The organism is Solidesulfovibrio sp. DCME, from assembly GCF_049995385.1.
Taxonomy (GTDB): domain Bacteria; phylum Desulfobacterota; class Desulfovibrionia; order Desulfovibrionales; family Desulfovibrionaceae; genus Solidesulfovibrio.
The window spans coordinates 2,966,508-3,022,284 of sequence record NZ_CP188261.1 but is presented as its reverse complement, the minus strand read 5'-3'; the positions used below and the strand labels follow the sequence as shown (position 1 = coordinate 3,022,284).

The window sequence follows — 55,777 nt, the reverse complement described above, 5'->3', positions numbered from 1 at the left end:
TGCCAGGCCGTGGCGGCCTTGGCGAAATCGCCCAGGCCCTGGGCGGTCTTGGCGATTTCGAGCAGGACGCCGTCGCGGGCGCCGGCCGGCGCGGCCTTGGCCAGGCCCTCCAGGGCGGCCAGGCGCTCGGCCCCGGCCTTGGAGGTGAGGATGGCGCCGAGTTCGTTTTCGGCCTTCTGGATCTGGCTTTTTTGGTAGACGCCGAAAAGGGCGTAGCCGCCGGCCGCGGCCACCACGACCAGCACGCCGGCCAGGGTTTTCTTCCAGTGGACAAGGGGTGCCTGCAGGATCGCGGCGATGTCGTTGGCCTGTTTTTGGCCGGACGGCGACGAAATGGGGTCAGTCATGAAAACGCCTCCGAAGCGTGGGGATTGCGTGAAAAAGAGCGCTACAGATAAGCACAAAGGCCGGGATGTGTCAAAAGGGATCGGCCGGCCGGCTGCCCTCGGGATGTGGCCGGCTGGCCTTGAACGGGAGCGGCTGGCCTCAGGGGGCGGTCGGCCGGGAGGGGAGGGCCGCGGCCGGGGGGAATGCGGCCTGGCCCAGGGCGAGATGGGCCGCGCCCACGAGGCCGGCCACGGCCGAGCTGTCCTCGAGGAGTTCGAGGGACACCCGGGCCAGGGGCAGGCCCTGGTTCTCGGCGAAGCCGGCGAAACCGGCGGCCATGGCGGCGAAGGAACGGGCGTCGAGGCGATTGGCCCGCGACCCCAGGACCCGGATGACGGAAAGGGGCCGGTGGCGGGACAGCTCCCCGGCCAGCATGGCCAGATGCGCCCCCATGACGCCGAAAACCCGGCCGGCATCCCGGCGCAGGGCCGCATCGCCGTGCTCCAGGGCTTGGCGGAAAAAGGGGATGGCCGCCTCGTGGGGCAGGCGGTATTGGCGCAAAAGCCCCAGTTCCCGGGCGGCCAGGGCCGGGCCGAAATGGGACAGGGCCGGATGGAGCGTGGCGAAAAACGCTTCGAAGGCCGTGTCCGGATTGTGGCGGGTGATGAGCCAGCCGTATTCGTGGAAACCCGGCGCGGCGCGGCCCTGCCCGTCCAGCCGGTGCACGGACGGGCAGGCGCCCAGGCGCAGGGACAGCAGGTCGCCCGGTTCGCCGTTTGGCACCGCTTCGAGCGCCCCGCCGTGACGATAGGCGAAGACGGCCTGGGCCAGGCCGTCGTTGACCACGGCGGCAGGCCGGCCGGGCAGGAGCTCCCGGGCCAGGCGCCAGGGCCAGGCGGCGGCGTCGGCGAGCCGCTCGGCCGGGCAGGCGGCGAACAGGCCGCAGCCGGGGACGGCCAGGACCGTGCCGCCTGCCACCGTGGCCGCGATGCTCAGGCCCACCGCCTCGATGGCCGAGCCCGCCGCGACGGCCAGGATACCGAGGCGCAGCCGCAGGCGGTGGATCAGGGCTTCCAGGCACGGCCCCGTCTCCGAGGGCCAAGTTTCCAGGTGTTCCAGGCCCCGGACCTCGAACCGGCCGTCCGGATGGATGCGCACCAGGGCCAGGCGCGTGAGATGCTGGCCGATGTTGACGGCCAGGGCCAGGCCCGGCCGTGGCGGCGCCGGGGCCGTGACCGGGCTTGGTGGCGGGGGGGCCTGGCGTTGGCGCAGGCGCGTGGCCTGCCTGGGGTCGTCGAAGACGGTCAGGCCCGTGCCGTACACCCGCCGGATGAGGCCGTGTAGCGCATCAATAGGCATGCTGGAGAAGCGCCCCGGGTGCAGCAGCAGATGGCCCTCCAGGGCGCTGCGGACTTCCCGGGCCGTTTCCCGGTGGGGAGTGCGGATGGCGATGGCTTGGGCGCCGTGGACGCACAGGATGTTGTTGGCCAGGGCGGCGACGTAGCGGCCGGCCAGGTGGCGCTCGGCCGGGTCCGGATGCAACGGCAGGCGCAGGTGTTCGCGCAGGGGCGGCAGCTCCCCCCGGTCGAACCAGAGTTCCACGGGGACGCTTTCCCCGGCGGGCAAGGCGGCGAATTCGCGGTGCCAGGCGGCCAGGTAGGGGGAGACGGCCGTACCGGCCCGGAAAAGCCGTGTCGCCGGCGTGTGGAGCATGACGGTCGCCCTCTCGGCCGGGGCCGGCTGGTTGTGCGTGCGCGAAAGCCTCCGCGCGCGGGGCCGCACGCGGTATCCTCCACAGCGTCGGCCGGCAGTCGGCGTTGGTTACCGATGGGCAAGCAATGAGAGCAATGCAAGGGGCAGGGTCGGGCCCGGCGCAGGGTGCTCCGCTGGCGGGCCGGGACCAGGCCGGGAAGCGCGGGTGCTAAAGGACCGGCACCAGGTCGGGAAGCGTGGGGGGAAAGGCCCGGAACCAGGCCGGGGAACCTGGGCGGAACAGGGCCGGGGCCGGCCGGGAAGCCTGGGCGCAACGGCCCGGAACCAAGCCGGAAACGGCGGCGGGAAAGGAGCCGGCCGGGGGCGTTAGGCGGCGGTCTTGTTGTCGCCGGCCTTCTGCTCGATGAGCGCCTTGGCCCGCATGGCCAGTTGGCTGACGTCGGGCTTGGAGATCTGGTCGTCGGCGCCCACGGCCTCGCCCTTGTGGCGCAGCTTGTCGGTGATAAGCGACGAGAACAGGATCACCGGCAGGCGCTTGAGGAGGGGGTCGTCCTTGATGCGCTTGGTCAGGTTGTGGCCGTCCATGGCCGGCATCTCGATGTCGGCCACCATGACGTGGACGAAATCGGTCAGCGGCCGGTGCTCGGCCTCGGCGTTGGCCTTGATCTGCATGAGCAGTTCGTAGGCCTCGCGGCCGTTCTGCACGGCCGTGACGTCGAAGCCGGCCTTGTGCAGGAGGTCCTTGAGCATCTCGCGCACGAGCACCGAATCGTCGGCCACCAGGGCCCGGTAGCGGCTGGAGGAGCTCCATTCGATGCTCATGTCCAGGCGCAGGCCCAGGTTGGGGTTGAGGTCGGCCACGATCTTTTCCAGGTCGAGCAAAAAGACGATGCGGTCCTCGAGTTTGACCACGCCGGTGATAGAGTCGCCGCTCATCTTGGACACGTAGCGGTTGGGCGGCTCCACCGCTTCCCAGCTCATGCGGTGAATGCGGGTGACGCCGGTGACGAGGAAGGAGGTGGTGACGTTATTAAATTCCGTGACGATGACCTTGGGCGCGTCGGTTTCCTGGCGGGTCTTGTCGAGCCACACGGACAGGTCGACCAGGGGAATGATGTGGTTGCGCAGGTTGAAGGCGCCAAGCACGCTCGGGTGGGAAACCTCGGGCATGGCCGTGACCTTGGGCAGGCGGATGATTTCCAGGACCTTGGCCACGTTGACGCCGTAATAGCCCCTGTAGACCCCCGAGGCCTCGGGCGCGTTGCCGGTGAAGGTGGAGGCGGACGGCTCGTCGATGTAGAACTCGACGATCTCCAGTTCGTTGGTGCCGGCTTCGAGCAGGATGTTTGTCTGGGCCATGGGGTTCTCCTGGGAGCGCCTTTTCGGCTAAAACGATTCCAGCACCTTCTGGACGCGGTCAATTATTTTTTTGGGGGTTGAAGCCCCGGCTGTCAAGCCGATTGTTCGCTTGCCGGCGACCATGTCCGGGGTGAGCTCGTCGGCGGTTTCCACATGGACGCAGTCCGTGCCGGCGGCCCGGGCCACCTGGGCCAGGCGGCGGGTGTTGCCCGACTCCCGGCCGCCCACCACGACCATGAAGTCCACCAGGGCGGCCATGTCCATGGCCTCCTGCTGGCGGTTCATGGTGGCGTTGCAGATGGTGGACAGCACGGTGAGGCCGGCGCCGAAGCGCTCCTTCAGGTAGTCGCGGATGCGCAGGAACTCCTGTTCGTCCTGGGTGGTCTGGGCGGCCAGGAAATAGGTCGGGCCGTGGGGCAGGTCCAGGCCGTCGAGCTCGGCCATGGAGCCGAAGACGTGGGCGCCGGCCGTGGCGTAGCTTAATAGCCCCTTGACCTCGGGATGGTCCTCCTCGCCGAAAAGGAGCAGCACCTTTCCCTGCCTGGCCTGGGCCGAGATGAGGGTCTGGGCCTTTTTCACCTTGGGGCAGGTGGCGTCGACGATGGTGGCGCCCCGGGCTTTTATGGCCTGGCGCACGGGCTCGGGGATGCCGTGGGCGCGGATGACCACGGTCGCCCCCGGGACGATGGCCGCCGGGTCGTCGACCACGCGCACGCCTTTGGCCGCGTATTCCTCCAGGACCTGCGGGTTGTGGATGATGGGGCCGAAGGTGAGGATAATCGGGGAGGCGGTGGCGCGGTCGGCCGGGTGGTCGATGAGCGAGGCCAGTTTCTTGAGCGCCAAGTCGACCCCCATGCAGAATCCGGCGGTCTGGGCGCGCAGCAGTTTCATCGGGCTTCTCCGGTGACGCCGGCCAGGGCGGCGGCCGCGTCGATGATGGCGTCGAGTGCTTCCCAGGATGTACAGTGACACAGCCGGTCGCGCAAGGCGCGGCAGCCCGGCAGTTCGCGCAGATAGCGGGGCACCACCGTGCGCATGCGCAAAAGCGCCCAGCGGTCGTCGGCATGTTCCCGGCACAGGGCGGCGTGGCGGCGGATGACGTCGCACACGGCCGGCAGGGCGGGCGCTGCCTGGCCATGACCCGGGGGAAAGCTTGCCGCGTGGCGGGCGAACAGGCGCGGGTCGGCCAGGGCCCCCCGGGCGTACATGACGCCCGCGGCCCGGGTTTCGGCCAGGCAGGCCAGGCCGTCGGCGGCGCACATGAGGTCGCCGCTGGCGATGACGGGCAGGGGCGAGGCGGCGACGAAGGCGGCCAGGGCGCCCCGGTCGGCCCGGCCGGAGAACCCCTGGCTGGCATGGCGGGGATGCAGGGCCAGCCAGGCCACGCCGGCCTCGGCCAGGGGCGCGATGAGGCCCAGGGCCGTGAAATCCGGCGGCTTGGGGCCCAGGCGCAGCTTGACCCCGACCCGGCCCGGCCCGGCGGCCGCGACCATGGCCCGGGCGCAGGCCACCAATCGGTCGGGCTCGGCCAGCAGCGCCGCCCCGGCCCCGGTCTTGACCACCTTGCGCACGGAACAGCCGCAGTTGAGGTCGAAGTAGGCGTAGCCCTCCCCGGCCAGGGTTTCCACGGCCCGGCGCAGGAAGTCGGGCTCGGCCCCGAACAGCTGCACCACCAGGGGCGTGTCGGCGGGGTGGGTGGCCAGAAGGCGCTTGGTGTTGCGCGCATCGTAAAAAAGCCCCTTGGCGCTGACCATTTCGGTCACGGCCACGGCCGCGCCGAGCTCCCGGCACAGCAGGCGGAAGGGCAGGTCGGAAAAGCCGGCCAGGGGCGCCAGCCACGGCGCGTCCGGTGTGATGGGCAAGGGCTGCATGGGTTACAATCCTGGGCGCCCTGTATCCCAAGCCGCGGCCGGGGGCAACGGGGCGCACCGGCCCCGCTGCCCCGGCCGGACCTCACAGACGGCCGTGGGTCAGGCCCAGGATGCCGACCACGATGAGGTAGATGGCCACGATGAAGTTGAGCAGGCGCGGCATCACCAGGATCAGGATCCCGGCGATGAGCGCGATGATGGGTTGCAGTGAAAAAGACATCTGCATACCTCCTCCTTGGGTGAGTGGCGCGCCTGTCCGGATGGGGCGCAACGAAAACACTCTACTACGGAAAAGCGGGGTGTGGAAAGCCAAAGCGCAGTGTTTCCTCTGCCTGCATCCGAGTTCCGGGGCGCATTGGTTCGCCGGGCTGCCTGTCCGTGTTGTGGCGGCGTCGGGGCATGGTTGCGCGCCGAGGGTATTTTTCGTATGCATCGAAGTATTCCAATCCCGCCGTACCCGGGCGCAACACGCCGCACGCGCCCGCCTCCGGCCACCCGGCGCGCGTCCACCGACGTCCAACCGCCGCCACGCAAGGAGCTTCATGACCTCTTCCGTCCCCGGTCGCCCCGCGCCCTCCGTTCCCCTTATCGAGCAGGCCCTGGCCCCGTTTGTCCGCTTCAGCCAGGTGGAGGCTTCGGGGGGCATCGTGCTCATCGCCTGCACCGTCGCCGCCCTCCTCTGGGCCAACTCGCCCTATGCCCCGGCCTATTTCGCCCTGTGGGACAGCCACGTGACCGTGGGCTTCGGCGACATGGTCCTGTCCAAGACCCTGCTGCACTGGATCAACGACGGGCTCATGGCCGTCTTTTTTTTCATGGTGGGCCTGGAAATCAAGCGCGAGGTGCTGGTGGGGGAGCTCAATTCCCCGCGCCAAGCCGCCCTGCCCGTGGCCGCGGCCATCGGCGGCATGGCCGTGCCGGCGGCCATCTACGCGGCGCTCAACACCGGCCAGGCGTCGCTTGCCGGCTGGGGCATCCCCATGGCCACGGATATCGCCTTCGCCCTGGGCATCCTGTCGCTTCTGGGCAACCGGGTGCCGGCCAGCCTCAAGGTCTTCCTGGCCGCCGTGGCCATCGTGGACGACATCGGCGCGGTGCTGGTCATCGCCGTGTTCTACAGCGGCGACCTGTCGCTTTTCGCCCTGGTCGTCGGCGGGGCCATGTTCGTGGCGATGCTTACGGCCAACGTCATGGGCGTGCGCCACTCGGGCGTGTACCTGATCCTGGGCACGGTCCTGTGGCTGGCTTTCCTCAAATCCGGGGTCCACGCCACCATTGCCGGCGTGGTCGCGGCCATGGCCATTCCGGCGCGCACGCGCATCGACGGCGAAACCTTCGCCGCCAAGGCCCGGCGGTTGCTCGGCTGCTTCGAGCGGGCGGGCGGCAACGGGGAGCCGCTTTTGGCCAACAAGGCGCAAATGGCCGCCCTGGATGCCATCGAGGAGGCCTGCCGCAAGGCCGGCGCGCCGTTGCCGCGCATCGAGCATGCCCTGCACCCGGTGGTGGCCTACGGCATCATGCCGGTCTTCGCCCTGGCCAACGCCGGGGTGGCCTTAAGCGGCGAGGCGGCCCGCTCCCTGGGCGAGCCCGTTTCCCTGGGCATCATCCTGGGCTTGGTCCTCGGCAAGCAGTGCGGCATTTTCGCCGCCTGCCTGGGCATGTTCAAGCTGGGGCTCACGGCGCCCCAGGCCGGGGCGCGGCTCGGCCATTACTACGGGGTGGCCTGCCTGGCCGGCATCGGCTTTACCATGTCGATTTTCATCGCCGGCCTGGCCTTCGGTGACCAAGGTGCCCTGGACGCCACGGCCAAGCTGGCGGTGCTGGTGGCTTCGACGATTTCGGGCCTTCTCGGCTACCTGGTGTTGCGTTCCCAGGGCGGGTCCGACGAAGCGGCCGAAGCGGCCTGCGCCGCCGAGGCGGCCGGGCCCGAGGCGGCCTGCCCGGGCGTGTCCGGCCCCTGCCGGGACGCCTCGTGATGCGCCCGTGAAAAGGATACATGCTCCTTATGAATGCAGGCGGGACGGCGACGGGACTTGCGGGGAAACACTCTGCAGCGGGTTGGAGAAACAACATGTTCGGGATGACCACAGTATGGGTAACGGTCGGCATGGCCGGGTTACTGCTTGCTTCACCCATGCTCACCGAGCCTGCCGCCGCTTGCTCAAGAATTTTATGGAATACGAATAAGCAGGCTGTCATTGTCGCTCGGTCCATGGACTGGAGTGTGCCTTTCGGCGACAGGCTCGTGCGTAATCCCCGCGGCATCAGCATGCAAGGCTGGGTGGGAACGCAGGCTGCAACCTGGGTTTCCCGATATGGCAGCGTCGTCGTGGTTCCGTATGAATTCAGCGTAACGTACCAGCAAAAAATCAAGGATGACCAAGCCGGGGCCAAGGCTGGAGATCCGCTGGTGGATGGTAGTTCGGAAGGGATGAACGAAAAGGGACTTGCCGTGCATCTGCTTTATTTAGGTGCAACGAAGCATGGAGAACAAGACACGGACAAGCCCCTCGTCCATCCGGCCCGCTTGCTGCGCTATGTCTTGGATAATTTTGCATCCGTAAGCGATGCCGTCGCTGCCCTTGAGAATATTCAGATTGTCCCCGGCTCCCCCTTTCCGGAACATATGGCCATGGATGACGCCACTGGAGATTCGGCGATTATTGAATTTATTGAAAACAGGATGGAGGTCCACCACGGACGGCAATATACGGTATTGACCAACGATCCGATCTATTCTGCCCAGATGGAGAATCTGAAGCGGTACAAAGCCTTTGGTGGCACGCTTGAAGAACTTCCCGGCGGCATTGAACCCAGTGATCGCTTTGTCCGGGCTGCGGCATTTCTGCAAACCCTTCCCGAGCCTCGGGACAAAACCGAGGCCGTAGCCTATCTGAAGAGTGTTATACGGAATGTTTCCGTGCCATTCGGAGCCGTTTACCGTTCATTGCCGGCATCATCGACATATCCAACCTGGTGGACGTCCATTTCTGATTTGACAAACCGCATCTTCTATTTTCACATGACGTGTAGCTTGAATGGCATGTGGGTGACATTGAGGGATGAGGATTTTGCAGCGGGAAAGCCAATACGTGTTCTCGATCCCCGCCAGGCAGATCTCGTCGGAGATGTGACGCATAAATTTGAACCGGCAACGACAAGGACACAAGATTGAAGCAATGAGGGTTTTTTCTTTGTCGCTTGTCGAGGCAGGAATACGGTTCAACCGAGAAGTGTGGAAGAGATTGATTGGGATACGGAAACTTGGACAATCAGAGACTATTGTCTTTTTCTCGCCACCGGGGCTTGCCCCGTTGGGCAGGGTCGCAAGATGGCCGCCGGGGCGCCTTTTTTTCAAGGCCAGGATGTTTTCGCCCTGCTTGGCATGGTTCAGCCAACGCGCGGGTAGTCTGCGCGACAGCCGACCTTGAGGACCGCTTTTTCAGAGGAACGGTCCTCCGTTGAAAAGGATCACTCGGTCCCGATGCCATGCAGTGGAGCCAGAGCCAAATGACGGCTGCCCGCACAAACCCAAGAGACGAAGTCCCCCCCTCGGGCCGGTTCCCGGCTGCGGCCGGACCTCCAGCCTCGGGCCGGTTTGCCGCTCCGGCTTAGAGCCTCGGGCTGGTTTGCCGCTGCGGCCGGGTTTATAGCCTCGGACTGGTTTGCCGCTGCGGTCGGGCTTATAGCCTCGGACTGGTTTGCCGCTGCGGCCGGGTTTACAGCCAGTGGCCGGTTTGCCGCTACGGCCGGGCGAATAACTTTGGGCCGGTTCGCCGCTGCAGCCGGGCTTAGAGCGTCAGGCCAGGCCGGGCCCAGGCCGCCTGGCGCACGCCGGCCAGGCCCTTGAAGCACTTGCCGGCCCGGATGCCGGCCAGGGCCGCTTCGGGGTCGGGCACGGCGCAACCGGCCAGGACGTCGATGCCAAAGCGAAAAAGCGACGGCGCAAAGGGGGTGCTCGGCCCGAGCATGACCACGAAGGCCTCGTCGCGGCAGTGGGACAGGATGCCGGCCAGGCTGCCGTTAAGAAGCGTCGTCCCGGTCACGGCCACCACATCGGCCTGGGGCAGGATCTCCCCGGCCTTGGAGGCATCCACGTCGCCCGGGCGCGGGCGCTTTTCCAGCACCCAGACCTGGCCGCAGACCCGGCGCAGGTCGTCGACAAAGGGAAAATGGCCGATGACGGCCACCTTGGCGCCCGTGCCTCTGGCCAGCACGATGTCCTGGCCGGGGGTGTCCAGGGGTTGCTCGGGCGGCGGCAGCAGGGCGTTGACGGCGGCCATGGCCAGGGAGGCGGCGTCGGTGTTGGCGATGGCCGGATCGGCCAGGGCCGCGGCCAGTTCCCGGGCGCTTGCCGGCAGGCTGCCCCTGTCCGGCGCGGCCGGGGACAGGCCCGGGGCGATGTGGGAAACCAGGGAGGCCAGCCCGCAACAGCGCGCCGACACGGCGGCCAGGCAGGTGCCGGTGGTGATGTCGGTGATGGCCGCGTCGGGCACGGCGCGGGCGTCGTCGGCGATGGCCCGGAGAATGTCTTGCTGGGAATGGTGCGGCATGGTGAGGCTCCTTTGCCGGAAAAGACATGCTGCTCGGCGCAAGGGGAGGATAGCCTGGGAGCGGAATTTGTAGCGCCTCGGGCCAGGGCTGTAAAGCCGGGCCAGCCTGGGGGCTGAGGGGATCCGTGGATTACAACTTCTTAGGGTCTTGAGTATTTGATGTACAATGAGGCCGGCTTCGAGTAACGTTTCTTGCCAAGAATACATCCTTGCCAGGAATTTTTGTGGAGATAGGCATTTTTACTTTTACTATCGCCGTCTATTTGCTGATTATATTCAAGACGTGCGATGGCGACAGATGGAACGGCCGGCATAAAGAGAAGAAACAAGAAAGCGATTGGCTCGACCGCCTTTTCGGCAAGATCAAACGGCTTTCGATATGCAACAGGGTCAGCTTCACGGGCATGGTCGTCATTATGGCCATCTGCATTGTCGTCGAAGCCTGCCTGCTGATCCGGGTAAATTTTACGCGGCTTGAGGGCAAGCACTTGTCGTATCGTGTCCAGACCCAGGAAATACGCGACAAGTATTGACGCGCGCCGGCCGTTTCCACGGCAGGGCCGCGGCCGGGCACCCTTCACGGCGCCGCGGGCGCGCCATGGCCTCCCGGCCCGGTTCCCCTGGCCGGCCGGGGAGGGCTTTTGACAAACGCGGACACGCTTGGCATGATCCCCAAAGGGGTCGCGTGCCTGGGCCAGCCGGCTTGATCCGGGCGGCATCCCGAGAGAACGCGATGCAGCCAAGCACCACCAATTTTTTTTCCTGTACGGTCACCGGGGTACGCCACGGTGCCCTCCTCACCGAAGTATCGCTGGCCGCGCGCAGTGGCCACGAACTGGTGTCCGTCGTCACCAGCGAGAGTTTCGACCGGATGACCCTGGCCGCGGGGGCCGGCGTGATGGCCCTGATCAAGCCGGCGGAGATCCTGGTCGGCAAGGACGGCGCCCAGCCGCGCCTCACGACGCGCAACAATTTCCTGGGCAAGGTCGCGGCCATCCGCAGCGACGGCGTGGCCGTGGAAATCATGGGCCAGCTGGAGGGCGGCACGCCCATGTGCGCCCTGGTGACCGCCAAGTCGTTGGAAAGCCTGGGCATCCAGGTCGACGACGTCGTGAGCTTCCATTTCAAGGCCTTCCAGGTGATCCTAAGCGCCGAATAAGCGCCGCCCTGGCGCGCGGTTGCATGTGAAAAGCCCCGCCAGGCAAGGGCCGTGGCGGGGCTTTCGCATGCCGAGGGGAGCGCCGGGCGTTGCCGCTAGGACACGCCGAGCAGCGCCTGGGCGAAGTCCTGGCCGACGAAGGGGCGCAGGTCTTCCATCTTTTCGCCCAGGCCCACATAGGTGATGGGCACGCCGAAGGACAGGGCGATGCCGACCACCACGCCGCCCTTGGCCGTGCCGTCGAGCTTGGTCAGGATGATTTCGTCCACGCCGGCCGCCTCGTTGAAGAGCTTGGTCTGGGACAGGGCGTTCTGGCCGGTGGTGGCGTCGAGGACGAGCACCGAACGGTGGGGGGCGCCGGGATGTTTCTTGCCCACGACCCGGTTGATTTTCTTGAGTTCTTCCATGAGGTTGGTCTTGGTGTGCAACCGGCCGGCCGTGTCCAGGTAGAGCACGTCGTAGCCGCCGGAGAGCACCTTGTCCATGGCCTCGAAGGCCACGGCCGCCGGGTCGGCGCCCTCGCCCTTGCTGTAGAAATCCGCGCCCACGCGCTTGGCCCAGATCTGGAGCTGCTCGATGGCCGCCGCCCGGAAGGTGTCGCCGGCGGCGATGAGCACCTTCTTGCCGCGCATGATGTCGCGGTGGGCCAGCTTGGCGATGGTGGTGGTCTTGCCCACGCCGTTGACGCCGATCATCATGACCACTTCCGGCGGGTTGATGGCCTTGATGGTCTTGGTGGCCCGGAAAATCTCGGACAGTTCCTCGCGCAGGATATCCTTGAAGGCGGCCGGGTCGGTGACGCCGCGCTTGCGGACCTTGTCCCGCAGCCCGGACATGAGCTTGGCCGCCGGCTCGAAGCCCACGTCGGCGATGAGCAGGATCTCTTCCAACTCCTCCCAGAAGGCCTCGTCAATGACCTTGTGGTGGCCAAGCAAGCCGTCGATGCGCTTGACGATCTGTTCCTTGGTCTTGGCCAGGCCCTCGGAGAGCTTGAGGAACAGCCGGTTGCGCTCGTCTTCCTCGTCTTCCAGGTCCAAAGCCAGGGCCAGGCGGTATTGCAGTTCCGAGCGGAACAGCTCCACCTCGTCGTACTCCATGACCGCGATCCAGTCGGCGAACTTGGTCACGAAGGCATCGGCCTCGGCGGCCGGGGCCTCGAGGCTGGTAAACAGGAAGCGCAGCCGCTCCCACAGGTCCGGCCCGGCCGTTTCCACGCCGGCCAGCAGGATGTCGAGCCAGGCCGAGAGCTTGGGTTCGGCCTGGCGCAGCTCGAGGATCAGCGCGTTGCGCCAGGGGGCCGTCTCGTCCGGCGCGGCGGTGGCCGCTGCCGCTGGGGCCGGTTTTGCCGGGGGTGTCGCCGCCGGGGGCGGGGGGGTGTCGCGGCCGGGAGCCGCTGCCGCCGGCTCGGGCGCAACCGGGGAACCGGCCGTTGGCGCGGCGACGACCGGGGCATCGGCCCGTTCGGTGACGACCGGGGAATCGGCCGGTGCGGCAGTGACCGGGGAACCGGTCGCCTGGGCCACGGCCGGGGAGCCGGCTGTCGGTGCGGCGGCTGGGGCTGTCTGGGCCGGGGCCGGTGCGGCCGGGAAAACGGTGGGTTTGCCGGGTGCGGCTGCGGGCGGGGCCGCTTGTTGGGCCGGGCGCGGCGCCATGGCCGGCTCGCTTCTGGCCGGGGTGGGGGAAACGCTCTCCCCGGCAGCGGGAATAGCCGGCGCCACGGCCAGGCCTGACTGGGCCGCTTCGGGCTCGTCGGCCGGTGCCAGGGAGGGCGCCGTCGCCGCCGCGAGGCTTTCCCGGCCCGGAGCGTCGGCGACGGCTTCGGGCGCGGCCTCGGCCGGGGTTTCGACGGGCGCGGCGGTTGTCGCGGCCGGCGCCTCTTCCGATTTCCAGAATTTTTTCAGCTTGGAAAAAAAACCCATGGGGCAGGCATCCTTGTGTTCGGGAAGGGGATTTCGTCGTTGCGCGCCGAGCGACGCGCCGGACAGTATAGCCGGCAAGCACTTCCGGCGCAACCGCCAACGTCCACCGCCAATGTCCGCCCCGTTCCGAAGACAGGAAGGGAAGCCGGCAACCTCAGTTTTCCAAAAACAGCAGCGTGGTGGCCGTGGCGGGGGGCGAATGGAGCCCGCCGCGGACACAGCGGACCCGGTTGTCGGGCCAGGTCTTGTTCGTGACCGAGGACTCCCCGTAATAGAAATGCACGTGCCAGGCATACGTCCAGTTGGCCGTGGTGCCCGACCAATAGGTCGTTTGGGCTCCCTGGAAAACGGGGTCCAGGACCGGTGGGGTGCGCGCGTCCACGACCAGGCTTTCCAACTCACGCTTGTTGGGCAGCCGCCAGTCGGTCTTGCCGGCCGTCGTGCGGGCCTGGCACCAGGCCAGCGCCTCCTTCCAGTTCATGGCCGAGGCGCTGGCGGCCTGCTCCCAGGTGAGGCCCGTGCTCGAATCCGTCACCGTCTGGTCAAGGTTGTCGTGAAAGGACGGCTGCGGCATGGCCTCGCCCCTGACGCAACGGAAGTGTTCCTGGATGGTTTGCGGCCCGTAGCTCGATGCGCCGAGGATGAAATCCACGAACCAGACATACCCGCTGGAACCGAGCCGATCCGTGTCGGTCCAGTACGCATCCTTGGCGCAGGTAAACACGGGGTCGATGGGCGGGTTGACGTACCCTGCGTTCACAAGGCCGAGCAGGTCCCGGCGCGAGGGCAGCCGCCAGTCGTCGAACCCGCCGAGGCCGAGGGCCTGGCAATAGGCACTGGCGTCCTCCCGAGTCCGGGGAACGTTGTCATAGGCCTGCTGCCAGCTGAGTCCGGTCACCAGGTCCGAGACGGTGCCGTCGCCGTTGTTGCGATACGACGGCGGCCTGGCCTGGTAGTTCGCATCCTGGCCGTAATAGTCCTGGCCCGGGCCGGGGCAGGTAATGATCAAGGCGGCGTTGTAGCAGGTTGTCTGGCCGGTGTCCGGCAGGAGGGAGGCGTTGCTTGTGGCGGCGCCGCACCAGGCGAGAGCGGCAAGGATCAGGGAAAGGAGCGACAGTCTGCAAAGACTGGGGCAGCACTGCTGACAGGATCGTGTGTGCATGCTATTCCCTCGCCTTGTTGCTTATGCAAAACTATTTATTACTACAAGTAGATCGCCCCTCCGCTGTGGATAAGACCGTTCCCACTGCGTACACCATTGGCCGATTTCGACGTGTCGGTCAAGCCCCCCTTTTTCAGGGGCCGACTTTCCGGGTGCGGCGCTGGCCTGAAGCTGGGGGCAAAGGCCTACGCGCCGGTTGTGGTCGGCCGCCTCCTTGTGGCAAGAAAGGGACCGCCCATTGCCGGCGCGGGCCGCGCCAAGGCCGGCCGGGACGCCAAGGAGGACGCGCTGCCGTGACGCTTCTGGAACGACGCCGCATCGAAGCGGCCCTGCTGGCCGAAACCTATGCCGTGCTCACCGACCGCCTGGGTCGGGAGGCAGCCCTGGCCGCCATCGAGGCCATCGTGGAAAAAGCCGCCCGGCAGGCCGGCCGGGCCTTTGCCGCCGCCGCGCCCAACGGGCCAAGCCTCGACCATTTCGCTTCGGTCGCCGAAACCTGGCAGGCCGGCGGGGCGCTTACCATCGAAAACGTCGCCCGCCGGGGCGACACCTTCTCCTTTGACGTCACCCGCTGCCGCTACGCCGAGGCCTACCGGGAAATGGGCCTGCCCGAGGAACTGGCCAGCCGGATTTCCTGCCTGCGTGACGGCGCCTTCGTGGCCGGCTACAGCGACAAGTTGCGCCTCACCCGCCCGGAGACCATCACCTCCGGGGCGCGGCGCTGTCCCTTCACCTTTACCTGGGAAAACGCATGAGCATACGGCGCACCACCGTCCTTTCGGCCCTCGGCGGCGGCCAGGGCGCGGCGGAAATCCGCGTCATGGGCTGGGTCCGCACCCGCCGGGACGCCAAGGGCTTCTCCTTTCTGGAAATAAACGACGGCTCCTGCCTGTCCAACCTGCAGGTCGTGGTGGACGACACGGCCACGGGCGCCGGCCTGGTCAAGGACCTGGGCACCGGGGCCAGCGTTAGCGTCCTCGGCGAGCTCGTGCCGTCGCCGGGCAAGGGACAGCGGTTCGAACTGCGGGCCACGTCCCTGGAAATCCTGGGCCCGGCCGACCCCGAGACCTATCCGCTCCAGAAAAAACGCCATTCCGACGAATTCCTGCGCACCATCGCCCACCTGCGGCCGCGCACCAACAAGTACGGCGCCATGCTGCGCCTGCGCTCGGCGCTGGGCCAGGCCGTGCACCGCTATTTCGCCGTAAACGGTTTCGCCTGGGTCCACACGCCCATCATCACCGGTTCGGACTGCGAGGGCGCGGGCGAAATGTTTCGCGTCACGGCCCTGTCCGACGCCGAGGCCGCCCTGCCGGCCGCGGCCCGGGCCGAGAAGGACTTTTTCGGCAAAAACGCCTTCCTCACCGTCTCCGGGCAGTTGACGGCCGAGCCCCTGGCCTTGGCGCTCGGCAAGGTCTACACCTTCGGCCCGACCTTCCGGGCCGAGCACTCCGACACCTCGCGCCATGCCGCCGAGTTCTGGATGGTCGAGCCGGAGATGGCCTTTGCCGACCTCGAGGACAACATGGACCTGGCCGAGTCGCTGCTCAAGGACCTCGTGACCGGGGTCCTGCGCGAGTGCGCCGAGGACTTCGGGCTTTTCGCCAAGTTCGTGGACCCGGGCCTGCCCGAACGCCTGGCCGCTTTCGTGGCCGAGCCCTTTGTGCGCCTGCCCTATGCCGAGGCCGTCCGGATTCTTCTTTCGGCCAAAAAGGACTTCGCCTACCCCGTGGGCCCGGGGCTCGACCTGCAAAGCGAGCACGAGCGCTACCTCACCGAGGAGCACTTCCGCCGCCCGGTCATCGTCTACGACTATCCCCGGGCCATCAAGGCCTTCTACATGCGCCAAAACGACGACAACGAGACCGTCGCGGCCATGGACGTGCTGGTGCCGGGCATCGGCGAGGTGGTGGGCGGCAGCGCCCGCGAGGAGCGCCTGGACCTGCTCGAGGCCCGCATCCGCGAACTGGCGCTGCCCCTGGAGGCCTACTGGTGGTACCTGGAAACGCGGCGTTTCGGCACGGTGCCCCATGCCGGCTTCGGCCTGGGCTTCGAGCGGGTGCTCATGCTCGTCACGGGCATCGGCAACATCCGCGACGTCATGCCGTTTGCCCGCACCTGGCGGCATCTGGAATTCTAGTTTCCGCCCGCAGCCGGGGGCGGCAACCGGGCGCGGGCCGGTTGCCCGGACCTGGCGGCATCGGGGATTCTCGTTTCCGTCCGCCCCCGGGGGCGGCAACCAAGTGCGGGCCGCTTGCCCGGACCTGGCGGCCTTTGCCAGCCTAGTATCCGTCCATAGCCCGGGGGGGCGCCGCCGGCAGGTGCACGAAGAAGGCGCTCCCCTTGCCCGGGCGGGATTCGACCCAGATGCGCCCGCCGTAGTGGCGCACGATCTGGCGGCAGATGGCCAGGCCCAGGCCCGTGCCCTTGGCTGCCTCATGGATGGTGTCGCCGCGGCCGATCTGATGGAATTTTTCGAAAATGGAGTCGAGTTCCTCGGTGGGGATGCCAATGCCGGTGTCGGCCACGACGATGCGCACCGCGCCGCCGTCGCGGGCAAGCTCCAGGCGCACCTCGCCGGCCGGGGTGAACTTCACCGCGTTTTGCAACAGATTGGAAACGACCTGGATCAACTGGTCCGGATCCATGAACAGGTCCGGGACGTCGGCTGCGGCGGTGAAGCGGAAGGCGACTTCCGGGCGCTGGTCGAGCAGCCCTTCGATGGTCTTGGCCGCCTTGGCCAGGACCTCGGCCGGGGCGAAGCGGCTGTCGCGCCATTTCATGCTGCCCGATTCGATGCGGCTTAAGTCCAGGACGTCGTTGATGAGCCTGGTGAGCCGTTCGGCCTCGCCGAAGACCACGGCCAGGTTGTCGGCGATGCGCTTGCCCTTGACGGCCAGGGTGGGGTTGTTCCCGGCCAGGGGCAGGAACTGCTCGGTGAAGTCGCGGCCGATGAGCTTGGCGAACCCCAGGATCGAGGTCAGCGGGGTGCGCAGTTCGTGGGAGACCGTGGAGAGGAACACGGATTTCATCCGGTCCAGTTCGCTCAAGCGAATGTTGGCCTCGGCCAGTTCCATGGCTTGCAGGCGCAGGTCGCGCGTGCGCTCCTCCACCTCGATTTCCAGGCGCTGCCGGTGCTCGGCCAGGGCTTTTTCGGCCTTGTGCCGGTCGGTGACGTCGCGGATGGCCTCGATGCCGCCGACGATGTGGCCGGTCTCGTCGCGCAGGGCCACGGCCTTGGCCCAGACATGGCGCGGCCCGCCGGGCAGGACCGCCAGGGTAACCTCGGCGATGATGGCATCCTCGGCCAGCTCGGCCACGGCATACCGGTCGTCGGGCCGGGTCACCGCCCCCCGGGCGTAGTCCACGAGCAGCGGCGTGGCGTAGCCGTAGAAAGGCTCCCCGTAGGCGAAGTCGGCTTTGCCGAGCATGTCCACGGCGGCCACGCCGGTGAGTTTTTCCATGGCCTTGTTCCAGAAGACCACCGCGCCGCCCGCGTCCACAACCATGGTGGGGTCGGGCAGGAAGTCGATGATGTCGGCCAGGCGCCGGTCGCGTTCCTTGACCCTGGCCTGGGTCCGGCGCAGTTCGCCGATGAGTTCGGACTGCCGGTAGGCGCGCAGGGCCATGGACGAAAGATGGTTGGCGAAATGGCGCAAGGCCTGGCAGATCTTGGCGAAGCGTGCCCGCGGCATGCGGGGGACGCGTTCGAGGGCCTGGCGGAAGGCCGTTTCGTCGGCGCCGATGGCCCGGCCGTAGGCCAGGATCGACTCGAGGTCCGTCGATTCGTCGATGACTTGGCCGACGAGCCAGGTGGCGATGTGGCGGCCCCCGAAAAAGATGCAGGTCGCGCCGTCGAGCAGGCCGGCGCTCAAACACCGGGTGATGGTCGGCGCCTCGCTACGGGTACGGCCCAGGGTGGCGTCGGAATGCCGGCAGTTGGCCAGCCCCTGGGGCGTGGCCCGGATAATGTCGCGGCAAAGGGGCGTGAAGTGGCTTGGCCGGGTGATGGGCCGGCCGTCGGGGTCGGTGATGAGGGAGGCCACGTCGGCCGCCTCGGCGAAGGCGTCCTGGATGCGCTGGATGTCGTCGAGGGAAAAGATGTCTTCGAAACGGATGGCGTCGTCACCGGCAAGGGCCGCAGTCGAGGTCGGGTGGCTGTTGCGGGCCTCGGTCGGGCGCGAAGGGGGGGGCGGTGGCCCATCGTCCGGTGCGTTGCTCATGTCCCCTCGAATGGCTGCGGCGGTGCCGTGATCCGAGTATAATCGAAAAAAGGCTTTTTTTCCAACAACTATTTCACGAATACGCACCCGTCATGCCGCACTTCGCGGGAATCGGGCGCGCGTCGAGACAAAGGCCTGCCCTATGGACACGGATGGGGTGATCGCCGGCTACGCGCGTATCGCGGACTGGTTCCTGGCCAGGCGGCACGCGGGTGAGCCGCCCATGGAGCGGCCGTACCTGGAAGCGGTGCTGGCCGGTGTTCCGGCCGGTGGGACGGTGCTGGACCTGGGCTGCGGCGGTGGCGAGCCCATGGCCGGTTTTTTTTGCCGCCACGGCCGCCGGGTGGTGGGCCTGGACGCGGCCTGGCCGATGCTGGCCGCCGGCAGGCGGCGTTTCCCGGACATGGCCCTCGTGGCGGCGGACATGCGCCGGCTGCCTTTTCGCGGCCGCTTCGAGGCGGTCGTGGCCTGGGACAGCTTTTTTCATCTGCCTTACGAGGACCAGCGGGGCATGTTCCCGGTATTCGGCGAACTCGTCGCCCCGGGCGGGCTGTTGCTTTTCACCACGGGGCCGGCCCACGGCCGGTCGGACGGGGTCATGGACGGCGTGCGTTTCGCCCACTACAGCCTTTCGGCCGAGGAATACGGCGCGCTGCTTGGCCGTTTCGGCTTCACCGTGGCGCTGCACCGGGTCGAGGACACGGCCTGCGGCGGGCATACGGTCTGGCTGGCCCGGAAGACGGCGCAGGGCCGAACGAACGGGGCAAAGGACGCCTGATCGGCCGTCCGGCCGCGTCGGCGGGCCTTATGCCGGAGGGAGAGCACAACGTCAGGTGTTCCTGTAGCTCTATAAAAATAGCAATATGATGATTGTCGCAGGTATTCCGCGTTTTAAACGGAATCGGCATGGGACAGCCAGGTGGGCGGGGCCGGGGCGAGGAGCCGTAGCCGGCGGCAAGGGACGGGGCGGCACCGGACGGGAAGGATGCCGCCCCGGACAGGACTAGTGTCACGTCCTCAAAATTCATCGATATGATTTTACGGGCATGAGCCCATGTTAACTCGGCAAACTCGTACCGACTATATCGACGAAAAACGAGGACGCGACACTAGTCGCGGGTCCAGTAGAGGATCTGGTTGCCGGCCTCGAGCACGGCCCGCAGTTCGCGTTCGCGGGTTTCGGGCAGGCCCTGGATGCGGATGGAGACGTCGCGGCGGGCGGCGTCGGTGCGGTCGTAGGACGACAGGATGCTGATGATGCGGGCCTCGTGGCCGCGCAGGGCGTCGAGGACGGGCTTGAGGCTGCCTTCGCCCGTGCCCAGGCGCAGGCCGATCTGGATGCCGCCCTGGTCGATGCCGGTGATGGAGACGAACAGCCGGAAGATGTCCGTGTCCGTGATGATGCCGACGACCTTGCCCGCGGCGTCGACCACGGGCAGGCTGCCGATCTTGTTGTCGCGCATGATCAGGGCCGCCCGTTCCACCGTGTCCGTGGGGCGGATGGAGAGCGGCGACTTGGTCATGATGGCCTTGAGCTTCATCTCCGAGAGCAGGTAGGTCATCTCGTACATGTCCAGGGTCGTGGCCGAGGACGGCGAGGCGGCCTTGAGGTCGCGCTCGGAGACGATGCCGATGAGTTTGCCGTCCTTGTCCACCACGGGCAGGCGGCGGATCTTCTTCTCCCGCATGATCCGGCCGGCCTTGATCATGGAGATGTCATCGGTTGCGGTCACGACGTGTTGCGACATCCAATCGCCGACAAGCATGTTTGGGCTCCTTGCGCTGCGGGTGGGATCATCGCCCGGCCCGATTCGTGTTGCGTCCCTGGAAATACGGTGGATATTTTAATATATAATTATTTAAATGTCTTGCCGTGAAAACGACCGCTTTTCCCCGGGCGGCGCGGCGCTCAAGCCCCGGCGGGCGCGGGGACGCCTTGGGGCGACCAGCGGCGCAACTGGTAGTAGTCGGCCAGCATGACGTCGAGGTCCTCGCGGGGCAGGACGCGGCCGTCGGGCAGGGGTTCGCGGTGCAGCCGTTCGGGCAGCCGGTCGTCTTCGGGGCGCAGGCCCTCGCGCAGGTTGAACAGCCGGGTCATGTCCGTGATGGCCGCGGCCCGCCGGCGCAGGGCCTCCTTGGAGCCGTCGAGGCCCGTGGCCAGGCGCACGACTTTTTCCAGTTCCTCCCAGGTGTAGAGGTCGCGGAAAAACCGGCACAGGATGAGCGTGTCGAAGATGGTCAGGCGGTCCTCGAAGTCGATGAGCAGCGCCGCCTTGCCGGCCACGGCGTCGGGCGGGATCATGCCGGAGAGTTCGGGCTTGTAGAAGGTGGTGCGCAAGTGGCAGGCCCCCCGGTCGGAGGTGGCGTAGGCCAGGCCCATGCCCTTGAGCACCCGGGGGTCGTAGCCCGGCGGCTCCATGCCCTTGACGTGGATGGCCAGGTCCTCCAGGCCCCACTCCCGGGCGGCGGCCTTGATGCCCTGGCCGAGCAGCGCCCCGATGCCCCGGCCGGCGACGATGTCGGCGATGAGGTTGGCCGTGCCGTCGGGGTCGTTGTAGCCGATGGGGTAGGACACCCGGCCGCGGGCGACGGCCTCCACGGTGAAGGCGCAGAGGTTGCCGGCGGAGATGGTGTCGCAGCCGAGCCGGTCGCACAGGTCGTTGAGATAGACGATCTCGGCCATGTCCTCGATCATGCACAGGCCGCCGAAGGCGTAGATGGTCTCGTACTCCGGCCCCTCCAGGGTCAGCCCTTGGTGGCGGCCCGAGGACAGGGTGGCCAGGCGGCCGCAGGACATGAAGCACTTGGCGCAGGCGTGGGCCGCGACCGCGTGTTCCTTGTGGAAGGTTTCGCCGGAGATGCGGTCCCAGTGGGCGCACGAGCCTTGCGTCCAGTACTTGGCCGGAAAGGCGCCGGCGGTGTTCATGAGCGCCACCATCATGGTGGTGCCCATGGCCTTGTAGGCCTTGACCCCCTTGTTCTCCAGGCCGGCCTTGGCGAAGGCGGCGGCGTGGGCGGAAAGCCCGGCCGGGTCGGCGGCCAGGCGCCGGCGGTCGCCCTGGAAGACGATGGCCTTGAGCTTCTTGCTGCCCATGACCGCGCCCACGCCGGCCCGGCCGGCGCAGCGCCAGCGTTCGTTGGCGATCATGGCCAGCCTGCAGAGGTTCTCGCCGGCCGGGCCGATGACCACGGCCCCGACCCGCTTGGCGTCCGGCCGGGGCAGGGTGAAGCGCTCCCGGGCCGCCGCGTCGGCGGCGTAGACGTCGAGGCCCCACAACGGGGCGGCGTCGTGGAAGTCGCAGCCGTCGGGGTGGATGGTCAGGCCCACCGGGGCGTCGGCGGCGCCGGAGATGACCACGGCGTCGAAGCCGGCGGCGTCCACGGCTTGGGGGCTGCGGCCGCCGGAATAGGATTCGGCGTAAAAACCCGTCTGGGGGGACTTGGTAAAAACGCCGAAGCGGCTGGCGCCCCAGGTCGGGCCGCCGCACAGGGGGCCGGTGGCGAAGATGAGGTGGTTGTCCGGGGAAAGGGGGTCGACGCCGGCCGGGTTGCGGTCGAGCAGCAGCCGGGTGGCCAGGCCCTTGCCCCCGAGATAGGCGGCGAGGTGCTCCGCGTTTGCCGCCTCGACGCGCGCCGCGCGGCGGGTGAGGTCGATGGCGAGGATGCGCCCGTAAAATCCGTGCATGGCCGCCTCCTAGATGCCCAGATAGGCCGACTTGATGTGCGGGTTTTCGAGCAGTTGCGAGGCCTCGCCGGAAAGCGCCACCCGGCCGTGTTCCAGCACGTAGCCCCGGTCGGACAGGCGCAGGGAATGGTTGACGTCCTGTTCCACCAAAAGGACCGTGGTGCCGGAATCGGCGATCTTGCGCAGGGTGTCGAAGATGGACTTGACCAGGATGGGGGCCAGGCCGAGCGACGGCTCGTCGAGCATCAACAGTCCCGGCAAGGCCATGAGCCCCCGGCCGATGGCCACCATCTGCTGCTCGCCGCCGGACAAGGTCATGGCCATCTGGCCCTGGCGTTCGAGCAGGCGCGGCAGCAGGGCGTGGACCTGGCGCAGGGTCTGGGAGCGCTCCTTGTAGGCCCGGGGGGTGAAGGCCCCGATCTCCAGGTTCTCGGCCACGGTCATCAGCGAAAAAAGCCGCCTCCCCTCGGGCACGTGGACGATGCCGCGCTCGACGATGCGCTCGGGCGGCAGGGTGTGGATGGGCTCGCCCTTGAAGCGGATCACGCCCGAGGACGCGGTCATCAGCCCGGAGATGGTCTTGAGCAGGGTGGACTTGCCCGCGCCGTTGCCGCCGATGATGCTGACGACCTCGCCTTCCTCCACGGTCAGCGACAGGTCGTTTATGACCTGGACGTCGCCGTAGGCGACATCGATGTGTTCCACGCTAAGCAGCGTCATAATCCCCCCCGAGATAGGCCTTGATGACGTTCTCGTCCCGGGTCACGGCTTCGGGCGTGCCTTCGGCGATCTTCTGGCCGAAGTGGATGACCACGACCCGGTCGGACAGGGCCATGACCGCCCGCATGATGTGCTCGATCACGAAAACGGTCACACCCCGGTCGCGCAGGCCCCGGATGACGGCGATCATGTCGTCGACTTCGGTGGGGCGCAGTCCGGCCATGACCTCGTCGAGGAGCAGCAGGTCGGGGCCCGTCGCCAGGGCCTTGCCGATCTCCAGGCGCTTGCGGTCGGCGATGGTCAGGCTGCCGGCCAGCCGGTCGCGCAGGTGGGCCAGGCCCAGGGTGGCCATGACCTCCTCGGCCTTGTCCCGGGCCTTGGCCGTGGAACCCGTGTGGAGGAAGGCCCCGACCATGACGTTGTACAGCACCGTCTTGGTGGCGAAGGGCTTGACGATCTGGAAGGTGCGGGCCAAGCCGATCTTGCACAGGTCCCAGGGCTTGCGGCCGTTTATGACCTCGCCCTTGAAGCGGATGGTGCCCTCGGACGGGGCGTAGACCCCGGCCACCAGGTTGAAGACCGTGGACTTGCCCGCGCCGTTGGGGCCAATGAGCGCCAGGATCTCGCCCTGCTTAATGTGCAGGTCCAGGGTGCTCACGGCGGTAAGCCCCCCGAAGTGTTTGGTGAGGCCGGTGATTTCGAGGATGTTGCTCATGCGGCTTCTCCCTTCGGGCCCGTGTCGCGGGTGATCTTTCGGGCGAGCTTGTCGTAGGCGGCGGCAAGGGGCGCGGTCAGGCCTTGCGGCTTATACAGCATGACCAGGATGAGGATCAGCCCGAAGATGACCAGGTGCAGGCCGGGCAGCATGTCGCTTAAGTAGATGCGGGTGAATTCGTTTAAGGGCCGCAGCACCAGCGCGCCGATGACCGGGCCGGCGATGGTGCCCCGGCCGCCGATGAGGGCGATAAAGGCGATCTCGAAGGACAGGTCCAGGCCCATGAGCCCCTTGGGATAGAAGTAGAGCATGAGCTGGGCGTAGAAGGTGCCGGCCAGGGCGGTGAAGAAGCAGGAGAGCGCCATGGACAGGAGCTTGCAGTTGGCCACGTTGACGCCAAGGGCGGCGGCCGCTTCCGGCTCCTCGCCGCCGGCGGCCAGGTAGTAGCCGATCTTCGAGCGGGAGATGAACCAGGTCAGGGCCAAAACGACCAGGAGCATGACGAGGATGATGTAATAGTACGGCAGCTTGGACATGAACTGGTAGTGCCAGAACGAGGCTTCCTTGAGCGGTATGAGCAGTCCCCGGGGGCCGTTGACATGCAGCGGACCCAGATAGTCGATGTTTTCCACCATGACCCGGATGCCCTCGGCGAAGGCGATGGTGCACAGGCAGAAATAGGCGCCGCGCATGCGGAAGGTGGGCAGGCCGATGATGACGCCGACCAGGGCGGCCAAAAGCCCGCCGACCAGCATGCCGATCCAGGGCGAGACGCCGTACTGCAGCGTCAGGATGGTCGAGGTGTAGGCGCCGATGCCGACGAAAACGGAATGCCCGAGGGGCAGCACGCCGGCGAAACCGCCCACCAGGTTCCAGGCCGTGGTCAGGTAGGCGTAAAAGAAAAGCAGGATGAGGATTTGCAGATAGGTGGGCGAGGTCACCACCAGGGGCAGCCCGAAGGCGACCAGGGCCGCCAGCGTCAGCAGCGAGGTGTCGAGTTGTTTTCGGCTCACGATGTCGCCTCCTACCAGTCCTGTTTGTTGCCGAAAAAACCCGAAGGTTTCACGAACAAGATGACCAGGAAAATGGCGTAGATGATGGCTTCGGTCCAGGTCGAGGCCATGAACTGCGAAAAGACCGATTCGATAAGGCCAATGACCAGGCCGCCGAGCAGGGCGCCGGGAATGCTGCCCAGCCCCCCCAGGACCACGATGATGAACGCCCGGATGTCGAAGACAACGCCCACGGACGGATAGACGTAATAAAAGGGGATGAGCACGCAGCCGGCGATGCCGGCGATGGCCGTGCCCAGGCCAAAGGCGATGTTGTAGACCTTGTACTGGTCGATGCCCATGAGGTTGGCCGCCTCGCGGTCGAGGCTGGTGGCCCGCAACGCCATGCCGATCTTGGTCTTGCGCATGAAAAGGGCCAGCCCCACGGCGGTGGCCACGGCCACCACGAAGCCGGAAAATTTCGGGATCGAGACGATGAACTGTCCCAGGGCGAAGGACTTGTTGGAAATCGCCGTGCGAACGGTGCGGTATTCCGCGCCGAAAAGCATCAGCGCCAGGTTGTCGAGGACATACCAGACACCTGTGGTGACGATGATGACCGTCAGCGGTTCGCGGACCTCCCGTTCAGCCCGAAACACGGGTTTGATCACCACGTCCTGGAGGAAGTAGCCGAAGAAATAGAGGATGGGGGGGACGATTAGAAGGGCCAGGTACGGGTGGATGCCCGTGAGCTTGATCAGCCAGTAGGCACTGAACATGCCGACCATGAGGAGCGAGCCGTGGGCGAAGTTGACCACCTTCATCACCCCGAAGATCAGGGTGAGTCCCAGCGCGGTCAGCCCGTACATGGCGCCCATCATGATGCCGTTAATTGTCGCCTGAATCACCGCGGTCATGCAGCCTTCTCCGGACGTTTGCCCCGGGCGGCGTCGGCGCCGCCCGGGTGTTGACGCAGCTTTTGGGGTTACTTGTTGGCCGGGAAGACCGGGGTGTAGCCGGCGCGGCGGGCGATTTTTGGCCAAACGGTCACGCGTTCGGGCTTGCCGTCGATCTTGGCCACCTGGACGATGACGATGCCGGCGTTTTTGTTCTGGCCGTCCTTGTCGAATTCCACGCCGTCGTAGGAAACGATCATGGCCGGGCCGGTGGTGAGCTTGGTGGCGGCCAGGGCGTCGCGCAGCTTGGCCGGGTCGGTTGCGGCGGCGCGTTCCAGGGCGTCGGCGATGACGTACATGGAGGCGTAGGCGTCCACGGACTCGCCGGTCAGGTCGTAGCCGTACTTCTTCTTGAACTTGGCGTTGGTTTCCTTGGCGCCGGGCTTGTTGACGTCGGTGTTCCACTCGACTTCGTCGAAGATGCCGTAGGCGGTGTCGCCGGTGTTTTCCAGGAACTTGGGATCGGCGTGGCCGCCGCCGCTGGCCAGCACGACCTTGGGCTTGACCTGCATTTCGGCCATGGTGTTGGTCAAAAGGATGGCGTCGGCGGCGTTGGACACCAGCAGGACGATGTCGGGGTTGGCGGACTTGAGCTTGGTCACGACCGGGGTGAGGTCCGTGGCCGTGCTGGGATAGGGCTCGTCAAGGACGATCTGGTAGCCGTCTTTTTTGGCCAGCTCACGCCACTTTTCGGCGAAACCCGTGCCCCAGTCGCCGTTTTCGAAGACGAAGGCGATGGTCTTGAGCTTCACGCCGGTTTCGTCCTGCATGTCCTTGAGGAAGCGGAACTGGTCGCGCACCCACCAGGAGTCCTTGGCGGCCACGCGGAAGACGTTTTTGAAGCCGCGCTCGGTGATGGTGTCGCGCACGGCCACGGGCACCACGAAGGGGATGCCGTAGCGCTCGGCCACCTGGGTGGCCGGGTAGGTGACGGCGGAGTTCCAGCAGCCGGTCATGAGGTTGACCTTTTCGGTGTTGATGAGGCGCTCGGTTTCGGTGACGCCGACGGTGGGGTCGGACTTGCTGTCGGCGTAGACGAGTTCGAGCTTGGCGCCGCCCAGGGACTTGATGCCGCCGGCGGCGTTGATTTCCTCGACAGCCATTTCCCGGGCCTGCTTGCCCTGCACGCCGACCGAAGCCGACGGGCCGGACAGCGGCTCGACGTTGCCGATCTTGACCACCTTGTCCGCCGCGAAAGCCGGCGAGGCGGCCAGGGCCAGGCCCAGGGCCGCGCCCAGGCAGCACGTCAGAAGCGATCCTTTCAAACCTGTTTTCATGCCATACCTCGTGTGTTGACGGTTGCTGTCGGTCGGGCCACAACTATTTCACAAGGGCCTTATGGACCTCGCGAATGCCTTGTTCCATGATGTCCAGCCCGCGGGCGAGCTGTTCGTCGGTGATGACCAGGGGCATGAGCGCCCGGATGCAGTTGCCGAAGTTGCCGCAGGACAGCACCAGCAGGCCGTGGTCCTGGCAGTACTTGACCACGCCCTTGGCCGCTTCGGGGCAGGGCGCCTTGGTGGCCCGGTCGGAGACGAACTCCAGGGCGCGCATGGCGCCCAGGCCCCGGGCGTCGCCGATGAGCGGGAATTCGTCCTTCCAGGCCTCGAAACGCGCTTGCAGGGTGTCGCCCAGGCGCACGGCGGCGGCGAGCAGCCCGTCCTGCTCGATGGCGTCGAGGACGGCCAGGCCGGCCCGGCAGGCCAGGGGGTTGCCGCCGTAGGTGCCGCCGATGCCGCCGACATGGACCGAATCCATGATGTCGGCCTTGCCGACCACGCCGGCCAGGGGCAGGCCGCCGCCCATGCTCTTGGCGATGCTCATGAGGTCGGGCTCGATGCCGAAGTGCTCCATGGCGAACATCTTGGAGGTGCGGCCGAAGCCGGACTGGACCTCGTCGGCCACGAAAACGATGCCGCACTCCTCGCAGATGGCCTTGAGCTTGGCGAAGAACTCCACCGGCGGCACGACGAAGCCGCCCTCGCCCTGGACGGGCTCGGCGATGACGCAGGCGATCTGTTCGGCGGCGGCGGTGCCGATGAAAAATTCGCGCATCTTGTCGGCGCAGGCGGCACCGCAGTCGGGGTAGGACAGCCCCAGCGGGCAGCGGTAGCAGTAGGCGTAGTAGGGGTACTGGTAGACTTCGGCGGCCATGGGGCCGAAGCCGTACTTGTAGGGCTTGACCTTGCTGGTGAGCGACATGGCCAGCAGCGTGCGGCCGTGGAAAGCGTTCTTCATGGACACGACGCCGGCGCGGCCGGTGTGGCAGCGGGCGATTTTCACCGTGTTTTCCACGGCTTCGGAACCGCTGTTGACAAAGAGCGCCTTTTTCGGGGCCGGTCCGGCGGCGGCTTCGCACACCCGCTTGGCCAGGGCGACATAGGGCTCGTAGAGGGTGATCATGGAGCAGGTGTGGAGGTACTTCTCGGCCTGGTCCTTGACGGCGGCGACGACGCGGGGGTTGCAGTGGCCGACGTTGAGCACGCCGATGCCGCCGACGAAGTCGATGAATTCCCGGCCGGTGACGTCGCGCAGCAAGGCGCCCGAGGCGGATTCGACGAAGAAGGGCGTGGCACTGGGGTGGCCCTTGGGAATGTAACGGTCGCGCATGGCCTGGAGATCGTGGGCCTTGTCGTTGGTATTCACGAAGCATCCTCGTGGTTGTCGGTTTGGGGCAAAAATGCCCAGGAGAATGGAAACCGAAACGTCAACCAACTCTTCGAGCAAGAAGCACGCCAGTGGGTGTTGTTTTGTTTAGTAAATAATTTTATATAGATATGATAAAACCTCGCGCTGGCAGGAGCGGTGATGATTCATTTATGAATCGACAAAAAAGTTAATATCAATAAAAATCGATATGATGACACTGATTCAATATTGATTCAGATTGTGGGGCGGGCGGAAACGGCGCGGGAAAACCCCGGGGCGTGGGCGGCCTTGCCTGGGCCGGCACGACAGCCTGGCAGGCAATGCAAAGAAAAACCAAGAAAAATTTCGTAAGCGCCGACAGGCCCAAACGGGGGTTCGCCCCACGGCTGTCCCCGGCGGCGGCTGTGGGCAGACCGGATTGATTCAGAAATGAATCAGTCCCGATTCAGGCCGTAGCGCTTGAGCTTGCGCACCACCGTGGCCTGGCTCACGCCCAGATAGGCTGCCATCTCCCGCGTCGTGCGGCAGGCGGTCAAGGCCTCGCGCAGCCGGCGCTGGGAGGCCTGCTCCATGGATTCGGCCAGGGGGCGCGGCCCGCCGCCCGCCGCCGCCGCGCCGTCGTCGCCGGCGAGCGCCTCTTCCAGGGCCTCGGTCAGGTCGTCGTCGTCGCTCATGACAAAGGCCTTCTGGATCAGGCTCACCATTTCGCGCACATTGCCCGGGAAATCGTAGGCTTCAAGCAGGCGCATGGCCCGAAGCGACAGGCGCTTGGCCTTGCCGTGGCGGGCGTTTTGCTGGGAGAGGTAGAATTCGGCCAGGCCGAAGATGTCGTCGCGGCGTTCGCGCAGCGGGGCGATGCGCACCAGGAACGTGTTGAGCCGGTAGTAGAGGTCCTTGCGGAACAGCCGCCGTTCCACCAGGGCGTCCATGTCGCAGTTGGTGGCCGCCACCACCCGGCATTCCACCAGGCGCGACTCGGCCCCGCCCAGGCGGCGCAGTTCGTGGTCGTCGAGGTACTTGAGCAGCTTGGCCTGGGCCGGCAGGGGGATGTCGCCCACCTCGTCGAGGAACAGCGTCCCCCCGGCGGCCAGCTCGATGAGCCCGGCCTTGCCGCCCTCGCGCGCGCCGGTAAAGGCCCCTTTCTCGTAGCCGAACAGTTCCGCCTCGAAGAGGTTTTCCGGCACGGCCGGGCAGTTGATCTGGATAAACGCCTTCTGGGCCCGGGGGCTCACCCGATGGAGGAATTTGGCCAAAAGGCCCTTGCCGGTACCGGATTCGCCGAGCAGCAGCACCCGCGAGACGTCCATCTGGGCGAGCTTTAAAAGCGTGCGCATGGTGCGCTGCATCTGCGGGCTGTTGGAGACGATGTCCTTCTGGGACAGCTCCAGCAGCGAGAGCTCGGCCAGTTCGCTGCGGTAGCGCTCCTCGACCTTGCGGGCGTTTTGCAGGCCCTGGCGCAGGTTGTTGAGCTCGGTCACATCGCGCTCGTTGACCACCACCAGCGACACCGCGCCCGTGGCGTCGAGCACGGGCGTGCCCGTGACCAGCAGCTGCTTGCCCGAGCGGGTGATGTGCTGGATCATGCTGGCCTGCCTTCCGGTCGCCAGCACTTCCAGGGTGACCGAGCGGTCCACCATGCCCTCGGCCACGATGCAGGCCACGTCCTTGCCGACGTAGTCCTTGGCGGCGATGGAGTTGAGGCGTTCGGAGGCGGTGTTGATCTCCAGGATGAGGCCTTCGCCGGAGCAGATCCAGATGCCGTCGGAGACCGAGTCCAGGATGGAGCGCAGCTGGGTGTCCGCGGACAGCCGTTCGCCGCACAGGATCGAGGCCCCCACCACGCGGCCGTCGCGCAGGATCGGCACGACATTGCCGCTTTGGGGCCGCCCGCCGGCGTCGAAGGCCACGCAGCCCGGCCGGCCGCCTTCCAGGCAGGCCGACACCCCGGCCCACAGGTCGGGCCGGGCCAGGGGCAGGGCGGCGCCCGGCGTGGCCGCCTTGGCCCCGAGCAGGGCCTTGGCCGCCGCGTTGGCCACGGTCACCCGGCCGTCGGCGTCCACGGCGAGCAACGGCCCGGCCAGGGAGCGCACGATGTCGGCGTCGGTGAAGGGCGTTGCCACGGCTGGGCTCCATGGGGCTCGATGTGCGGCTGGGTTTTCCGCCGCTGGCAAAATGGCATGGAAGCGGACCGGGGGGCAAGGGCAAAGCCGTTTGGCCGGGGTGGAGGGTGGCCAGGGGCGCGGCAGACGAAACGGGGGGGCCAAAACGACGGCGCGTTGCCCTTTGGCGCCCGGTCCGCTCCCGGCGGCGTGTCCCGCGACGCGACCAGGGCCGGGATGACAAAGCGCCGGCCGGCCTGCTAACGGCCTTTGCATGACACCCGAACTGGATACCATCCTGAGCCGCCTGGCCGTGGCCTCGGACTACTGGCTGGTCTCGGACGAATTCGCCGCCATCGAGGGGTTTCTCGACCCCATCGAGGGCTATGCCTTGCTGCTTCTGGCCCAGTACGGCCCGGGGGTGGGCGCCATCGTGGAAATCGGCAGTTTCGCCGGCCGGTCCACGGCCTACCTGGCCCGGGGGTCCCGGCGGGGCCGCCGGGAGAAGGTCGTGGCCGTGGACCATTTCCAGGGCTCGCCCGAGCACCAACCCGGCGGCGGGCATGAAGCTCCCCTGGTCACCCAGGGCAGGCTCTACGCGGCCTTCGAGGCCAATCTGGCCAGGGTCGGCGAGCGGGACCGGGTCCATGCCCTGTGCCAGGGCTCGGCCGCGGCCGTGGCCGGCTGGAGCCATCCCATCCGCCTGCTCTTTATCGACGGCGACCATGGCTTTGCGGCCTCGCGCCAGGATTTCGAGTCCTGGTCGCCCTTCCTCGTGCCGCAGGGCCTGGCCGTTTTCCACGACATCGGCACCTTTGACGGCGTCACGGCCTATTACGCCGAGCTGCTGGCCGCCGGGGCCTACCGCGAGGTGTTGTCCGTGGGCACGCTGCGAGCCGTCAGCCGGGCCGGCTGACCCCCGTCGCCCGCGTTTCGACCGCCTGGGCATGGGGTACGCCACGGCCCGTGACGCGGGCCGGTTGACCCTTTCACCCCGCGTTTCGACCGCCTGGGCATGCGGCCAGGCCGCGGCCGTTTCCCGGGCCGGCGGACGGCCTGGCGACGGGGCGGGGGTGGCCCGCCCCGGGCCATTAGCCCTTGGGCTTGCCGTGCCTGATGGGCCCCATTTCGACCTTGAGGCCATCGGCGCCGAGGTTGAGGGACACGCCCTTGGTGGTGGTGCGCAGCTTGAGGATGACGCCGTTGGAATTCTCCAGCCACTGGACGCCCTTGCCCGTCACGGCGGCATAGCCGGCCCGCGCCTGGAAAAAGGCGCCCGGGAAGTCCTCGACGCGCCGCAAGCGGTAGACTTCGCCCACGGCATTGGCCTTGGACACGCCCAAGCCGCCGATGCCCAGGCCCCCGAGCTTGAAGGGGTAGCTGTGGCCCTTGAAGACCAGGGTGCCCTGGCCGCCGGTGGCGCTGAGGATGAAGCCGCCCTGGCCGATTTCCATGGTCACCCGGCCGACGGGCCGGCCGAGGTCGTCGGCCCGGGCGTCGGCCGGGGCCAGGGCGACAAGCGCCAGAAAGGTGACGGCGCAGGCGAAAAAGAGCATCCGGAGACGGCTGAGCGGATCGGGGAAAAGCGGTTGGCGCATGTGTGCACTCCTTCGGGCCGTGGGCGTTGTACGGAGAGAGGCCTTAAGGCGAACATACCGCGTAGGCGGCGGGAATATCAAGGGCAATCGGCCCAAAGCAGGCGATGGCGGGACGGGGCGGGCGGCTGCCGTGCGGGTCCCATGGGCCTCGCGTCAGATGGTGTAGTGCACGGGCAGCTCTTCCCGCATGGTTGCCTCCCGGTCGAGGAGGGCCTGGAGCGTCTTCGTGTCGTAGACGCGTTCCAGGGCTTCGCGGGCCTCGTCCCACAGGCCCATGAACACGCAGGAGCCCTTGAGGGCGCAGTCGAAGTGGGGTCGGTCCAGTTGGCAGTCCACCGGTGTCATGGGGCCGTCGATGAAGCGGATGATCTCGCCGACGGTGATAGTGGCCGCCGGGCGGCTGAGGAAAAAGCCGCCTTCCTTGCCGCGCTGGGAATCCACGAAGCCGCCCTGGCGCAACTGGTGCAGGATGACCTCCAGGAACCGCTTGGGGATGGCCTGGTTGGCGGCGATGTCCACGGAGCGCACGGCCCCCTCGCCTTGCCGCTTGGCCAGTTCAAAAAGCGCCCGCAAGGCGTATTGGCATTTCTGCGTCACCCACATTGTCGCCTCACCCCTCCTTTCGTGCGGGCCGCCTGGACCCAGCGGCACGTGTGGTTTGCAAGCGGCACCCCGGCCTCCTTGGGCCAGCCGGCCTGCCGGGGTGCGTTTGGCCAGGTTCCCGAAGCGGCCGCCGGGCGCGGCACTAGGCCAGGCGCACGCTGTCGCCGGGCCGGACGGTGCCGCCGGCCAGCACCCGGGCGAACACGCCTTCCTTGGGCATGACGCAGGTGCCCACGGCCCGCATGATGGCGCAGCCATGGCCGTGGCATTCCTTGCCGATCTGCGTGACCTCGAGCAGCACCGCCTCGCCCACCCGGACGCGGTTGCCCGGGGCCAGGCCGAGTTGTTCCAGGCCGTCCACGGTGAGGTTCTCGGCGAAGTCGCCGGGCGCGATGGTGGCGAGCTTGCGGCGCATGCGCTCGACGCCTTCCAGGGCCAGCAGGCTCACCTGCCGGCCGGAGCCGGCATGGGCGTCGTCCTCGATGCCGTACTCTTCGCGCAACACGACGGCCTCCACGGGATGTTTCTTTTCCCCCTTGCGCTCGCTGACGCAGACCGAATGGACCGTTGCCATGGCTTTCCTCCACCGGGATGCCGTCACGGAGCTGCGGCGCCTGCCGACCGGACGGATGTATGTTGTAATAAATTCGATCGTCGAGATGATGATTAGGACATGGGCCATGATCCGTCAAGGCTGTCCCCACACCTCAGCCCGCCTCCGCCTCCGCTGCCGCGCCCACGGCCCGGCCCAGGTCGTCCTTCAGGTCGGCGGCCGACTCGAGCCCCACGGACAGGCGCAGCAAGGCGTCGGTAATACCCCGCTTGGCCCGCTCGGCCGGTGGCACGGCCGCATGGGACATGGCGGCGGGATAGGACAGGATCGACTCCACCCCGCCGAGGCTGACCGCCACCTTGGGCAGGCGCACCGTGCGCATGAAAGCCTCTGCCGCCTTGGCGCTTTGCAGCTCGAAGCTCAAGACCGCGCCCGGGCCGTCGGCCTGGCGGGCCTGGATGGCGTGGCCGGGATGGCCGGGCAGGCCGGGATAATGGACACGGGCCACTTCGGGGCGCCCGGCCAGCCAGGTGGCCAGTTCCCGGGCCGTTTCCTGCTCGGCGGCCAGGCGCACGGCCAGGGTGCGCATGCCCCGGGCGAGCAGCCAGCAGTCCTGGGGGCCGAGCACCGCGCCACAGGTGTTTTGCACGGCGTAGAGCTTTTGCCCGAGCGCCGCGTCGGCCGTGACGGCCAGGCCGGCCACCAGGTCGCTGTGGCCGCCCAGGAATTTGGTGGCGCTGTGCAGCACGATGTCGCAGCCGTGGGCGAGGGGGCGCTGGAGAACGGGCGTGAGGAAGGTGTTGTCCACGATGACGAGCAGGCCCTGGGCCTTGGCCAGGGCGGCCACGGCCCCGAGGTCGGTCACGGTCAACAGCGGATTGGACGGGCTTTCGACGTAGATGGCCCGGGTGCGGGGGGTGACGGCGGCGGCCAGGGCGCCCGGGTCGGTCGTGTCCACGAAGGTGGTTTCGAGGCCCCAGCGGGCGAAAACGGTGGTCAGGGCGCGGTAGGCCCCGCCGTAGAGGTCGCGGCCGGCCAGGATATGGTCGCCTGGGGAAAAAAGCAGCAGGACGCTGGTGATGGCGGCCATGCCCGAGGCGAAGGCCAGGCCGCGCGCCCCGCCTTCCAGGGCGGCGATGTGGGATTCCACGGCCTGGCGGGTCGGGTTGCCGCTGCGGGCGTAGTCGAAGCGGCCGGGGCGGGCGGGGTCGGCCTGGGCGAAGGTCGAGGTGGGGTGCAGCGGCAGGCTCAGGTCGCCGTAGGGTTCGTCGGGGTCCTGGCCGCCGTGAATGAGCAGGGTGGTGAGGTCCATGGCGTTGCCTTTTTCAAGTTGTGTTGGTTGGCGTCACAAAACGGCCCGCAAATCGGCCACCAGGTCGTCCGGGTCTTCCAGGCCGATGGACAGGCGCAGCAGGCCGTCGGTCACGCCGAGCCTGGCCCGGGTTCCCGGGTCGATGTCGGCATGGGTCTGCACGGCGGGCAGCGTGACCAGCGATTCCACGCCGCCGAGGCTTTCGGCGAATAAAAACAGCCGCACCCCGGCCAGGATGTCGGCCGCCCGGCACGGCTCGGCCAGCTCGAAGGAGACCATGGCCCCGAAGCCGGCGGCTTGCGTGCGTTGGCGGTCGTGTCCGGGATGTTCGGGCAGGCCCGGGTAATGGACGCGGGCCACGGCCGGATGCGCGGCGAGGAAATCGGCCACGGCCCGGGCCGAGGCCTGCTGGCGGGCCAGGCGCACGCCAAGGGTCTTGAGCCCCCGCAGGATCAGCCAGCTGTCCAGGGGGGCCAGCCCGGCTCCGGCGGCGTTTTGGAAAAACGCCAGCCGCTCGGCCAGATCCGGGTCCTTGGCCACCAGGATGCCGGCCACCACGTCGTCGTGGCCGCCGAGGTACTTGGTGGCGCTGTACACGGTCACGTCGGCCCCCAGTTTAAGCGGCCGCTGGAGCAGCGGCGTCATGAAGGTGTTGTCCACGACGAAGAGCGCGCCGTGGTCCCGGGCCAGCCGGCCAAGCGCCGCCAGGTCGGCCACCTTGAGCAGGGGGTTGGTCGGGCTTTCGACGAAAAGGGCCGCGGCCCCGCCAGCGAGGGCCACGGCCACGGCCGGGGTGTCGGCGGTGTCCACGTACACGGCCTCGATGCCAAGCGGCCGGTAGAGGCGCTCGAACAGCCGGTAGGTGCCGCCGTAGAGGTCCTCGGTGACGACGATCCGCTCGCCCGGGGCGAACAGCCGGCCCAGGCAGTCCAGGGCGGCCATGCCCGAGGCGAAGGCCAAGCCCCGGCAGCCGCCGTCGGCGCGGGCCAGGGTGTCCTGGAGGACGTCGCGGGTGGGGTTGGCGGTCCTTGTGTAGTCATAGCCCGTGGATTGCCCGAGTCCCGGGTGGCGGAAGGTGGCTGTCTGGTAGATGGGCATGGACACGGCGCCGGTCCGTTCGTCCCAGCGGGAGCCGCATTGGGCCAGGTAGCTTTCCAGGCGCATGGCCGATCCTCCTTCAGATGCCTTCGCCGAAGCCGAAGAAATCCCGGGCCGCCAGCCGCCGCCGCCGGTCCTGGCGGTAGCGGTCGCCGATGGCCCGGCGCAGTTCCTGAAAGGGCGGCGCGCCGTAGAGTTCGTCGCGGCTGACGGGCCGGGGGCCGGGCGTCGGCTCGTCGCAGACCAGCGGCCCGGGCCCCGGCGGCAAGCCGATGACGCGCTCGGCCAGGCACAGGGCTTCGTCCAGGTCGGCGGTGGCCAAAACGACCGTGCGCGGCGGGCTGGCACTGGCCAAGAGCCCGGGCAGGACCGCCTCGAAGACGGCCCGTTCCCCGGGCTCCAGGGCGCCGCAGGGGTCGTCGAGGAAAAGGACGGGGGAGCCGAGCACCAGGGACCGGGCCAGGTTGGCCCGCAGGCGTTCCCCGGGGGAGCGTCCCAGGGGGCGCTCGTCCAGGATGTTGCCGAGCCCGGCCAGGACGAGGGCGGCCACGGCCCGGGCCCGGACCTCGCCCGCGGCCAGGTCCGGCCAGGCCGCCTCGCCCGCCAGGACGCAGTTTTCCAGCAGGCTCAGCCAAGGGAAGAGTCCGCTGTCCCAAAGCACAAGCCCCCGGTCGAGGTCCTGGCCGGCCACGGGGCGTCCTTCCCAGGTGACGCGGCCGAAGGCCGGGAGTTCCAGCCCGGCCAGGAGCCGCAGCAGCAGGGACTTGCCGCAGCCGGGAGGGCCATGGAGGCAGACGCGCTGGCCGGGCGGAATGTGGAACCGGAGATCCTCCAACCGCGTGCGGCCGTCATGGACCGCGCGCAGGTCGCGAACGGCCAGTCCCGTGTCCCAGGCCTGAGGGTTGCTTGGCAACATGTCGGACTCCTTGGCGTTTTTGCGACGGCAACGTTATCGGCGACTTTAATATCATCAATTCAGTCAAATTTATGATAAAATAAGCCGCTGGCCCAGGTCAACAGTGGTGGTGGAATTTTTACAATAAGCTCAATGATTCCAGCCTAAAATAAAAATATATTTTTCAGATCAATTTTATGATGTAAAGACCCGGCTAGCGTGGCTCCGCCGCCCAGCCGCGACGCGGCATGCCCTTATTTCATACTAAAACAATATGAAAATCAAGGAGGAGGCCATGGCCGGACAACGACGCTGGACGCGCAAGGAACTCATGGCGTTGCTCGACATCAGGGGGCGCCAGGCCCGGCAGGAGCTCTACGACCGGGCCGACGCCGTGCGCCGCGAGCACCACGGCGACGCCGTCCATTTGCGCGGGCTCGTGGAGTTTTCCAATATTTGCGCCAATGATTGCCTGTACTGCGGCATCCGGGCCGGCAACGCCAAGGTGGACCGCTACCGCCTGGACGACGAGGCCATCCTGGCCCTGGCCCGGCGCATGGGGCAGCACGGCCAGACCACCATCGTGCTGCAATCGGGCGAGGCGCCAAGCCCCGACGGCGACGCGGCCCTGGGGCGCCTTGTCTCCCGCATCAAGGCCGAAACCCGCCTGGCCGTGACGCTCTCCGTGGGCAACCGGCCGCGCGAGGTCTATGCCCTGTGGCGGGACTGCGGCATGGACCGCTACCTGCTGCGCTTCGAAACCAGCGACCCCGAGCTTTTCGCCCGCCTGCACCCGGATTGCACCCTGGCCGAGCGGTTGCGTTGCCTGGTCGACCTGCTGGACCTTGGTGTGCAGACCGGCGGCGGGTTCATGACCGGGCTGCCGGGCGAAACGCTGTCCACGGCCGCGGACAACATCCTGCTGTGCCGCGACCTCGACCTGGACATGATCGGGCTTGGCCCCTACCTCCCGCATCCGGACACGCCCATGGGCCTGTCGCAAAATAGCCACGACCAGGACCCCGAGCGCCATTTCGTGGCCCTGGCCGCCACCCGCCTGGTCAACCCCGACGCCCACATCCCGGCCACCACCGCCTTCGACGCCCTGTTTCCCGGCACGGGCCGCAACCTGGCCCTTTCGCGCGGGGCCAACGTCTTCATGCCGAGCGCCACGCCGGTTTCCCGGCGCGCCGACTACCAGCTCTATCCGGGCAAGCCCTGCCTGGACGAATCCGGCGAGGCCTGCGCCCGTTGCGTCCTTGGCCGGCTGTCGGCCCTTGGCCGCCAGGTCGGCCAGGGACCGGGTCATTCCCGACGCTTCCGCCCTGTGGCCGGCCACCCGGCGCCATCCGGGGGCGGGCTGGAGGGGTGTGCTAAAAACCAGACTAAATCGCTATGAAAATGCTCGACAAGGCAACAGGTCTGGCGTATTAGGTCATCAACTTCATCAAGTTTATGACCTAAGCATCGCCGTACATGGCTCAACCGGAGGGAAGCACAATGTCGCAGCAGGTTTTTTCCGATGCGTCGCAGTCCATCGGCGGCACGCCCCTGGTGCGCCTGGGTCGTCTGGCCGCAGGCAAGGGGGCCACGGTCCTGGCCAAGGTCGAAGGGCGCAACCCGGCCTTTTCCGTCAAGGACCGCATCGGCGCGGCCATGATCGAGGATGCCGAGGCGCGCGGGGTGCTGCGCCCGGGCATGGAACTGGTCGAACCGACCAGCGGCAACACCGGCATCGCCCTGGCCTTCGTGGCCGCGGCCAAGGGCTATCCCGTAACGCTCACCATGCCCGAGACCATGAGCCTGGAGCGGCGGCGGGTGCTGGCCTTTCTGGGGGCCAAGCTGGTGCTCACACCGGGCAGCGAAGGCATGGCCGGGGCCGTGCGCCGGGCCGAGGCCCTGGCCGGGGCCGACCCCGGGCGCTATTTCCTGCCCCAGCAATTCAAGAACCCGGCCAATCCGGCCATCCACGAGCACACCACCGGCCCCGAGATCTGGGCAGCCACGAACGGCGGGGTGGATGTGGTCGTAAGCGGCGTGGGCACCGGCGGCACCATCACCGGCATTTCCCGGTTCCTCAAAAAGACCAAGGGGAAGGCCGTGGAAAGCGTGGCCGTGGAGCCGGCCGGGAGCCCGGTCATCAGCCAGGCCCTGGCCGGCGAGGCCCTGGTTCCCGGGCCGCACAAGATCCAGGGCATCGGCGCGGGCTTCATCCCGGACACCCTGGACCTGACGCTGCTTAACCGGGTGGAGCGGGTGGAAAACGACGAGGCCATCGAGGCTTCGCGGCGGCTGGCCCGGGAGGAGGGCATCCTGGCCGGCATCTCCTCGGGCGCGGCCGTGGCCGCCGCCCTGCGCCTGGCCGGCCTGGACAGCCACACCGGCAAGGTCATCGTGGTCATCCTGCCCGACGCCGCCGAACGTTACCTGTCCACGGCGCTGTTTGAAGGCGTGGGCGAAAGCTAGCCGCGGGAGGTCTCCATGGCTTCACGTACCCGACCGGCGGTCGATCCGGTGGCCCTGTCCGAGGACGCGGTTAGCGACCGCATCCTTGTCCTCAAGGCCCTGCTCGGGCCGGATGCCCTGATCCTGGCCCACCACTACCAGCGCGACGCCGTGGTGGCCGTGGCCGACGTGGTGGGCGACTCGTTGCGCCTGGCCCGGGCGGCGGCCGCGGCCACGGCCCGGCACATCGTTTTTTGCGGCGTGCGCTTCATGGCCGAGACCGCCGCCATCCTGACCGCGCCCGACCAGGCCGTGTACCTGGCCGAGGCAAGCGCCGGCTGTTCCATGGCCGACATGGCCAGTGTCGACGCCCTGGAAGCGGCCTGGGCCGACTTGGCCGCAGCCCGGGCCGGCACGATCCTCCCCGTGGCCTACGTCAACTCCACGGCCGCCCTGAAGGCCTTCGTCGGCCGCCATGGCGGGCTGGCCTGCACCTCGGCCAATGCCGTCAAGGCCTTGTCCTGGGTCCTCTCCCAGGGGGCCAAGGCCTTTTTCTTTCCCGACGAGCACCTGGGCCGCATCGCCGCCCTGGAACTGGGCTTGCCTGCGTCGGCACTGGCCGTGTGGGACCGCGACAAGGCGCACGGCGGCCTCGACGCCCGGGCCATGGACGCGGCCCAGGTCTACCTCTGGAACGGGTACTGCGTCGTCCACCAGATGTTCGAACCCGGGGACGCGGCAACCTGGCGGGAAAAGGAGCCGGGCATCCGCGTCATCGTCCATCCCGAATGTTCCCTGGACGTCCTCCGGGAGGCCGACGCCTACGGCTCCACGGAAACCCTGGCCCGGATGGTCGACACCGCCCCGGCCGGCAGCAAATGGGCCGTGGGCACGGAGATCAACCTCGTGGCCCGCCTGGCCGGGCGCAATCCCGACAAGCTGGTGGTCTCCCTTTCGCCCCACCAGGCCCTTTGCGCCAACATGTACCGCACCCGGCCCCGGTCGGTGCTGCGGGTGCTGGAGGCCGTCGCGGCGGGCGCGCCGCCCCCGGCCGTGCGCGTGGATCCGGCCCTGGCCGGCCAGGCGCGCCTGGCCCTTGACCGTATGCTCGCCTGCGCCTGACGGAGGTGCCCCATGGCCGGCGTCTATTTCGACAACAACGCCACCACGCCCCTGGCCCCCCAGGTGTTGACGGCCATGGAGCCGTACCTGCGGGAATGCTGGGGCAACCCGTCGAGTCCCCACCAGTACGGCCAGCGGGCCAGGCAGGCCGTGGAGGAGGCCAGGAGCCAGGTCGCCGCCTTGCTCGACTGCCCGGCCGAGCGGCTCGTATTCACCAGCGGCGGCTCCGAGGGCAACAACACGGCCATCCTGTCGGCCGTGCTGGCCGATCCGGCCAAAAAGCGCGTGGTCACCTCCCCCGTGGAGCACCACTGCGTGCTGCGCCGGCTGGAGTACCTGCGGGATCGTGGCCTTGCCGAAGTGGTCTTCGTGCCCGTGGACGGCCAGGGCAGGCTCGACCTGGAGGCGCTGGCCCGGGCTGTCACGCCGGACACGGCCCTGGTCAGCCTCATGGCCGCCAACAACGAAACGGGCGTGCTGTGGCCCCTGGCGGAAATCGCGGCCCTGGTCAGATCCAGGGGGGCGCTACTGCACTGCGACGCCGTGCAGTTGGCTGGCAAGGTGCCCCTGTCCTTGCGGGAAGTGCCCGTGGACTACCTGACCGTCTCGGCCCACAAGCTCCACGGCCCCAAGGGAGTGGGGGCGCTCTCCGTCGGCCGGGGGGCGCCGTTTACCCCGCTTGTCTTCGGCGGTGGCCAGGAATCCGGCCGGCGGGCCGGAACGCACAACGTGGCCGGCATCGTCGGCTTTGGCCAGGCGGCCGCGCTGGCCCGGGCCTTTTTGTCCGTGGACGGCCACACGCGCCTGCGGGAGCTGCGGGACCATCTGGAAGACGGCATCCTGGCCGGCCTTGCCGACATCACCATCCACGGCCGCCAGGCCCCGAGGTTGGCCAACACCATAAGCCTTGGCGTCGCCGGCGCGCCCCAGGAAGTGCTCCTGGCCGAGCTCGACGACCGCGACTTCGCCCTTTCAACCACCTCGGCCTGCCGGTCCGGCTCGGCCGCCCCGTCCCATGTCCTGGCCGCCATGGGCGTGGCGGGCCGGTATCTGCGCGGCACGCTGCGCCTGTCGCTTTCCCGGATGAACACCCTGGAAGAGGTCGAGGCCTTTTTAACCGTTTTTCCCGAGGCCGTGGCCAGGGCCCGCCGCCTGGGCGGCACGGCCGCGCCATAACCCAAGGAGTGTCCCATGCGCGATCTTATCGATACCGTAAACCGTGTGCTCGGCCGGGGCGAAAGCCTGGTCGCCGCCGCCGTGGTCGCCAAGGCCGGCTCGTCTCCCGGCCCGGCCGGGGCCAGGATGCTGCTTTTCGACGACGCGGACATCGCCGGCACCGTGGGCGGTGGGCCGCTGGAAGGCCGCACCATCGCCGCAGCCGTGGAAACCATGGGCACGGGCCGGCCGCAACGGTTCGAAATGGACCTGTCCGGCGACATCGGTGACGACGTGGACGCCATCTGCGGCGGCATTGCCGAGGTTTTTGTGGAACGCCTCGATCCGACGCCGGCGACCCGGGCCGTGTTTGCCGCCCTGGCCGGGCAGTTGGCCACCAATACGGAGTGCCTACTCGTTTCGGCCCTGGAAGGCGGCCGGGAGGGCGGGCCTGCCCGGGGCCTGCTCGATGCCGCGGGCCACCAGCTGGCCGGCACCCTTGCCGAGGCGGTCGTGCGCGAGGCCGGCCGGCTCGCCCCGGCCCTGTCCGAGGCCGGCATCGCCGTCCTTGGCGGCGGGCGCTATTTCCTGGAACCGTTTCGCCGGGCCGATACGGTCTACCTCTGCGGCGCGGGCCACGTCGCCAGGCCAACGGCTCAGTTCGCCGCCATGGCCGGCTTCCGGGTCGTCGTCCTCGACGACCGGGCCGCCTTCGCCAACCGCGAACGCTTCCCCCTGGCCGACGAGGTCGTGGTCCTGCCGTCCTTCGCAGCCTGTTTCGCCGGCAACCAACCCGACGCCGACGCCTCGGTGGTCATCGTCTCGCGCTGTCACAAGCAGGACCGCACCATTCTCGTGGCGGCCCTCGGCACCGAGGCCGGCTACATCGGCATGATCGGCTCGGCGCGCAAGACGGCGGCCGTGCTCGACGAAATGGTCGCCAAGGGCTTCTCCCGGCGATCCGTGGCCCGTGTCCGCGCCCCCATCGGTCTGCCCATCGGCGGGGACACGCCCGTGGAAATTGCCGTTTCCATCGTGGCCGAACTCATCGAGGCCCGCACCGCCCGCCGCGCCGCAAAGGCGGCCTCCCTGGCCTCGGCGACCGCTCTCCAAGGAGTCGGCGTATGACCGAATGGCGAAACGTCCGTGCCAGCGAAACCGGCCTCGAATCGGTGGTCGAACGCCTGTGCGCTCCGGCTTCCTACGAAAAGGTCTTTCACCGCACGCTGCACGACGAGCCCATGCCGTCCGTCGAGGTCCTGGCTGAGTGCATGAAGCGGCTGCGGGCCGTGCTTTTTCCGGGCTATTTCGGCAATTCGAGCGTCGGGCCGGAAAGCATGCGCTACCATGTCGGCGCCAACCTGTCCGAGGCGCACCGGCTGCTGACGGACCAGGCCCGCCGGGGGTACTGCTTTTTTTGCGGCCTGGAACGCGGCGGGGAATGCCAGGACTGCGACGGACGGGCCAGGCGGCTGGCCGACGCCTTCCTGCAAACCCTGCCGCGCCTGCGGGAGGCGCTGGCCGGCGACGCCCAGGCCGCCTTCGAGGGCGACCCTCGTCGCGCAGCCCCGGCGAGACGATCTTCTGCTACCCCAGCCTCACCGCCCTGACCCATTACCGGGTCGCCCACGAACGCCACCTGCTCGGCGTGGACCTCGTCCCGCGTATCCTCACCGAAATGGCCCACGCCGCAACCGGCATCGACATCCATCCCGGAGCCTGCATCGGGCGGCATTGTTTCATCGACCACGGCACCGGCACGGTCATCGACGAAACATGCGTGATCGGCGACAACGTGCGCCTGTACCAGGGGGTGACGCTGGGGGCGAAAAGTTTTCCCAAGGACGGGCAGGGCCGGCTGGTCAAGGGCATCCCGCGCCATCCCATCGTGGAGGACGGGGTGGTGATCTATTCCGGAGCCACGGTGCTTGGCCGCATCACCATCGGCGCGGGTTCGATCATCGGCGGCAATGTCTGGCTGACCCACGACGTGCCGCCGGGTTCGCGGATGACGCAGCAACGCGCCATCGGCGTCCCGCTGCTGGACGGCGCCGGGATCTGACGCGCTCGGCCCGTCGGCGGGGCGTGGGGAGGGTGTCGGTCGCCGCCGGGAGCGCAACGGCGGCCTGCGTATCGTGGGCCGTGACATGGTGGCCGGTCCCGCTGCCGCCACCAATCACCAGCCTCGGCTATGCCCCATGGTGCATGCCAACCCTATGGTGACATCCCCTAACCCTTGGGGAGGGGACCAAGCCTCACGTGCGCGCGCAAACCAATGCAAAACACTTTTCGAAGAATAATAAATTGTGCGTTTCCCGAAAACTGTGTAAACCGAGCCTGGGTTGCTGGTTCGGGAGCGATACGTTTTGCATCCTGTCCTGGAAAAAGCCCCGACGGGACGGACAGCTTGTGCCTTTTGGGAAGCAAACGCGCACAAAACAATCCGGTGGCAAATGCCGGTTAGCCTGTTCGTGTGTATGCAATGTAAGCGCCTGGGGTGCATGGAAGTGTTCTGTGGAGTGCTTCCATGGAGCAAATTTTGGAGGTTATAGGGAGTGAAGGCTGGTCACCTCATTTTGTTGAAGGCATGTTTTCCGTTGGCCCTTGCATTCGTTTTTGTCTTTAATGTCGGCATCTTTTCCGCTCAGGCAATGACACTTCCCATCCGTGGCGCGGTCAAGGACAGCACGGAGACTTTCACCGGAACGGCGACAGTGCGTATCAACGGCGAGGGGGATGTGAAGCTCGCGACAAGCAAGGGTGTTGCCTGTATGGGGAATTTTTCCTTTGAGAGCTGGAGCAAGGGCCGTGGCAAGGTGCAGTGCGAAGACGGAAGGCTGGGTTCATTCGCCTTTGTCACTGCCGGCTTCTCCGGTTCTGGTGCGGGAACAATCGCCGACGAGAGTTTTGATTTCATCATTGGGAAGTAGTCCCAGGGGGCCGAATGCCCCCCGTCCGCCCCGTTCGTACGTGTAAATTTCCAGGCACTGTCTGTTGGCATTTTCCCAGGTACTCGCGCCTCGTTCGCAGGGAGGCTGCCTGTCCCCATGTGTTGCGCTACGCGCAGCGGTGTTTCGAGCCGGAGACAACTTCCGGCGGTATTGTTCCTTTCCCCTTTGCCCCATCGTTGCTGGATGCCAACGGTCCAAAACGAAGGCGCCTTCCTGGTGGGTATTCTGCGCCTGCGCACCAAGCCGCCCCACAGTGAGGCTATTGCAGCAACAACATCGTAACGGCAGGAGCGGCCTGCATCGGGGTCAGGAGGTAGGCGCGGCCGTTCCCGCTGTTGGCGATGATTTGCCCCTGGCCGTTGATGCCCGGGGCGTCCACGAGCACTTCGTTTGTCGGCAGGTTTTTCACGAGGTTGTTTAAGTCGTACATGGTCCCGCCGCTATAGAGGAAGGCGCGGTTGCCATTGGTGAGGGAGAGCGTATAGCCCACCACCTGGCCGGAAGCGTTGATGCCCATGGCGAAACTTTCCACGGCGCCCTCGGTGACACCCAAGTCCAGCATGACCCCGTCGCTGTACAGGAACGCATGGGTATAGCCCGAGGCGATCGTGGACGATCCGGCCACGTGCCCGTAGCGGTTGATGGCTGCCGCCGTGCTGTTGTCTCCGCCCGCAAGCACGCCGAGGTCCTGCATGGCCCCGTCACTGTAGAGAAAAGCCCGCGTACGTATTGTGCCGCCTGAGCTATACGAATAGCCGACTGCCTGTCCGGAACTATTGATACCGTAAGCATAGCTTCCAGACGTATATGGAAACGGAAGGGTGCCAATGTCCTGCATGATGCTACCGCTGTAGAGAAAGGCGTGTGGTGCACCGGAGGCGACCAAAAAGCAGGCGCCGGCGATTTGTCCGGCGTCGTTAATGCCATATGCAAAGCTGAAGTACCCGTCGGTGAGATAGCCAAGACCATGCATCGCCCCGCCGCTGTAGAGGAATGCCTCGCCATACCAGGAAGAATCATGAGATTGGCCCACTATCTGCCCAGAGTCATTTATTGCCCTTGCGTCACTTTGATAGTCCATGGGACTAGGCAGCGTGCCTAGGTCTTGCATAGCACCATTGCTGTAGAGAAAGGCGTGGGGTGGGACATCTGTCGATCTTCCGGTAACCTGCCCGAGGTTGTTGATGCCGTAGGCGTGACTGCCGGTGTTGTAGGGAGCGGGGAGAGTGCCCAGGTCCGTGTAGCGGTAGGTCGGTGCGGCGTCCGCCGGGTACGGGCAGGACAGAAACAGGGCAAGGCTGGAAAGGAGGGTACACACGATTGCGTTTTTCATGGAAGCCTCCTGGACTGCAGGTGCAGGCGGCTCCGTGCCGGCAAGGCCTTGAAACATCGGCAAGGCGGTTGTCGAAAACCGAAGCCGTTGCTCGCAAGACAGGGTGTACGAGACCCCAAACAACTTCATAAAAATTCTTCGGCAAAACAAAGTCAAGGGATATTTGGGAGCGGCGTGACCGGGGGTCCAATTCTCCTTGAACTTGGCGAACCATTCCCGGGCCACCTTCTCGAAGGTCAGATGAAACGGCCACCTTAGGATAAGGTCTGGCAAATGCATAACGTCATTTAATGAAACAAATTTAAACCCATCCTTTGACTTCATGAAATCGCCTCTATTATTGCGTGTTGGAAAAAAACAATGCCTTATGTCTCAGAGGCATAAAGAGGAGTCACCTTCGCTCCGGCTTTGAGCTTGCCCAGATAGTCCGCCCATGCCTGCATCATCTTCCGACGCTCGGGTAAAAACTCCGCGAAATTGTAGGCCGCACGGATGGAATTTCGCTCGGCATGGGCAAGTTGGCGCTCAATGGCGTCTCGGTTCCAGCCCATTTCATTGAGCAGGGTAGAGGCCATGGAGCGGAAACCGTGCCCGGTCAATTCTTCCTTGGAGTAACCGAGCCGGCGTAAGGCGGCATTGACCGTATTCTCGGACATGGGTCTTGCTGAGGTCCGCACGGAAGGGAATACGTAGCGGCCGGTTCCGGTCAGGGGATGTAATTCCCATAGAATGGCGACGGCTTGCCGGGAGAGCGGCACGATATGTTGCTCCCGCATCTTCATTTTGTTCTTCGGGATGCGCCATTCCGCCTTGTCCAAGTCGATTTCCGGCCATTCTGCATGGCGGAGCTCGCCGGGGCGCACGAAGAGCATGGGGGCAAGTCGCAAGGCGCACATGGTCACAAAAGAGCCCTCGTACGTTTCGATGGCTCGTAGAAGGACGGCCACGTCCTTTGGATCGGTGACGCTGGCGTGGTGTTTTTCCTTGGAAGGCGGGATGGCTCCGCGCAGGTCGCCTGATATGTCGCGGTCGGCATGGCCAGACGCTACGGCGTAGCGGAAGACTTGCCCGCAGTTCTGCAAGGTTCGGTGAGCCGTCTCAATGGCTCCCCGGGATTCGATTCGACGAATGGTGGTCAGTAGCTCCGGGGCCAGGATGTCGCGGATGGGGCGCGCGCCGATCCACGGGAAGACGTCCATTTCAAAGCGGCGCATGGTCCTGGCGGCGTGGCCGGGTGTCCAGTTCTCCTTGAACTTGGCGAACCATTCCCGCGCCACCTTCTCGAAGGTCACGGCGTCGGCGGCGATCTCGGCTTTCTCTTCCTTGCGGGCTTGGCTCGGGTCGATGCCGTTGGCGATGAGCTTGCGCGCTTCGTCGCGGCGCTCCCGGGCGTCCTTGAGAGAGATATCCGGATAGGTGCCCAGGGAAATGAGGCGTTCCTTACCGGATATCCAGTAGCGCAGACGCCACCACTTGCCACCCTTGGGGCTGATTTCAAGATGAAGTCCGCGTTCATCCTTGAGGCGGATAGTCTTCGGGCCGGGCTTGGCGTTCCTTACGGCGACGTCGGTCAAGGCCATACGGATATCCTCCGGAGGCAGGCACGGCCGGGGATTCTGTCAGATATCCGGTTTCCCAAGCGGTCACGTGTCGCCTATCCGGTTTGCTATCCGGTCAAATACTGGATGTCAACGGACCTAAAAAGACGAAGCCGGACTATCTCTAGCCCGGCTTCGCCTTGAAATCTTTGGTCTTTTGGATCGTATCGGACCGCGTTGGAAGTTCTTTTGGTGGAGGCGGGGGGAATCGAACCCCCGTCCGAGAATGCGCCACTCCTAGCGTCTACAGGCTTAGACCGAAAAACAATCTCGCCTCGGGCAGGCCTTCCGGCCGGGCCGCCTCCGGCCAGTCCGGCTTAAGTCTCGCGCGCACCCCGTCGGACGAGGGTTTGCGCCAGCCTGATGGGGGTTGGCGTCCCGGTTTGACGTATCAGGCGTCAGCCAAGGGGACGCTGGCTGTCATTAAGCAGCCAGGGCGTAATCGTAATCGTTGGCAGTTAACCAGTTGCCGCGTGTTTTACGAGGCCTCGCGGCACCTCGGCCTGCAACCAGGGCTTTGCTATCCCCGTCGAAACCAGGGCGCCCCCGTCGAAAATTCATAATAAGGCATCCGGCCCGAAAGGCAAGGGCGCGCGTCGCCTAAAAAACCAGGAACTGCCACGTGTAGCCGCGCTCCACCATGCAGGCGTCGGTCTCCTTGTCCGCCTGCCGCAGGGGGGCATTGGGGAAGGGTGGCGTGTTGACCGAAAGCGAAGCCTTGGTGAAACAGTCGGTGAAGTCTTCGTTTATGGCCGCCAAATCCTTGCCGGGAGCGGCATAAGGCGGCCGCGTGCAGCCGGCGGCGACGGACACGAGCAAAATAAGCAACAACACGATACGGCGCATGGTCGATTCTCCTTCACGGCACGGATGCGGCGGCCAAGGGGCGGCGGCCATTCTCGCGGTGACGCGGGCTATCGCCGCGCCGGCCTGATCGTTTTTACCGTGGCCTGGCCGGTTGGGAAAGCCTTTTTTGTGTCGCCGGGCGGCGCAAGCCTGCCTTGCTTCCCCGGTTCCCAAGGCCTGGGGCGGCCCTGGCCGGCGAGGTCGGCGCACAAGTGCTCCCTGGTTTGGCGACGGCAGGGCAGGGGCATGGATTGCGGTTTGCAGGACAGGGGCGGTTTTTCGGAGGAGCATGTTCTGTTGTGCACAATCGAGGCTGTTTTCACTCTAACGGACGAACAGTATTTGTGATGATTTTCGCAAATCGATGACAAAAAGAAGTGTCACGAATGGCTTGCACGAAAAACACTGTTGTAATATACTTGCCCAAATAGACGCGGATTTGTCTTCTTGGCTAGGAAATAGGGTCGTTCGAGCCAATTCCCTGGGTTCTATATCTTTGGGGCGAGGTTTATCATGGGCCGTATCAGTATCAAATGGTTGTTGGTGGTGCTCGGCATTGCCAGTGTGTTGGGGGCAGGGCTGACATTGTTCCTCTTGTACGTACAGCAATCCAGGATGGCCGGACACCTGGATACCATTGCCACCGTGGACGGGCCGCTGCTGTTTCATATCCAAAACGTCTACGCCCAGGGCCTGCAAACCGAACAGGCCACACGCAACGTACTGCTCAATCCCGCGGACGGTAAAGCCCGCGACAATTTCACCAAGGCCGATCAGGAATTCCGTCAGGCCCTGGCCGCCGCAACCGGCCTGGCCCAGGGGGAGATCGCCCGCCGGCTGAGTATCGTCCTGCCCAAATGGGACATGAGTCATGCCCTCAAACTGAAGGTCATGGACATGGCCCTGTCCGGGGAAACCCAAAAGGCGGTGGACGTGCTCAATGGCGAGGAAACCCCGCTGTGGCGCGAGATCAAGAACACGGTCCTCGGCTGCGTCGCCGCCCAGCAGGAGGCCTCCAAGGCCAACCTGGCCGCCATCGAGGCCGGCGAGGCCCAGGTCTTTCGCATGTTCCTGATCATGGCCGTGGTTTCGGTCACGCTGCTGGTCGTCCTCATCGCCGTGCTGGTCAGGGGGGTCAGCCGGGGCGTGACGGCCATCGTCACCTATGCCGAGACCATCGGCCGGGGGGATTTCAGCACCAAGCCGGCCGGCGGCCTGCCGCGGGAGTTCGGCCACATGGCCGAGTCCCTTTTGGAGATGGTCCGCTTCCTCGAACACTCCCTGGGCTATTACCAGGGCATCGTGCGGGGCATCGCCACGCCCTTCGTGGTGGTGGACGAGAAGGAAAACCTGCAACTGACCAACGACAACCTGATGCAACTGCTGGAACAGTCGGGGCGCCCGGAAGACCACTACGGCCAGAACGTGGCCGGTTTTTTCTACGGCGAGCCGGGTCGCCGGACCGTCCTCGGCACGGCCATGGCCGAAGGCCGGGCCATCCGCAAGGAGGTGGAGCTCATCTCCCGCAAGGGCAACAGCCGCAACATCCTCATCGATGCCACGCCGCTGTACAACGCCATCAACGGCAAGATCATGGGATCGCTTTGCGTCTACGCCGATTTCACCGAGCTGCGCCGCCGCGAGACCATGATGCTCGAACAGTCCGGCCGCATGCGCGAAACGGCTCGGGAGGCGGGCACCATCGCCGATGGCCTGGCCCGGGAGATCGATGACCTGACCGGCCGCGTGACCGATGTCGAGCGGGGCACGGGCAAGCAGAAGGACCGTATCGGCGAGATCGCCGCCGCCATGGACGCCATGACCGACGCCGTGGCCGATGTGGCCAAAAGCGCCTCCGACGCCGATACCCGGGCCGAGGCCGCCAGGGAAAAGGCCGTGCGGGGAGCCGACATGGTCTCGGCCGTGGTCGCGGCCATCCGCGACGTCAACCGCTTGGCTGAGGAGCTGCGCCGCGACATGGGCGACCTGGGCGGCCAGGCCGAGGGCATCGGCCGGATCATGGGCGTGATCGCCGATATCGCCGACCAAACCAACCTCCTGGCCCTCAATGCCGCCATCGAGGCGGCCCGGGCCGGTGACGCCGGGCGCGGGTTCGCCGTGGTGGCCGACGAGGTCCGCAAATTGGCCGAAAAGACCATGACCGCCACCAAGGACGTGGCCGGGTTCATCACGGCCATGCAGCAAAGCGCCCGCAAAAACATCGAGAAAACCGACGAAACCTCCCGGGCCATCCGCGAGGGGACGCAAAAGGCCAATGACTCCGGGTCGATGTTGCAGGAAATCGTCGGCATCGTGGCCCATACCTCCGACGAGATCCGCTCCATGGCCGCTGCCGCCGAGGAGCAGGCCGCCACCTGCGAGCAGATGCGCCGGGCCATGGAGGAGATCAACCGCATCGCCACGGAAACCATGGAAGCCATGGCCGCCTCGACCAGGGCCGTGGGCGCCCTGGGCGGCCAGGCCCGGAACCTGGAGGCCGTGGTCGCGGGGCTGGAGTCCGACGCTGGGGACGAGCGGCCGGCCATCGCCGCCTGACGGCGGGCAGGACAACCCCCGCCGTGCGGCGGTTGTGACCGTCACTTGGAAAGCCGGCCGTCGCCGCCAGACGGCAAACGGGCCAACCCCCGACCGGGCGCGGCGCTGGGGGGAACCCTCGCCCGGGCCGGGTGCTGCCGGCAGGGCCTTCGGTGGCCGCGATCAGGCCAGCAAGCCGACGAAGCGGCCGCTGACCTGGCGCAGCCGGCGACTGAGGACCTGGCCGATGCAAAAGAGGATTTTGATGGCCAGCCGGGGGGAGGCCTCGACCATGGCGTCGAAGTCCTCCCGGGTCAAGACCAGCAGCCGCACGTCGGTGCGGGCCACCACCGTGGCCGAGCGGGGCGCATTGTCGAAAAAGGCGATCTCGCCGATGACCGCGTCCCGGGACAGCTCGATGATGTGGCGTTCGGGCGCGCCCGTATCCTCTTTCTGGATGGTGACCACGCCGTCCTCGATGAAGGCCAGGGAGTTGGCCTTGCGGCCTTCCTGGATGACGACGGTCCCGGCCGGAAAGGCGGATTCCAGCAGATAGCCGGCCAGGGTGTCGATCTCGTCCTGTTCGAAGGCCTCACCCAGCTTGAGCGTGGCCAGTCGCGCCGCGAGGGCGGCGCGAGGGGCTTGACCGGAGGGCTGTTCCACGGGCCGTCTCCTTTGGCGGACGTTTCGCGGTTGGCCCGGCCGCATGGCCGGCCCGTGCCGTGACCCTACCCAAGGAGGCGAGGCTTGGGAAGGCGGACGCCCGGCTTGACCCGCGCCGGCAAAGGGGGCATCCGGGGCCAAACGACGGAGGTCGCAATGTTTTTGGTGCTGTTGCACTACGTGAAACCCGTGGCGGCGGTGGATGCCCTGCTTGAGGAACACATCCGGTTTCTCGAAGGACATTACGCGCAGGGGACCTTTGTGCTGTCCGGGCGGCAGGTGCCGCGCACGGGCGGCCTGATCCTGGCCCGGGCGGACAGCCGGGAGGCCTTAATGGCCGTTTTGGCCGGCGATCCCTTCTGGCGCGAGGGCGCGGCCCGCTACGAGGTGGTGGAGTTCGTCCCGAGCAAGGCCGCGCCCGAACTGGCTTGCCTCCTCTCGTGACGCGCCCGCGAAAAGGATAGAGACGTGTTCCGGCGCAACGCCTGAGGATGTTTTTTTTTCAAAATACGATCGTGTTTTTGAAGGGACGCAACACGAGGGGGCCGACGCGGTCCGGGATAGTGCCGGCTCAGTCCAGGGGCGTCTTGGCCGAGGGGTCGAGCTTTTTGACCTGCAGGAAATCCTCGCGGGCCTTTTCCGGTTCGCCCATGGCCTCGTAGACCTTGCCCCGGTTGAGGAAGATGTCCGGGTCCTCGGCGTCCACGGCGATGGCCAGGGCGTAGTTGGCCAGGGCGCTTTGCAGGTTGCCCTTCTTGAACCAGGCCGCGCCCCGGTTGTTGAGGGCCTTGGCATTGGCCACGTCGATCTCCAGTGCCTTGGAGTAGTCGGTTATGGCCTGGTCGTACTGGCGCAGGGCGAAGTGGGCGTTGCCGCGATTGTAGGCCGCGGCGGCGTTGTCGGGATTTTTCTCCATGGCCTTGGTATCGTCGTCGATGGCCGCGGCCAGTTCGCCCTGGGCGGCGCGGGCCTGGCCACGGGCGGCGTAGAACAGGGCCAGCTTTTCCTCGGGCAGTTCGTTGGAGTCGATGGCTTCGGTCAGCAGTGTCACGGCCCTGGCGTTTTCCCCTTCGGCCAGGGCTTCCAGGCCGGCCTTGGCCTGGTCGATGCCGCCGGCCAGGACCGGCCGGCCCGTGGCGGCGCATAGCCCGCCAGCCAGGGCCACCAAACCCAAAAGGCGCAGCCAGGGCGCAGGGCGCATCAGTCGTCTTCCCCTTCGCGCTGGGGCTCGAAGGCCGGCACCTGCAACTCCTTGTCGATCATGTCGGCATCCCGGGCAGAATAGCGCACCATGTTGCGCAGATGGAAAAAGGCGTTTTCGTCCATGCTTTCGAAATCGATGGCCGTGCCTTCGTCGGTGGAGCGCACGACCATGCCCTTGAGGCGTACGGTCACTTCCTTGGACAGCACGAACACCACCGTACATTCCCGGTCTTCGGCCAGGCGGGGTTCGGGACTGAAAAGCGCCCCTTTCATGCTGATGTTTTGGGTGCTGACCGGAATTTTTTCGCCGTCGCTGTAGACGTAGGCGTCGAATTGGGCGCAAACCCGGCTGCGCCGACGTTTTTCCTCTCCCATGGAGCCCTCGCTCGCCAGCCCTGTCGCAGGGGCCGGCGTTTTCCCGCGCGCGGTCGGCGCGCGCGACACGCCACCCTATACCCGCTTCAGCGGGATTGATAAAGCCTCAATCCCCGGCTCGGCCGGCGGCGGGGTTGGCGGCCTGCGGCGCGGCCAGGCCCAGGGCCAGCACGGCCAGGGCGGCCGTTTCCCAGCGCAGGACCCGGGGGCCGAGGCTCACCGGGACGAAGCCGGCGTCCTGGAACAGTACGACCTCGGCATCGGTAAAGCCCCCCTCCGGGCCAAGGACAAAAACCGCCTGGCCCGGCCCGGAAAGGTCGGCCAGGGTCAGGCGGCGGGGGCAGCCCGCCTCCTCCCAGAGGAAAAAGCGCCGGGCGAAGCGTTGCCGGCACACGGCGACGAGTCCAGCCGCGCCGGCCGGGATCACGGCAAGCTCGGGCAAGCGGGCCGCGCCGCACTGCTTGGCCGCGGCCACGAGTGTCGCGGCCCAGGCGTCCTTGGCCGTTTCGGGCAGGCGTCCCTGGCTGCGCTCGGCCTGCCAGAAGAGGATGCCGGCGGCGCCGAGTTCCACGGCTTTTTCCAGGAAGAAATCGCGCCTGGCCGAGCGGGAAAAGCCCGGGGCCAGCACGATCCCGTTGGCCGGGGGCGGGGTTTCGCCCAGGGAGACGGGGGAGAGGCCGACCCGGTCCTTGGCCAGGTCGGTGATGGTGAACAGGCCCTCGCGGCCCTGGCCGTCGAAGGCGCGCACGATCTCGCCGGTTTTTTTGCGCAGCACCCGGGCGCAGTGGTGCGCCTCGCCGCCGGTCAAGGCGAAGGGTTCCCGGAAGGACGCGGGGGGGATGAAAAAAGCGTCAGGCCGGCCCATTTGTTCCTCAAATCGCTTGAATGATCAGTGCCTGCGCCGACGAGGTATGAGCGGCGGGGTTGGGGGTTCCCAGGCCTTGAGGCCTTGGTCGCCGGTCAGGAGTTCCACGGTGTAGCCGGCCTTGGCGTAATAGGCGGCGACTTCTTTGATTGTCGCATCGCCGAGGGAAAGTTTTTGGGCGGCCAGCGGCGGCCAGGTGGCGGCCAGGAGGTGGAGTTTTTCCGGCGACCATAATTCGCTTTGATCGCCAAAAGCGGCCCACGGCGTGGAACTGTCCGCCGCCCGGCGCATGATGTCGCCCAAGGCTTCGGCCAGGGGTTTTCTGTCGCCTCCGGACTGGCTTATATGATTGCCCGTTTCGATGATGGTCGCCAGGGGAAGAACGAATGTGGCCTTGTTTTTTGCCTCGGTTCGCAATTTCGTCGCAACGCGCGCGTGATCCCACCTGTCGTGGTCCGACCCGCAATGCTCCAGGCCGGGCAGTTTGAGCCATACGCACAGTATGGACGTGTCGATGACGAGGACCTTTCCCGGCATGGCCTACCTGCCGGCCTCGGCCTGCAAGGCGGTCTCCAGGCGTCCTTCGCTGACGATGCGGCCCAGCGGGCCGCTGGCCATGATTTTGGGAAGTTGTTCGATGTCTTCCAACAGGGTGATGGCGCTTGCGCCGGAGGCGTCACGGTGGGTGACCGAAATAAAGGGAGCCATTTCCGGGCCAAGGGCATTGAGCAGGGCCGGATTGTGCGTGGTGACGATGACGTCGATGCTGCGCCGCGCGCCGAGGGTGCGCAGCATTTCCACGAGAGTGTCGGCGCGGGAGGGGTGCAGGCCGTTGTCGACCTCCTCGATGACGAGGAGGCTGCCTTCCTTGCAGGTGAGCAGGGCGGCGACGATGGCGAGGAAGCGCAACGTGCCGTCGGACATGCCGCGCGCGTCGACGATTTGCGGCCCGTCGGCGCCCCAGTTTTCCTCGCAGTAGAGCATGGCGTCGGACTGGAATTTGCCGACGCGCTCGGTCCAGACTCTTTCGATGTCTTTTTCCGGCAGCTGCTTGAGGTAGTTCGTCAGCGTTGATTCGATATCTGTTTTTTCGTTTTCTGGGAGAGAAGCCAATACGCCAGCGAGGTTTGAAGCGTCGGATTTAAGCGTCTCAGAAAGAGGGGCGTAATCGCGAATATGGCTGGGAATTGGGTCGAGGATAAATATGGATTGTAATTTTTCACGTACAATTCGTGCCGCCGACTTGATTTCTTTAGAAATATTCATGGTCTCTGTCTGGCTTATAATGCTATAAAATGGATTTTGGTCGATTCGCTTAGGAAGAATTTGTTTTCCTCGTGCAAAATAGGTCTTCAGTAATTGGCTGTCTTTTCTTGTCTCGGATGTGAACAGAGCAGTGTTCGATTCGGGTATCAGGAGTTCCTCGGAAAATATTTTAGCAGTCGTTTGGTTTGTTAGAACGGAGATGGAATATTCGTAGTTACTATCCGAGTTGCTTGGATTGGCAATCGTGGCGGTGATGCAAAAATAGTGCTTTGGACGTCTAGCACTGAATTCGAGGCCACCGCGCAAGCTGGGCAAGGCATTGTCTCCGGCAATAGCCGCCGTGATTGTCGCTCCCGAAGCGATCCGCTGCAAAAAAACCAACGCATCCAGGATATTGGATTTCCCGCTGGCGTTCATGCCGATGACCACGGTCAGCGGATCGATGTAGAGCGTCGCGTCGGCGAAGCTCTTCCAGTTGACCAGCCGCAGGGATTTGATCATGACGCGGTCCCTCCCGCGCGGCGGATAAGACAGCAACAAGACCGGGGGGACCGGGGGGGATGATCCCCCCCGGCCGCCGGAGGCTTCTTCCTCTTTATATTCTTCACGCGCCAAGGGCCTTGCGGGCCGTGCCGGCCTTGTAGAAGGGCAGGGCACGCTTGGTGGCCGCCAGCTCCGTGCGGGCCGCCCGGATGCGGAACTCCTTGGCCTCGGAGGCCGCCGCCTCGACATAGGCCAGGGCAACGGCATGGCCCAGGCTCGGGGCGAAGGAGGCGCTGGTCACCACACCCACCTCGCGGCCGTTGCGGTCGCAGACCACATCGCCGTGGCGGGCGCTGCGCCGGCCGGGAATCTCCAGGGAAATCAGCTTCTGGCGGATGCCCGCCGCCTTGCCCTTGCCCACGTAGTCGGCCGGGGAGGCGAGCAGCCAGCCATAGCCGGCCTCGGCCGGGGTGTGGGCCTCGTCCAGGTCCTGGCCGTACAGGGGATAGCCCATCTCCAGGCGCAAGGTGTCCCGGGCGCCAAGCCCGGCCGGGGCCACCCGGGGATCGGCCACCAGGGCCTCCCACAGGGCCACGGCCTTGCCCGCCGGCAAAAACAGCTCGTAGCCGAGCTCGCCGGTGTAGCCGGTGCGGCTGACCATGAGCTTTTCGCCGGCAAATTCCGTCCAGGCGAAGTTGAAGTATTTAAGCCCCGAGAAATCCCCCGGCACCCGGTCCCTGAGCACCTCGAAGGACAGCGGCCCCTGCAGGTCGATC

At 66.6% G+C, this 55,777-nt stretch carries 51 protein-coding genes, 1 other RNA gene and 1 pseudogene (2 of these 53 only partly in view); 16 read left to right on the top strand and 37 right to left on the bottom strand.

Annotated elements, in window-relative coordinates; translation table 11 throughout:
- From ACP59X_RS13355 to ACP59X_RS13330, 6 genes are all read right to left on the bottom strand, one after another.
- On the bottom strand, positions 1–347 hold the 5' portion of the coding sequence (locus tag ACP59X_RS13355; RefSeq protein WP_428559093.1) for a tetratricopeptide repeat protein. The gene continues 310 nt to the left of window position 1, outside the view; the window shows 347 of its 657 coding nt (coding positions 1–347); the start codon lies at positions 345–347; its stop codon lies beyond the left edge, outside the window.
- 139 nt (positions 348–486) lie between these two features.
- Positions 487–2,040: a hypothetical protein gene (locus ACP59X_RS13350; protein WP_428559091.1), complete on the bottom strand. Its 1,554-nt coding sequence runs from the start codon at positions 2,038–2,040 to the stop codon at positions 487–489.
- Positions 2,041–2,406: 366 nt separating this feature from the next.
- The gene (locus ACP59X_RS13345; RefSeq protein ID WP_428559089.1) at positions 2,407–3,399 is read right to left on the bottom strand and encodes a chemotaxis protein; all 993 of its coding nucleotides are present in this window, start codon (positions 3,397–3,399) and stop codon (positions 2,407–2,409) included.
- Positions 3,400–3,426: 27 nt separating this feature from the next.
- Positions 3,427–4,290, bottom strand: coding sequence for a 4-hydroxy-3-methylbut-2-enyl diphosphate reductase (gene ispH / locus ACP59X_RS13340; protein WP_428559087.1), 864 nt, complete (start codon positions 4,288–4,290; stop codon positions 3,427–3,429).
- Positions 4,287–5,270 (bottom strand): tRNA dihydrouridine synthase, encoded by a 984-nt coding sequence (locus ACP59X_RS13335; RefSeq protein ID WP_428559085.1) that lies wholly within the window; start codon positions 5,268–5,270, stop codon positions 4,287–4,289. Before ACP59X_RS13335 ends, ispH begins: the two co-directional genes overlap by 4 nt.
- An 82-nt stretch (positions 5,271–5,352) precedes the next feature.
- The gene (locus ACP59X_RS13330) at positions 5,353–5,496 is read right to left on the bottom strand and encodes a DUF3096 domain-containing protein (RefSeq protein ID WP_428559083.1); all 144 of its coding nucleotides are present in this window, start codon (positions 5,494–5,496) and stop codon (positions 5,353–5,355) included.
- A gap of 316 nt (positions 5,497–5,812) precedes the next feature.
- Here ACP59X_RS13330 and nhaA point away from each other — a divergent pair, with 316 nt between their 5' ends.
- Together nhaA and ACP59X_RS13320 are read left to right on the top strand one after the other, a co-directional pair.
- A complete protein-coding gene (gene nhaA / locus ACP59X_RS13325) occupies positions 5,813–7,246 on the top strand; it encodes a Na+/H+ antiporter NhaA (protein WP_428559080.1) in 1,434 nt (477 codons plus the stop codon).
- Between the two features lie 95 nt (positions 7,247–7,341).
- Positions 7,342–8,445, top strand: a complete 1,104-nt coding sequence (locus ACP59X_RS13320; protein WP_428559077.1) for a linear amide C-N hydrolase — start codon at positions 7,342–7,344, stop codon at positions 8,443–8,445.
- Positions 8,446–9,061: 616 nt separating this feature from the next.
- On the opposite strand, the gene ACP59X_RS13315 is transcribed toward ACP59X_RS13320, so the two are convergent.
- Both ACP59X_RS13315 and ACP59X_RS13310 read right to left on the bottom strand, forming a co-directional pair.
- Entirely contained in the window at positions 9,062–9,823 is a 762-nt protein-coding gene (locus ACP59X_RS13315; RefSeq protein ID WP_428559075.1) for a Rossmann-like domain-containing protein, read from the bottom strand.
- 140 nt (positions 9,824–9,963) lie between these two features.
- Positions 9,964–10,311 carry a hypothetical protein gene (locus ACP59X_RS13310; RefSeq protein ID WP_428559072.1) on the bottom strand — a complete coding sequence of 116 codons (348 nt, stop codon included), beginning with the start codon at positions 10,309–10,311 and terminating at the stop codon, positions 9,964–9,966.
- A gap of 245 nt (positions 10,312–10,556) precedes the next feature.
- Here ACP59X_RS13310 and ACP59X_RS13305 point away from each other — a divergent pair, with 245 nt between their 5' ends.
- Positions 10,557–10,982: a TOBE domain-containing protein gene (locus tag ACP59X_RS13305; protein ID WP_428559070.1), complete on the top strand. Its 426-nt coding sequence runs from the start codon at positions 10,557–10,559 to the stop codon at positions 10,980–10,982.
- Positions 10,983–11,077: 95 nt separating this feature from the next.
- On the opposite strand, the gene ftsY is transcribed toward ACP59X_RS13305, so the two are convergent.
- Complete coding sequence (gene ftsY / locus ACP59X_RS13300) at positions 11,078–12,634, bottom strand: signal recognition particle-docking protein FtsY (RefSeq protein ID WP_428569894.1); 1,557 nt, start codon at positions 12,632–12,634, stop codon at positions 11,078–11,080.
- A gap of 421 nt (positions 12,635–13,055) precedes the next feature.
- Positions 13,056–14,063, bottom strand: a complete 1,008-nt coding sequence (locus ACP59X_RS13295; RefSeq protein ID WP_428559068.1) for an Lcl C-terminal domain-containing protein — start codon at positions 14,061–14,063, stop codon at positions 13,056–13,058.
- Positions 14,064–14,356: 293 nt separating this feature from the next.
- Here ACP59X_RS13295 and ACP59X_RS13290 point away from each other — a divergent pair, with 293 nt between their 5' ends.
- Positions 14,357–14,818, top strand: a complete 462-nt coding sequence (locus ACP59X_RS13290) for an L-2-amino-thiazoline-4-carboxylic acid hydrolase (RefSeq protein ID WP_428559066.1) — start codon at positions 14,357–14,359, stop codon at positions 14,816–14,818.
- A complete protein-coding gene (asnS, locus tag ACP59X_RS13285) occupies positions 14,815–16,203 on the top strand; it encodes an asparagine--tRNA ligase (protein ID WP_428559064.1) in 1,389 nt (462 codons plus the stop codon). Before ACP59X_RS13290 ends, asnS begins: the two co-directional genes overlap by 4 nt.
- 142 nt (positions 16,204–16,345) lie before the next feature.
- Here the strand turns inward: asnS and ACP59X_RS13280 are convergent, their stop codons facing one another.
- Positions 16,346–18,286 (bottom strand): sensor histidine kinase, encoded by a 1,941-nt coding sequence (locus ACP59X_RS13280; protein ID WP_428559062.1) that lies wholly within the window; start codon positions 18,284–18,286, stop codon positions 16,346–16,348.
- 142 nt (positions 18,287–18,428) lie between these two features.
- Between ACP59X_RS13280 and ACP59X_RS13275 the strand changes: the two genes are divergently transcribed.
- Entirely contained in the window at positions 18,429–19,064 is a 636-nt protein-coding gene (locus ACP59X_RS13275; protein WP_428559059.1) for a class I SAM-dependent DNA methyltransferase, read from the top strand.
- A 331-nt stretch (positions 19,065–19,395) separates the two neighbouring features.
- On the opposite strand, the gene ACP59X_RS13270 is transcribed toward ACP59X_RS13275, so the two are convergent.
- The 9 genes from ACP59X_RS13270 to ACP59X_RS13230 all read right to left on the bottom strand — a co-directional run bounded on the left by ACP59X_RS13270 (position 19,396) and on the right by ACP59X_RS13230 (position 30,123).
- The gene (locus tag ACP59X_RS13270; RefSeq protein WP_428559057.1) at positions 19,396–20,052 is read right to left on the bottom strand and encodes a CBS and ACT domain-containing protein; all 657 of its coding nucleotides are present in this window, start codon (positions 20,050–20,052) and stop codon (positions 19,396–19,398) included.
- Between the two features lie 143 nt (positions 20,053–20,195).
- Positions 20,196–21,971: an aldehyde ferredoxin oxidoreductase family protein gene (locus ACP59X_RS13265; protein WP_428559055.1), complete on the bottom strand. Its 1,776-nt coding sequence runs from the start codon at positions 21,969–21,971 to the stop codon at positions 20,196–20,198.
- Between the two features lie 9 nt (positions 21,972–21,980).
- Positions 21,981–22,691, bottom strand: a complete 711-nt coding sequence (locus ACP59X_RS13260) for an ABC transporter ATP-binding protein (RefSeq protein WP_428559052.1) — start codon at positions 22,689–22,691, stop codon at positions 21,981–21,983.
- Positions 22,678–23,406 carry an ABC transporter ATP-binding protein gene (locus ACP59X_RS13255; RefSeq protein WP_428559050.1) on the bottom strand — a complete coding sequence of 243 codons (729 nt, stop codon included), beginning with the start codon at positions 23,404–23,406 and terminating at the stop codon, positions 22,678–22,680. The genes ACP59X_RS13260 and ACP59X_RS13255 overlap by 14 nt, the downstream gene beginning before the upstream one ends.
- A complete protein-coding gene (locus tag ACP59X_RS13250; protein ID WP_428559048.1) occupies positions 23,403–24,419 on the bottom strand; it encodes a branched-chain amino acid ABC transporter permease in 1,017 nt (338 codons plus the stop codon). The genes ACP59X_RS13255 and ACP59X_RS13250 overlap by 4 nt, the downstream gene beginning before the upstream one ends.
- An 11-nt stretch (positions 24,420–24,430) precedes the next feature.
- Positions 24,431–25,315: a branched-chain amino acid ABC transporter permease gene (locus ACP59X_RS13245; protein ID WP_428559046.1), complete on the bottom strand. Its 885-nt coding sequence runs from the start codon at positions 25,313–25,315 to the stop codon at positions 24,431–24,433.
- A gap of 68 nt (positions 25,316–25,383) precedes the next feature.
- Positions 25,384–26,631, bottom strand: a complete 1,248-nt coding sequence (locus tag ACP59X_RS13240; RefSeq protein WP_428559044.1) for an ABC transporter substrate-binding protein — start codon at positions 26,629–26,631, stop codon at positions 25,384–25,386.
- Between the two features lie 43 nt (positions 26,632–26,674).
- Positions 26,675–28,000 (bottom strand): 4-aminobutyrate--2-oxoglutarate transaminase, encoded by a 1,326-nt coding sequence (gabT, locus tag ACP59X_RS13235; RefSeq protein WP_428559042.1) that lies wholly within the window; start codon positions 27,998–28,000, stop codon positions 26,675–26,677.
- Positions 28,001–28,437: 437 nt separating this feature from the next.
- Positions 28,438–30,123: a sigma-54 interaction domain-containing protein gene (locus tag ACP59X_RS13230; RefSeq protein WP_428559040.1), complete on the bottom strand. Its 1,686-nt coding sequence runs from the start codon at positions 30,121–30,123 to the stop codon at positions 28,438–28,440.
- Between the two features lie 253 nt (positions 30,124–30,376).
- Here ACP59X_RS13230 and ACP59X_RS13225 point away from each other — a divergent pair, with 253 nt between their 5' ends.
- On the top strand, positions 30,377–31,018 hold the full coding sequence (locus tag ACP59X_RS13225) for a class I SAM-dependent methyltransferase (protein WP_428559038.1): 642 nt from the start codon (positions 30,377–30,379) through the stop codon (positions 31,016–31,018).
- A gap of 175 nt (positions 31,019–31,193) precedes the next feature.
- On the opposite strand, the gene ACP59X_RS13220 is transcribed toward ACP59X_RS13225, so the two are convergent.
- From ACP59X_RS13220 to ACP59X_RS13195, 6 genes are all read right to left on the bottom strand, one after another.
- Positions 31,194–31,700 carry a hypothetical protein gene (locus ACP59X_RS13220; protein WP_428559035.1) on the bottom strand — a complete coding sequence of 169 codons (507 nt, stop codon included), beginning with the start codon at positions 31,698–31,700 and terminating at the stop codon, positions 31,194–31,196.
- A 153-nt stretch (positions 31,701–31,853) separates the two neighbouring features.
- Complete coding sequence (locus tag ACP59X_RS13215) at positions 31,854–32,303, bottom strand: RrF2 family transcriptional regulator (protein ID WP_428559032.1); 450 nt, start codon at positions 32,301–32,303, stop codon at positions 31,854–31,856.
- 142 nt (positions 32,304–32,445) lie between these two features.
- The gene (locus ACP59X_RS13210) at positions 32,446–32,877 is read right to left on the bottom strand and encodes an MOSC domain-containing protein (RefSeq protein WP_428559029.1); all 432 of its coding nucleotides are present in this window, start codon (positions 32,875–32,877) and stop codon (positions 32,446–32,448) included.
- A gap of 133 nt (positions 32,878–33,010) precedes the next feature.
- Positions 33,011–34,168: a trans-sulfuration enzyme family protein gene (locus tag ACP59X_RS13205; protein ID WP_428559026.1), complete on the bottom strand. Its 1,158-nt coding sequence runs from the start codon at positions 34,166–34,168 to the stop codon at positions 33,011–33,013.
- A gap of 33 nt (positions 34,169–34,201) precedes the next feature.
- A complete protein-coding gene (locus ACP59X_RS13200; RefSeq protein ID WP_428559025.1) occupies positions 34,202–35,332 on the bottom strand; it encodes a trans-sulfuration enzyme family protein in 1,131 nt (376 codons plus the stop codon).
- A gap of 13 nt (positions 35,333–35,345) precedes the next feature.
- The gene (locus tag ACP59X_RS13195; RefSeq protein WP_428559023.1) at positions 35,346–36,182 is read right to left on the bottom strand and encodes an ATP-binding cassette domain-containing protein; all 837 of its coding nucleotides are present in this window, start codon (positions 36,180–36,182) and stop codon (positions 35,346–35,348) included.
- Positions 36,183–36,456: 274 nt separating this feature from the next.
- Between ACP59X_RS13195 and hydE the strand changes: the two genes are divergently transcribed.
- From hydE to ACP59X_RS13160, 7 genes and pseudogenes are all read left to right on the top strand, one after another.
- Positions 36,457–37,560, top strand: a complete 1,104-nt coding sequence (hydE, locus tag ACP59X_RS13190; RefSeq protein ID WP_428559021.1) for a [FeFe] hydrogenase H-cluster radical SAM maturase HydE — start codon at positions 36,457–36,459, stop codon at positions 37,558–37,560.
- 101 nt (positions 37,561–37,661) lie between these two features.
- A complete protein-coding gene (gene cysK, locus ACP59X_RS13185; RefSeq protein WP_428559019.1) occupies positions 37,662–38,627 on the top strand; it encodes a cysteine synthase A in 966 nt (321 codons plus the stop codon).
- Between the two features lie 15 nt (positions 38,628–38,642).
- Entirely contained in the window at positions 38,643–39,728 is a 1,086-nt protein-coding gene (nadA, locus tag ACP59X_RS13180) for a quinolinate synthase NadA (protein WP_428559017.1), read from the top strand.
- A gap of 12 nt (positions 39,729–39,740) precedes the next feature.
- The gene (locus ACP59X_RS13175) at positions 39,741–40,904 is read left to right on the top strand and encodes a cysteine desulfurase family protein (protein ID WP_428559015.1); all 1,164 of its coding nucleotides are present in this window, start codon (positions 39,741–39,743) and stop codon (positions 40,902–40,904) included.
- Positions 40,905–40,919: 15 nt separating this feature from the next.
- Positions 40,920–42,011 (top strand): XdhC family protein, encoded by a 1,092-nt coding sequence (locus ACP59X_RS13170; RefSeq protein WP_428559013.1) that lies wholly within the window; start codon positions 40,920–40,922, stop codon positions 42,009–42,011.
- Positions 42,008–42,945: pseudogene (locus tag ACP59X_RS13165) on the top strand (serine O-acetyltransferase). Before ACP59X_RS13170 ends, ACP59X_RS13165 begins: the two are co-directional and overlap by 4 nt.
- A 535-nt stretch (positions 42,946–43,480) precedes the next feature.
- Positions 43,481–43,813 (top strand): hypothetical protein, encoded by a 333-nt coding sequence (locus ACP59X_RS13160; RefSeq protein ID WP_428559010.1) that lies wholly within the window; start codon positions 43,481–43,483, stop codon positions 43,811–43,813.
- 280 nt (positions 43,814–44,093) lie between these two features.
- On the opposite strand, the gene ACP59X_RS13155 is transcribed toward ACP59X_RS13160, so the two are convergent.
- From ACP59X_RS13155 to ACP59X_RS13140, 4 genes are all read right to left on the bottom strand, one after another.
- A complete protein-coding gene (locus ACP59X_RS13155; RefSeq protein WP_428559008.1) occupies positions 44,094–45,491 on the bottom strand; it encodes a hypothetical protein in 1,398 nt (465 codons plus the stop codon).
- A 41-nt stretch (positions 45,492–45,532) separates the two neighbouring features.
- A complete protein-coding gene (locus ACP59X_RS13150) occupies positions 45,533–46,747 on the bottom strand; it encodes a tyrosine-type recombinase/integrase (RefSeq protein WP_428559006.1) in 1,215 nt (404 codons plus the stop codon).
- A 208-nt stretch (positions 46,748–46,955) separates the two neighbouring features.
- Positions 46,956–47,313, bottom strand: a transfer-messenger RNA (tmRNA) gene (gene ssrA, locus ACP59X_RS13145).
- 52 nt (positions 47,314–47,365) lie between these two features.
- Entirely contained in the window at positions 47,366–47,611 is a 246-nt protein-coding gene (locus tag ACP59X_RS13140) for a hypothetical protein (protein ID WP_428559003.1), read from the bottom strand.
- Positions 47,612–48,226: 615 nt separating this feature from the next.
- Here ACP59X_RS13140 and ACP59X_RS13135 point away from each other — a divergent pair.
- Positions 48,227–50,167, top strand: a complete 1,941-nt coding sequence (locus ACP59X_RS13135) for a methyl-accepting chemotaxis protein (protein WP_428559001.1) — start codon at positions 48,227–48,229, stop codon at positions 50,165–50,167.
- 162 nt (positions 50,168–50,329) lie between these two features.
- On the opposite strand, the gene ACP59X_RS13130 is transcribed toward ACP59X_RS13135, so the two are convergent.
- Positions 50,330–50,809, bottom strand: a complete 480-nt coding sequence (locus ACP59X_RS13130) for a cyclic nucleotide-binding domain-containing protein (protein ID WP_428558999.1) — start codon at positions 50,807–50,809, stop codon at positions 50,330–50,332.
- 156 nt (positions 50,810–50,965) lie between these two features.
- Between ACP59X_RS13130 and ACP59X_RS13125 the strand changes: the two genes are divergently transcribed.
- The gene (locus ACP59X_RS13125) at positions 50,966–51,253 is read left to right on the top strand and encodes a YciI family protein (RefSeq protein ID WP_428558996.1); all 288 of its coding nucleotides are present in this window, start codon (positions 50,966–50,968) and stop codon (positions 51,251–51,253) included.
- Positions 51,254–51,380: 127 nt separating this feature from the next.
- On the opposite strand, the gene ACP59X_RS13120 is transcribed toward ACP59X_RS13125, so the two are convergent.
- The 6 genes from ACP59X_RS13120 to gcvT form a co-directional block, all read right to left on the bottom strand.
- On the bottom strand, positions 51,381–52,010 hold the full coding sequence (locus ACP59X_RS13120; RefSeq protein WP_428558993.1) for a tetratricopeptide repeat protein: 630 nt from the start codon (positions 52,008–52,010) through the stop codon (positions 51,381–51,383).
- Complete coding sequence (locus ACP59X_RS13115) at positions 52,010–52,387, bottom strand: PilZ domain-containing protein (protein WP_428558990.1); 378 nt, start codon at positions 52,385–52,387, stop codon at positions 52,010–52,012. The genes ACP59X_RS13120 and ACP59X_RS13115 overlap by 1 nt, the downstream gene beginning before the upstream one ends.
- A 106-nt stretch (positions 52,388–52,493) precedes the next feature.
- A complete protein-coding gene (locus ACP59X_RS13110; RefSeq protein WP_428558988.1) occupies positions 52,494–53,252 on the bottom strand; it encodes a 16S rRNA (uracil(1498)-N(3))-methyltransferase in 759 nt (252 codons plus the stop codon).
- Between the two features lie 24 nt (positions 53,253–53,276).
- Entirely contained in the window at positions 53,277–53,789 is a 513-nt protein-coding gene (locus ACP59X_RS13105; RefSeq protein ID WP_428558986.1) for a hypothetical protein, read from the bottom strand.
- A 3-nt stretch (positions 53,790–53,792) separates the two neighbouring features.
- A complete protein-coding gene (locus tag ACP59X_RS13100) occupies positions 53,793–55,019 on the bottom strand; it encodes an AAA family ATPase (protein ID WP_428558984.1) in 1,227 nt (408 codons plus the stop codon).
- 103 nt (positions 55,020–55,122) lie between these two features.
- On the bottom strand, positions 55,123–55,777 hold the 3' portion of the coding sequence (gene gcvT, locus ACP59X_RS13095; protein WP_428558982.1) for a glycine cleavage system aminomethyltransferase GcvT. Its footprint extends 434 nt past the window's final position; the window shows 655 of its 1,089 coding nt (coding positions 435–1,089); its start codon lies beyond the right edge, outside the window — the gene reads right to left on this strand; it ends in the stop codon at positions 55,123–55,125.

Excerpts from the sequence above, each read along its gene's own strand:
- ACP59X_RS13345 (WP_428559089.1), bottom strand. The coding sequence starts at position 3,399 with ATGGCCCAGACAAACATCCTGCTCGAAGCCGGCACCAACGAACTGGAG.
- ACP59X_RS13100 (WP_428558984.1), bottom strand. The coding sequence starts at position 55,019 with ATGATCAAATCCCTGCGGCTGGTCAACTGGAAGAGCTTCGCCGACGCG.
- ACP59X_RS13210 (WP_428559029.1), bottom strand. The coding sequence starts at position 32,877 with ATGGCAACGGTCCATTCGGTCTGCGTCAGCGAGCGCAAGGGGGAAAAG.
- ACP59X_RS13280 (WP_428559062.1), bottom strand. The coding sequence starts at position 18,286 with ATGAGCAACGCACCGGACGATGGGCCACCGCCCCCCCCTTCGCGCCCG.
- ACP59X_RS13240 (WP_428559044.1), bottom strand. The coding sequence starts at position 26,631 with ATGAAAACAGGTTTGAAAGGATCGCTTCTGACGTGCTGCCTGGGCGCG.
- ACP59X_RS13155 (WP_428559008.1), bottom strand. The coding sequence starts at position 45,491 with ATGAAGTCAAAGGATGGGTTTAAATTTGTTTCATTAAATGACGTTATG.
- nadA (WP_428559017.1), top strand. The coding sequence starts at position 38,643 with ATGGCTTCACGTACCCGACCGGCGGTCGATCCGGTGGCCCTGTCCGAG.
- ACP59X_RS13120 (WP_428558993.1), bottom strand. The coding sequence starts at position 52,010 with ATGCGCCCTGCGCCCTGGCTGCGCCTTTTGGGTTTGGTGGCCCTGGCT.
- ACP59X_RS13115 (WP_428558990.1), bottom strand. The coding sequence starts at position 52,387 with ATGGGAGAGGAAAAACGTCGGCGCAGCCGGGTTTGCGCCCAATTCGAC.
- ACP59X_RS13220 (WP_428559035.1), bottom strand. The coding sequence starts at position 31,700 with ATGCGCCAACCGCTTTTCCCCGATCCGCTCAGCCGTCTCCGGATGCTC.
- ACP59X_RS13205 (WP_428559026.1), bottom strand. The coding sequence starts at position 34,168 with ATGGACCTCACCACCCTGCTCATTCACGGCGGCCAGGACCCCGACGAA.
- ACP59X_RS13330 (WP_428559083.1), bottom strand. The coding sequence starts at position 5,496 with ATGCAGATGTCTTTTTCACTGCAACCCATCATCGCGCTCATCGCCGGG.
- ACP59X_RS13335 (WP_428559085.1), bottom strand. The coding sequence starts at position 5,270 with ATGCAGCCCTTGCCCATCACACCGGACGCGCCGTGGCTGGCGCCCCTG.
- ACP59X_RS13125 (WP_428558996.1), top strand. The coding sequence starts at position 50,966 with ATGTTTTTGGTGCTGTTGCACTACGTGAAACCCGTGGCGGCGGTGGAT.
- ACP59X_RS13260 (WP_428559052.1), bottom strand. The coding sequence starts at position 22,691 with ATGACGCTGCTTAGCGTGGAACACATCGATGTCGCCTACGGCGACGTC.
- ACP59X_RS13265 (WP_428559055.1), bottom strand. The coding sequence starts at position 21,971 with ATGCACGGATTTTACGGGCGCATCCTCGCCATCGACCTCACCCGCCGC.
- cysK (WP_428559019.1), top strand. The coding sequence starts at position 37,662 with ATGTCGCAGCAGGTTTTTTCCGATGCGTCGCAGTCCATCGGCGGCACG.
- ACP59X_RS13225 (WP_428559038.1), top strand. The coding sequence starts at position 30,377 with ATGACACCCGAACTGGATACCATCCTGAGCCGCCTGGCCGTGGCCTCG.
- ACP59X_RS13170 (WP_428559013.1), top strand. The coding sequence starts at position 40,920 with ATGCGCGATCTTATCGATACCGTAAACCGTGTGCTCGGCCGGGGCGAA.
- nhaA (WP_428559080.1), top strand. The coding sequence starts at position 5,813 with ATGACCTCTTCCGTCCCCGGTCGCCCCGCGCCCTCCGTTCCCCTTATC.
- ACP59X_RS13140 (WP_428559003.1), bottom strand. The coding sequence starts at position 47,611 with ATGCGCCGTATCGTGTTGTTGCTTATTTTGCTCGTGTCCGTCGCCGCC.
- ACP59X_RS13110 (WP_428558988.1), bottom strand. The coding sequence starts at position 53,252 with ATGGGCCGGCCTGACGCTTTTTTCATCCCCCCCGCGTCCTTCCGGGAA.
- ispH (WP_428559087.1), bottom strand. The coding sequence starts at position 4,290 with ATGAAACTGCTGCGCGCCCAGACCGCCGGATTCTGCATGGGGGTCGAC.
- ACP59X_RS13105 (WP_428558986.1), bottom strand. The coding sequence starts at position 53,789 with ATGCCGGGAAAGGTCCTCGTCATCGACACGTCCATACTGTGCGTATGG.
- ACP59X_RS13175 (WP_428559015.1), top strand. The coding sequence starts at position 39,741 with ATGGCCGGCGTCTATTTCGACAACAACGCCACCACGCCCCTGGCCCCC.
- ACP59X_RS13305 (WP_428559070.1), top strand. The coding sequence starts at position 10,557 with ATGCAGCCAAGCACCACCAATTTTTTTTCCTGTACGGTCACCGGGGTA.
- hydE (WP_428559021.1), top strand. The coding sequence starts at position 36,457 with ATGGCCGGACAACGACGCTGGACGCGCAAGGAACTCATGGCGTTGCTC.
- ACP59X_RS13320 (WP_428559077.1), top strand. The coding sequence starts at position 7,342 with ATGTTCGGGATGACCACAGTATGGGTAACGGTCGGCATGGCCGGGTTA.
- ACP59X_RS13200 (WP_428559025.1), bottom strand. The coding sequence starts at position 35,332 with ATGCGCCTGGAAAGCTACCTGGCCCAATGCGGCTCCCGCTGGGACGAA.
- ftsY (WP_428569894.1), bottom strand. The coding sequence starts at position 12,634 with ATGGCGCCGCGCCCGGCCCAACAAGCGGCCCCGCCCGCAGCCGCACCC.
- ACP59X_RS13270 (WP_428559057.1), bottom strand. The coding sequence starts at position 20,052 with ATGCTTGTCGGCGATTGGATGTCGCAACACGTCGTGACCGCAACCGAT.
- asnS (WP_428559064.1), top strand. The coding sequence starts at position 14,815 with ATGAGCATACGGCGCACCACCGTCCTTTCGGCCCTCGGCGGCGGCCAG.
- ACP59X_RS13195 (WP_428559023.1), bottom strand. The coding sequence starts at position 36,182 with ATGTTGCCAAGCAACCCTCAGGCCTGGGACACGGGACTGGCCGTTCGC.
- ACP59X_RS13215 (WP_428559032.1), bottom strand. The coding sequence starts at position 32,303 with ATGTGGGTGACGCAGAAATGCCAATACGCCTTGCGGGCGCTTTTTGAA.
- ACP59X_RS13255 (WP_428559050.1), bottom strand. The coding sequence starts at position 23,406 with ATGAGCAACATCCTCGAAATCACCGGCCTCACCAAACACTTCGGGGGG.
- ACP59X_RS13295 (WP_428559068.1), bottom strand. The coding sequence starts at position 14,063 with ATGCACACACGATCCTGTCAGCAGTGCTGCCCCAGTCTTTGCAGACTG.
- ACP59X_RS13350 (WP_428559091.1), bottom strand. The coding sequence starts at position 2,040 with ATGCTCCACACGCCGGCGACACGGCTTTTCCGGGCCGGTACGGCCGTC.
- ACP59X_RS13245 (WP_428559046.1), bottom strand. The coding sequence starts at position 25,315 with ATGACCGCGGTGATTCAGGCGACAATTAACGGCATCATGATGGGCGCC.
- ACP59X_RS13135 (WP_428559001.1), top strand. The coding sequence starts at position 48,227 with ATGGCCGGACACCTGGATACCATTGCCACCGTGGACGGGCCGCTGCTG.
- ACP59X_RS13150 (WP_428559006.1), bottom strand. The coding sequence starts at position 46,747 with ATGGCCTTGACCGACGTCGCCGTAAGGAACGCCAAGCCCGGCCCGAAG.
- ACP59X_RS13315 (WP_428559075.1), bottom strand. The coding sequence starts at position 9,823 with ATGCCGCACCATTCCCAGCAAGACATTCTCCGGGCCATCGCCGACGAC.
- ACP59X_RS13275 (WP_428559059.1), top strand. The coding sequence starts at position 18,429 with ATGGACACGGATGGGGTGATCGCCGGCTACGCGCGTATCGCGGACTGG.